This window comes from Streptomyces sp. NPDC005566 (assembly GCF_040605575.1).
GTDB lineage: Bacteria > Actinomycetota > Actinomycetes > Streptomycetales > Streptomycetaceae > Streptomyces.
Genome location: NZ_JBEXDB010000015.1, coordinates 75873 through 131116, shown reverse-complemented (window position 1 = coordinate 131116; position 55244 = coordinate 75873). Strand labels below are relative to the sequence as shown.

Annotated in this window: 55 protein-coding genes and 3 pseudogenes (2 of these 58 cut by a window edge); 27 read left to right on the top strand and 31 right to left on the bottom strand. The window is 69.5% G+C overall.

The features are described from left to right. Positions 1-315: the 5' portion of a polysaccharide lyase family 8 super-sandwich domain-containing protein gene (locus ABZS61_RS23750; RefSeq protein WP_356424628.1), read on the bottom strand. Its footprint begins 2250 nt before the window's first position; 315 of the gene's 2565 nt are visible here — the first part of the coding sequence; its start codon is at positions 313-315; its stop codon lies off the left edge, out of view. A gap of 215 nt (positions 316-530) precedes the next feature. Between ABZS61_RS23750 and ABZS61_RS23745 the strand changes: the two genes are divergently transcribed. Beyond that, complete coding sequence (locus ABZS61_RS23745; protein WP_356424625.1) at positions 531-1358, top strand: inositol monophosphatase family protein; 828 nt, start codon at positions 531-533, stop codon at positions 1356-1358. Between the two features lie 30 nt (positions 1359-1388). Here the strand turns inward: ABZS61_RS23745 and ABZS61_RS23740 are convergent, their stop codons facing one another. Both ABZS61_RS23740 and ABZS61_RS23735 read right to left on the bottom strand, forming a co-directional pair. Then, entirely contained in the window at positions 1389-3074 is a 1686-nt protein-coding gene (locus ABZS61_RS23740) for an alpha/beta fold hydrolase (protein ID WP_356424622.1), read from the bottom strand. A 72-nt stretch (positions 3075-3146) separates the two neighbouring features. Beyond that, entirely contained in the window at positions 3147-3704 is a 558-nt protein-coding gene (locus ABZS61_RS23735; protein ID WP_356424619.1) for a TetR/AcrR family transcriptional regulator, read from the bottom strand. Between the two features lie 117 nt (positions 3705-3821). Between ABZS61_RS23735 and ABZS61_RS23730 the strand changes: the two genes are divergently transcribed. The 3 genes from ABZS61_RS23730 to ABZS61_RS23720 all read left to right on the top strand — a co-directional run bounded on the left by ABZS61_RS23730 (position 3822) and on the right by ABZS61_RS23720 (position 7577). Further along, on the top strand, positions 3822-4415 hold the full coding sequence (locus tag ABZS61_RS23730; protein ID WP_356424616.1) for a DinB family protein: 594 nt from the start codon (positions 3822-3824) through the stop codon (positions 4413-4415). A gap of 453 nt (positions 4416-4868) precedes the next feature. After that, positions 4869-5636 carry an NPP1 family protein gene (locus tag ABZS61_RS23725; protein WP_356424613.1) on the top strand — a complete coding sequence of 256 codons (768 nt, stop codon included), beginning with the start codon at positions 4869-4871 and terminating at the stop codon, positions 5634-5636. Positions 5637-5894: 258 nt separating this feature from the next. Further along, positions 5895-7577: a cellulase family glycosylhydrolase gene (locus tag ABZS61_RS23720; RefSeq protein ID WP_356424610.1), complete on the top strand. Its 1683-nt coding sequence runs from the start codon at positions 5895-5897 to the stop codon at positions 7575-7577. Positions 7578-7707: 130 nt separating this feature from the next. On the opposite strand, the gene ABZS61_RS23715 is transcribed toward ABZS61_RS23720, so the two are convergent. Then, on the bottom strand, positions 7708-8658 hold the full coding sequence (locus ABZS61_RS23715) for an aminoglycoside phosphotransferase family protein (protein ID WP_356424607.1): 951 nt from the start codon (positions 8656-8658) through the stop codon (positions 7708-7710). Between the two features lie 319 nt (positions 8659-8977). Here ABZS61_RS23715 and ABZS61_RS23710 point away from each other — a divergent pair, with 319 nt between their 5' ends. From ABZS61_RS23710 to ABZS61_RS23685, 6 genes and pseudogenes are all read left to right on the top strand, one after another. After that, the gene (locus ABZS61_RS23710; RefSeq protein WP_356424604.1) at positions 8978-9607 is read left to right on the top strand and encodes an alpha-ketoglutarate-dependent dioxygenase AlkB; all 630 of its coding nucleotides are present in this window, start codon (positions 8978-8980) and stop codon (positions 9605-9607) included. Positions 9608-9793: 186 nt separating this feature from the next. Further along, the gene (locus tag ABZS61_RS23705) at positions 9794-10597 is read left to right on the top strand and encodes an alpha/beta fold hydrolase (protein WP_356424919.1); all 804 of its coding nucleotides are present in this window, start codon (positions 9794-9796) and stop codon (positions 10595-10597) included. Between the two features lie 107 nt (positions 10598-10704). Beyond that, positions 10705-11805, top strand: coding sequence for a M20 family metallopeptidase (locus tag ABZS61_RS23700; RefSeq protein WP_356424601.1), 1101 nt, complete (start codon positions 10705-10707; stop codon positions 11803-11805). A gap of 230 nt (positions 11806-12035) precedes the next feature. Then, positions 12036-12395: pseudogene (locus ABZS61_RS23695) on the top strand (hypothetical protein); the annotation flags it as partial. A gap of 161 nt (positions 12396-12556) precedes the next feature. Further along, a complete protein-coding gene (locus ABZS61_RS23690) occupies positions 12557-13159 on the top strand; it encodes a DUF6000 family protein (RefSeq protein ID WP_356424598.1) in 603 nt (200 codons plus the stop codon). A gap of 218 nt (positions 13160-13377) precedes the next feature. Next, complete coding sequence (locus ABZS61_RS23685; RefSeq protein ID WP_356424595.1) at positions 13378-13857, top strand: hypothetical protein; 480 nt, start codon at positions 13378-13380, stop codon at positions 13855-13857. A 267-nt stretch (positions 13858-14124) separates the two neighbouring features. On the opposite strand, the gene ABZS61_RS23680 is transcribed toward ABZS61_RS23685, so the two are convergent. After that, positions 14125-14592 carry a DUF5959 family protein gene (locus ABZS61_RS23680; protein WP_356424592.1) on the bottom strand — a complete coding sequence of 156 codons (468 nt, stop codon included), beginning with the start codon at positions 14590-14592 and terminating at the stop codon, positions 14125-14127. Positions 14593-14995: 403 nt separating this feature from the next. Between ABZS61_RS23680 and ABZS61_RS23675 the strand changes: the two genes are divergently transcribed. The 4 genes from ABZS61_RS23675 (at position 14996) to ABZS61_RS23660 (ending at position 17902) form a co-directional block, all read left to right on the top strand. After that, a complete protein-coding gene (locus tag ABZS61_RS23675) occupies positions 14996-15853 on the top strand; it encodes an aldo/keto reductase (protein WP_356424589.1) in 858 nt (285 codons plus the stop codon). A 298-nt stretch (positions 15854-16151) separates the two neighbouring features. Continuing rightward, positions 16152-16526, top strand: a complete 375-nt coding sequence (locus ABZS61_RS23670) for a PadR family transcriptional regulator (protein WP_356424586.1) — start codon at positions 16152-16154, stop codon at positions 16524-16526. Further along, entirely contained in the window at positions 16523-17119 is a 597-nt protein-coding gene (locus tag ABZS61_RS23665) for a hypothetical protein (protein ID WP_356424583.1), read from the top strand. Before ABZS61_RS23670 ends, ABZS61_RS23665 begins: the two co-directional genes overlap by 4 nt. A gap of 387 nt (positions 17120-17506) precedes the next feature. Further along, positions 17507-17902, top strand: coding sequence for a GNAT family N-acetyltransferase (locus ABZS61_RS23660; protein WP_356424580.1), 396 nt, complete (start codon positions 17507-17509; stop codon positions 17900-17902). 126 nt (positions 17903-18028) lie between these two features. Here ABZS61_RS23660 and ABZS61_RS23655 read toward each other — a convergent pair whose 3' ends face one another. The 6 genes and pseudogenes from ABZS61_RS23655 to ABZS61_RS23630 all read right to left on the bottom strand — a co-directional run bounded on the left by ABZS61_RS23655 (position 18029) and on the right by ABZS61_RS23630 (position 22428). Further along, positions 18029-18421 (bottom strand): hypothetical protein, encoded by a 393-nt coding sequence (locus tag ABZS61_RS23655; RefSeq protein ID WP_356424577.1) that lies wholly within the window; start codon positions 18419-18421, stop codon positions 18029-18031. Between the two features lie 30 nt (positions 18422-18451). Next, positions 18452-18622 (bottom strand): ATP-binding protein, encoded by a 171-nt coding sequence (locus ABZS61_RS23650; protein ID WP_356424916.1) that lies wholly within the window; start codon positions 18620-18622, stop codon positions 18452-18454. Between the two features lie 137 nt (positions 18623-18759). Then, positions 18760-19572 carry a CPCC family cysteine-rich protein gene (locus ABZS61_RS23645; RefSeq protein ID WP_356424913.1) on the bottom strand — a complete coding sequence of 271 codons (813 nt, stop codon included), beginning with the start codon at positions 19570-19572 and terminating at the stop codon, positions 18760-18762. 226 nt (positions 19573-19798) lie between these two features. Next, positions 19799-20873 (bottom strand): annotated as a pseudogene (locus ABZS61_RS23640) (IS21 family transposase); the annotation flags it as partial. Between the two features lie 24 nt (positions 20874-20897). Beyond that, the gene (locus tag ABZS61_RS23635) at positions 20898-21434 is read right to left on the bottom strand and encodes a dihydrofolate reductase family protein (protein WP_356424574.1); all 537 of its coding nucleotides are present in this window, start codon (positions 21432-21434) and stop codon (positions 20898-20900) included. A 352-nt stretch (positions 21435-21786) separates the two neighbouring features. Continuing rightward, positions 21787-22428, bottom strand: coding sequence for a LysE family transporter (locus ABZS61_RS23630; RefSeq protein WP_356424571.1), 642 nt, complete (start codon positions 22426-22428; stop codon positions 21787-21789). A 295-nt stretch (positions 22429-22723) separates the two neighbouring features. Here ABZS61_RS23630 and ABZS61_RS23625 point away from each other — a divergent pair, with 295 nt between their 5' ends. From ABZS61_RS23625 to ABZS61_RS23615, 3 genes are all read left to right on the top strand, one after another. Beyond that, complete coding sequence (locus ABZS61_RS23625) at positions 22724-24250, top strand: hypothetical protein (RefSeq protein ID WP_356424910.1); 1527 nt, start codon at positions 22724-22726, stop codon at positions 24248-24250. Between the two features lie 196 nt (positions 24251-24446). After that, complete coding sequence (locus ABZS61_RS23620; RefSeq protein WP_356424568.1) at positions 24447-24974, top strand: GNAT family protein; 528 nt, start codon at positions 24447-24449, stop codon at positions 24972-24974. Positions 24975-25091: 117 nt separating this feature from the next. Then, positions 25092-25598, top strand: a complete 507-nt coding sequence (locus ABZS61_RS23615; protein ID WP_356424565.1) for a DinB family protein — start codon at positions 25092-25094, stop codon at positions 25596-25598. Between the two features lie 15 nt (positions 25599-25613). Here the strand turns inward: ABZS61_RS23615 and ABZS61_RS23610 are convergent, their stop codons facing one another. From ABZS61_RS23610 to ABZS61_RS23580, 7 genes are all read right to left on the bottom strand, one after another. Next, complete coding sequence (locus tag ABZS61_RS23610) at positions 25614-26327, bottom strand: trypsin-like peptidase domain-containing protein (RefSeq protein ID WP_356424562.1); 714 nt, start codon at positions 26325-26327, stop codon at positions 25614-25616. A gap of 1198 nt (positions 26328-27525) precedes the next feature. Beyond that, a complete protein-coding gene (locus tag ABZS61_RS23605) occupies positions 27526-28833 on the bottom strand; it encodes an MFS transporter (RefSeq protein WP_356424559.1) in 1308 nt (435 codons plus the stop codon). Continuing rightward, the gene (locus ABZS61_RS23600) at positions 28830-29429 is read right to left on the bottom strand and encodes a helix-turn-helix domain-containing protein (protein ID WP_356424556.1); all 600 of its coding nucleotides are present in this window, start codon (positions 29427-29429) and stop codon (positions 28830-28832) included. The genes ABZS61_RS23605 and ABZS61_RS23600 overlap by 4 nt, the downstream gene beginning before the upstream one ends. Positions 29430-29538: 109 nt before the next feature. After that, entirely contained in the window at positions 29539-30498 is a 960-nt protein-coding gene (locus ABZS61_RS23595) for an SDR family NAD(P)-dependent oxidoreductase (protein ID WP_356424554.1), read from the bottom strand. 107 nt (positions 30499-30605) lie between these two features. Next, entirely contained in the window at positions 30606-31529 is a 924-nt protein-coding gene (locus tag ABZS61_RS23590) for an LLM class F420-dependent oxidoreductase (protein WP_356424551.1), read from the bottom strand. Positions 31530-32135: 606 nt separating this feature from the next. Further along, positions 32136-32495, bottom strand: a complete 360-nt coding sequence (locus ABZS61_RS23585; RefSeq protein WP_356424907.1) for a hypothetical protein — start codon at positions 32493-32495, stop codon at positions 32136-32138. A gap of 176 nt (positions 32496-32671) precedes the next feature. Continuing rightward, positions 32672-33772 carry a DUF4037 domain-containing protein gene (locus tag ABZS61_RS23580; RefSeq protein ID WP_356424549.1) on the bottom strand — a complete coding sequence of 367 codons (1101 nt, stop codon included), beginning with the start codon at positions 33770-33772 and terminating at the stop codon, positions 32672-32674. Between the two features lie 208 nt (positions 33773-33980). On the opposite strand from ABZS61_RS23580, the gene ABZS61_RS23575 reads away from it, so the two are divergent. Next, positions 33981-34541, top strand: coding sequence for an SET domain-containing protein (locus ABZS61_RS23575; RefSeq protein ID WP_356424547.1), 561 nt, complete (start codon positions 33981-33983; stop codon positions 34539-34541). A gap of 36 nt (positions 34542-34577) precedes the next feature. Next, on the top strand, positions 34578-35195 hold the full coding sequence (locus ABZS61_RS23570; RefSeq protein WP_356424545.1) for a TOPRIM nucleotidyl transferase/hydrolase domain-containing protein: 618 nt from the start codon (positions 34578-34580) through the stop codon (positions 35193-35195). Between the two features lie 183 nt (positions 35196-35378). On the opposite strand, the gene ABZS61_RS23565 is transcribed toward ABZS61_RS23570, so the two are convergent. Next, positions 35379-35849: a GNAT family N-acetyltransferase gene (locus ABZS61_RS23565; RefSeq protein ID WP_356424543.1), complete on the bottom strand. Its 471-nt coding sequence runs from the start codon at positions 35847-35849 to the stop codon at positions 35379-35381. Between the two features lie 171 nt (positions 35850-36020). Continuing rightward, positions 36021-36908, bottom strand: a complete 888-nt coding sequence (locus tag ABZS61_RS23560) for a hypothetical protein (protein WP_356424540.1) — start codon at positions 36906-36908, stop codon at positions 36021-36023. Between the two features lie 408 nt (positions 36909-37316). Here ABZS61_RS23560 and ABZS61_RS23555 point away from each other — a divergent pair, with 408 nt between their 5' ends. Beyond that, positions 37317-38060, top strand: a complete 744-nt coding sequence (locus ABZS61_RS23555) for a S1 family peptidase (protein ID WP_356424537.1) — start codon at positions 37317-37319, stop codon at positions 38058-38060. A gap of 72 nt (positions 38061-38132) precedes the next feature. Here the strand turns inward: ABZS61_RS23555 and ABZS61_RS23550 are convergent, their stop codons facing one another. After that, positions 38133-38534: a DUF6355 family natural product biosynthesis protein gene (locus tag ABZS61_RS23550; RefSeq protein ID WP_356424534.1), complete on the bottom strand. Its 402-nt coding sequence runs from the start codon at positions 38532-38534 to the stop codon at positions 38133-38135. Positions 38535-38824: 290 nt separating this feature from the next. Between ABZS61_RS23550 and ABZS61_RS23545 the strand changes: the two genes are divergently transcribed. Further along, a complete protein-coding gene (locus tag ABZS61_RS23545; RefSeq protein ID WP_356424531.1) occupies positions 38825-39325 on the top strand; it encodes a hypothetical protein in 501 nt (166 codons plus the stop codon). A 30-nt stretch (positions 39326-39355) separates the two neighbouring features. On the opposite strand, the pseudogene ABZS61_RS23540 reads toward ABZS61_RS23545, so the two are convergent. The 3 genes and pseudogenes from ABZS61_RS23540 to ABZS61_RS23530 all read right to left on the bottom strand — a co-directional run. After that, positions 39356-39481 (bottom strand): annotated as a pseudogene (locus ABZS61_RS23540) (IS5/IS1182 family transposase); the annotation flags it as partial. Positions 39482-39571: 90 nt separating this feature from the next. Beyond that, on the bottom strand, positions 39572-40615 hold the full coding sequence (locus ABZS61_RS23535) for a zinc-binding dehydrogenase (protein ID WP_356424904.1): 1044 nt from the start codon (positions 40613-40615) through the stop codon (positions 39572-39574). A gap of 11 nt (positions 40616-40626) precedes the next feature. After that, positions 40627-41001 (bottom strand): hypothetical protein, encoded by a 375-nt coding sequence (locus ABZS61_RS23530; protein ID WP_356424528.1) that lies wholly within the window; start codon positions 40999-41001, stop codon positions 40627-40629. Between the two features lie 575 nt (positions 41002-41576). Here ABZS61_RS23530 and ABZS61_RS23525 point away from each other — a divergent pair. The 5 genes from ABZS61_RS23525 (at position 41577) to ABZS61_RS23505 (ending at position 47135) form a co-directional block, all read left to right on the top strand. Further along, positions 41577-42824, top strand: a complete 1248-nt coding sequence (locus ABZS61_RS23525; RefSeq protein ID WP_356424525.1) for an NAD(P)/FAD-dependent oxidoreductase — start codon at positions 41577-41579, stop codon at positions 42822-42824. Positions 42825-42926: 102 nt separating this feature from the next. Beyond that, positions 42927-43637, top strand: coding sequence for an SDR family oxidoreductase (locus ABZS61_RS23520; protein WP_356424522.1), 711 nt, complete (start codon positions 42927-42929; stop codon positions 43635-43637). Then, entirely contained in the window at positions 43634-44857 is a 1224-nt protein-coding gene (locus tag ABZS61_RS23515; RefSeq protein WP_356424519.1) for a lycopene cyclase family protein, read from the top strand. The genes ABZS61_RS23520 and ABZS61_RS23515 overlap by 4 nt, the downstream gene beginning before the upstream one ends. Further along, positions 44854-45585 (top strand): methyltransferase domain-containing protein, encoded by a 732-nt coding sequence (locus tag ABZS61_RS23510; RefSeq protein WP_356424516.1) that lies wholly within the window; start codon positions 44854-44856, stop codon positions 45583-45585. The genes ABZS61_RS23515 and ABZS61_RS23510 overlap by 4 nt, the downstream gene beginning before the upstream one ends. After that, positions 45582-47135: an NAD(P)/FAD-dependent oxidoreductase gene (locus ABZS61_RS23505; protein ID WP_356424513.1), complete on the top strand. Its 1554-nt coding sequence runs from the start codon at positions 45582-45584 to the stop codon at positions 47133-47135. Before ABZS61_RS23510 ends, ABZS61_RS23505 begins: the two co-directional genes overlap by 4 nt. A 96-nt stretch (positions 47136-47231) precedes the next feature. Here ABZS61_RS23505 and ABZS61_RS23500 read toward each other — a convergent pair whose 3' ends face one another. From ABZS61_RS23500 to ABZS61_RS23480, 5 genes are all read right to left on the bottom strand, one after another. Further along, positions 47232-48239 (bottom strand): DUF5914 domain-containing protein, encoded by a 1008-nt coding sequence (locus ABZS61_RS23500; protein WP_356424511.1) that lies wholly within the window; start codon positions 48237-48239, stop codon positions 47232-47234. After that, on the bottom strand, positions 48236-49231 hold the full coding sequence (locus tag ABZS61_RS23495; protein WP_356424508.1) for a phytoene/squalene synthase family protein: 996 nt from the start codon (positions 49229-49231) through the stop codon (positions 48236-48238). The genes ABZS61_RS23500 and ABZS61_RS23495 overlap by 4 nt, the downstream gene beginning before the upstream one ends. Further along, positions 49218-50789 (bottom strand): phytoene desaturase family protein, encoded by a 1572-nt coding sequence (gene crtI, locus ABZS61_RS23490; protein ID WP_356424505.1) that lies wholly within the window; start codon positions 50787-50789, stop codon positions 49218-49220. Before crtI ends, ABZS61_RS23495 begins: the two co-directional genes overlap by 14 nt. Then, on the bottom strand, positions 50786-51928 hold the full coding sequence (locus ABZS61_RS23485; protein ID WP_356424502.1) for a polyprenyl synthetase family protein: 1143 nt from the start codon (positions 51926-51928) through the stop codon (positions 50786-50788). The genes crtI and ABZS61_RS23485 overlap by 4 nt, the downstream gene beginning before the upstream one ends. 278 nt (positions 51929-52206) lie before the next feature. Beyond that, positions 52207-53079 (bottom strand): oxygenase MpaB family protein, encoded by an 873-nt coding sequence (locus ABZS61_RS23480; protein ID WP_356424499.1) that lies wholly within the window; start codon positions 53077-53079, stop codon positions 52207-52209. 262 nt (positions 53080-53341) lie between these two features. Here ABZS61_RS23480 and ABZS61_RS23475 point away from each other — a divergent pair, with 262 nt between their 5' ends. Beyond that, positions 53342-54085, top strand: coding sequence for an alpha/beta fold hydrolase (locus ABZS61_RS23475; RefSeq protein WP_356424496.1), 744 nt, complete (start codon positions 53342-53344; stop codon positions 54083-54085). Positions 54086-54372: 287 nt separating this feature from the next. Here the strand turns inward: ABZS61_RS23475 and ABZS61_RS23470 are convergent, their stop codons facing one another. Beyond that, complete coding sequence (locus ABZS61_RS23470) at positions 54373-54732, bottom strand: hypothetical protein (protein ID WP_356424493.1); 360 nt, start codon at positions 54730-54732, stop codon at positions 54373-54375. A 174-nt stretch (positions 54733-54906) separates the two neighbouring features. Beyond that, positions 54907-55244 carry the 3' portion of a dihydrofolate reductase family protein gene (locus tag ABZS61_RS23465; protein WP_356424490.1) on the bottom strand. The gene runs 307 nt beyond the window's last position, so the window shows 338 of its 645 coding nt (coding positions 308-645); the start codon falls outside the window, past its right edge; it ends in the stop codon at positions 54907-54909.

Below are 55244 nucleotides of genomic sequence, written 5' to 3'. Positions count from 1 at the left end.
GTTGGGGTCGCTGGTCCCGAGCGGGACGCCCGCGAAGAGTTCGCCCTGTCCGGCGCTGTCCATCGCGGCGAGCCTGGTACGAGCTGTCGCCTGCAGGGCGGCGAGTTTCGGTGCGACCTCGGGGCGGGCGTTGGCTTCGGTGGTGCCGGCGAAGATCGCGACGGTGTTGCGGACCAGAGCGTCATGGTCGGCCACTGTGCGGCCGGACGCGTCCGGCTCGCGCCGGACCGCCGCTCGGGCTCGAAGTGTCTGGGCCACGGTCAGCAGGGTCACCGCCGGGATCATGGACAGCACGGAACGACGCGAGAACTCCACCTGAACGCTCCAAAGTCCGGCCGAAAGCGCTTGTCCTCAGCCAAGCAACGGGTTCTCGCCCATGTCAACGGGGCGGATGGAGGGTTCGCCGGGAGAGTGGTGCTGCCACGGCGGCACAAGCGGGAGATATGGTCGGAAACCAGCCGAACGTCGTCCACCCGGAGCTCCGCCGCCATCGCCGGCCCGTCACGGTGCGCCGTGGATACCCTGGGCACATGCTGATCATGAACACGGAAGACGATGCGCAACTGGCTCTGGCGGCGGCACGGGCAGGAGCGACCGTGGTCCGCGACATGTACGGGGAATCCCTGGAGCGGTTCGAGAAGTCCGACGGCGACTTCGCGACAGGCGCGGACCTCGCGGCGGAGAAGGCGATCCTCGGCATCCTGAGATCCGCCCGACCCCACGACGCCGTGACGGGAGAGGAGAGCGGACACAGCGGCGCGGACGGAGCGGAGCGCAGATGGCTCGTCGACCCGTTGTGCGGGACGCTGAACTACGCCGTACACACCATGCTGGCCTCGGTGAACGTGGCCCTGCGGGTGGGGCGCGACATCACCGTGTCCGCTTCAGCCGACCCGTTCAGCGGTGAGGTCTTCTGGACCGACGGCAGGCGCGCCCGGCTCCGAAGGGGCGAAGTCGACGAAGAACTCATCCCCTCGGCCGCATCCCGGCTCGTCGACGTCAACCTCGACCCGCCCTTCCCCAACGCACCGGACTTCCGGGCAGCTCACCTCCTCGCCGCCCCAGGGTTCACCGACCACTTCCGGCCACGCGTCGTCTCCACGACCCTGGCCGTCGCCTGGGTGGCTGCCGGCCGAAGAGCCGCCTACGTCACCGACGGCCACCTGAGCGACTCCGTACATTTCGCTGCCGGAATCGCCCTGTGCGAAGCCGCCGGGTGCGTGGTGACCGGCATCCACGGCCAGCCACTGCACACCGGCGCAGGTGGACTGATTGCCGCAGCCGACCAGCGGACCCACACCACGTTGCTGGAGATGATCCGGAACCAGGCTGCGGCTTCCCCAGCCGCTTCGGGCTGAAGCTTTGGCGGGTGCGATCAGGAACCGGTGTCATCCGCCGAACGCGGCGGAAGGGGTGCCGAGATGGCCGGCCACCAGGGTGGGATGGGTCAGCTGGGGGTAGTGACCCGCCCCCTCGATCTCGACCACGGGACAGTTGACGGCCGAGACCAGCGGGTCGGCCGAGCCCGCCACGATCCGGACCGGCACGGTCACCCGGTCCAACAGCACCCGCGACCGCCGGCGTTCGGTCATGTCCGTGCGCAGGGCCGAGACTGCCCGGCGTGCCGCTCCGGGACGGCGGAGGTCCGCCGCGGCGCTCTCCGTCTCACGACCCTCGGGCACACCGAGTGCCCGGGCCAGCCGGGCGGCGGACATGCGGCGCATCATCGCGGCGGCCGCGCCCGAGCGGACGAACCGCGGAGCGGGTGCCTGCAGGAACGACGGGGAGATGAGGACGAGCCCGCTGATCCGGTCCGGTCGGTCGACGGCGAAGCGAAGCGCGGGTCCGCAGGCGACGGAGTGCGCCACGAGCACGGGGCGGCTCCGTATCGGGCTCAGAAGGTCGGCCAGCCATGTGTCCACCGACCGGGAGGTGGCCGAGGATCGCCCCAGCCCCGGCAGATCGGGGGCCAGGACCGGCCCCGGGAGGCGGGCGGCGAGCGGCGCCCAGAGGTCGGCGTTCATCGGCAGTCCGTGCAGCAGGACATGGGCGGGGCGGTACCGCTCTCCGATCACCCAGGTCCTGCTGCCCGCCACGGAGTGGAAGCCGTACGGGCTGTGCCAGGGCGTCGCGGAGCCGAAGCGGGCGGCCACCAGCTCGTCGGCCCACGCGCGCAACGCGTCGGCGGCCGGGGGCATTTCCAGTCCCGCCGTCGCGGCGAAGGCTCGGGCTGAGGCCGTCGGGTAGCGGTCGGCCGACAGGAACGACAGCGTCTCGGGATCGGCGCCGGTCAACCCGCGCGGCAGGCGCCGCAGGAGGCCGACGGGAACGGTCCTGCGAGGGGCCCGCACGCCTGTGTGGCGGGCGATCGTTCCGATCAGCTCGGGGAGATGGGGCGTGGAGTCGTCCAGCACCCAGTAGTGCTCACCCCGGGGCGATGCGGGGATCTCGGCCAGAAACCGTACGAGGTGGTCGATCGTCGTGACCGGCACGAAGGTGTCGGGCCCGCCGGGCGAGGCGGGGAGGCGCCCGTTCCACAGGTTCTCGACGAGCGTGGCCAGACCGATGTACTGACCGGGCCCGATCACGGTGGCCGGATTGGCGATGGTCAGCGGAACCCCCAACTCATCGGCCCGGGCACGCATCGCGAGATCACCCTCGGCCTTCGACGCCTCGTACGCTCCGAGCGCGGAGTGGTCGGGACGGCTGCCGGCGGCGCTCACCCGGTAGCCGCTGATGTGCACCAGTCGGCGCAACCGGGGCAGACCGGCAGCCCACTCGAGGACGTTGAGGGCCCCGGTGACGTTGGTCGCCCGGGCCTCCGGCGAATCGAGGCCGAAGGCGAAGCGGCCGGCGGCGTTGTAGACGTCGCGCACCTCGGGCAGTCCGGACAGTGGTCGGGTGATATCGGCGGCGAAGATTTCCAGTCCGCCGGTGTCAACTCCCTGTGCGGCCAGCCACGGAGTCAGGGTGTCGTGACGGACGGCTGCGGCCACCCGCTGACCCCGGGTGAGCAGTTCCGCGACGAGGGAGCGGCCGATGAAGCCGGTCGCGCCGAAGACAATCGCATCCATGAGGCTCCTTGATGGATCGGTCTACATATTTTTTGCACCGCGAAAAGGGCCCGCAGACGACAGCGGGCCGTGTCAGCTCATGAGGACGTCGACCTGGCGGGCGACGCGATCCAGCGGCTCCCTGCTGCGGTGTGCCCGGGCCAGCAGAAGTGCTCCTTCCACGAGCGCCAGGATCGTGACTGCGAGGTCGTCGGCGTCGGGACGGCCCGTCAGTTGTACGCGCAGGGCGGCTTCCCAGGAGGTGTAGACCTCGGAGCATGCCTCCTGCAGCGGATCGTTGACGGCGGCCGTTTCCAGCGCGACGGTGGCCACAGGGCATCCCTTGCGCCAGCCGGACTCCTCCAGTCGGTCGCCCAGGTGCCGCAGCACCCCGTTGACGAGCTCGGCCACCGACGAGCCGGAGTCGGCCGGCTCGCCCAGGGCGACTCCGATCGACTGTCCGGCGCGCCGGACGGACTCAGCGACCAACTGGTCCTTGCCGCCCGGGAAGTGGAAGTAGAGCGAACCGCGGGGCGCGCCACTGGCGGCGATCACCTGGTTGAGTCCGGCGCCGTAGTAGCCCCCGGCCTCGATCAGCTCCTGTGTCGCAGTCAGCAGCTTGTCCCGTGTTTCGGTGCCCTTCTGTCCCATGGCGTAAAACTAGACCGATCTACATATTAGTTCAAGGGGTAGGTGGCCGAGCGGGCCTCTCTTCGGCGGGAGTCGTCGGCGGCGCGATGGTCGGAGGGGGATGGGAGACTTCCCGGCATGACCGATTCGGAGTCGAAGGCGGACCTGCTCCACTACTTGCAAGCCGCCCGTGATGCCTTGCTGTGGAAGCTCGACGGCCTCGCGGAGTACGACATCCGTCGTCCGCTGACGCCGACCGGCACGAATCTGCTGGGCCTGGTCAGGCACCTCACCGGCGTGGAACTGGGCTACTTCGGGGACACGTTCGGGCGGCCGTTCTTCGATGAACCGCCGTCCTGGTACGGGGAGGACGCCGAACCGGGGGCGGACATGTGGGCCACCCCGGATGAGTCCCGCGACATGGTCGTGGGGTTGTACCGCCGGGCTTGGGAGCACGCGGACACCACGATCGCCACGCACGGTCTCGATGCTGTCGGCCGCGTCCCCTGGTGGCCGGAAGAGCGGAGCCGTGTGACGCTGCACCACGTGCTGGTACGCGTGCTCGGCGACACCCAGCGGCACGCCGGGCACGCCGATATCGTCAGGGAACTCATCGACGGGGCCGTCGGGATGGCGAAGGGCAACGACAACATGCCGCCGGGCGATCAGTCGTCGTGGGAGAGCTACCGAGGCCGGCTGGAGCGCGCCGCGCAGGAGGCCGGTCGCGGCTGATCCCTCCGCCGATGCCGGGGTGGACGCGTTCGCATCGACGGGTGGGGGAATGGTAGGGACCGGCTACTGCTCCGCTCGCGTCCGACCCAGTCGCTGCTGACCGGACGCCATCGGGTGCGCAGGGCCGCCGCCGCGGGGCTCGCGCGGGTCCGCGCTCTCCCGCCTCGCCGACGGGCAGGCGTGTCGTCGGCCGCCCGGACGTCCTCGCGCGACAGGGGACGGCCGGTAGCCGGAGCGACCGCCCCGCCCCGCCCCGCCCACTGATGGAGAGGCGCGGGTGGGATCCTGCTGCCGCCCGACAGGGGCGCCTCGCTCCTTCGTGTGTTGGCTGAGCCTTCATCACCTCGACATCAGGTGGTGCTCGGTCCGTGTGTCGCGGGATTCAGCATGGTTGCGATGGGCATGTCAATCGTAGCCGCGTGACCCCCGACGCGCGTCGACCAGGAGGCAGCAGTGAAGAGCAGAGCACGAGTCAGCAGGGTGTCGCTCGTGGTGGGCAGCGCCCTGGCCATGGTCATCGCGACTTCCGGGAGCGCGTACGCCGCCCCGCCCGGTGCTTTGCCCCTCAATGCCGATGGTATGGAGCAGTCGTTCCAGCCCGCTTACGACTACGACACGGACGGCTGCTACTCCACGCCCGCCATCGGGCCGGACGGGACCATAGCCCCCGGCCTCAACACCACCGGTGCCGTCAACGGGAGTTGCCGTGACGCCTCGGACCTGGACAACACCAACGGGTACGCCCGCTACAAGTGCAACAACGGCTGGTGCGCGATCATCTACGGTCTCTACTTCGAGAAGGACCAGGCAGTGGCCGGCAGCGGGCTCGGCGGGCACCGACATGACTGGGAACATGTCGTGGTGTGGGTGCAGAACAACGAGGCCCGCTACGTATCCACGTCCGCTCACGGCGACTTCGACATCTACGGTCGCGATCAGATCCGGTGGGACGGAACACATCCCAAGATCGTGTACCACAAGGACGGTGTGAGCACCCACTGCTTCCGCCCCGCGAACTCCAACGACGAGCCGCCGGAGAACCACTATCACGGATGGCAGTTCCCCAAGCTGGTCGGCTGGAACGGCTACCCGGCCGGTCTGCGGGACAAGCTGACACAGGCGAACTTCGGGAGTGCCGTCTTCGGCCTCAAGGACGGCAACTTCAACAGTCACCTCGAGAAGGCCAAGCCGGCCGGCGTCCCGTTCGACCCCAACGCCTGACGAGCCGTTCGGCGCCCGGGAGGCAGGCGTGCGGCCGGGAAGTCCGCACGTCCGCCTCGCCGGCCCCGAGGCCCGGCGGGTTTGCCGGGTGATGTCTCTCGTCATCCCTTTCGCGTACGCCGGATTCCCGCTCGGCTTGCGGTCGTTCCCGTGCCGGAGCGTGCGCAACGTCTTGACGTGCCCCTGGCATGATGGCTTTATGGGAGCGCTCCCACATTTCTGGCTGATGTTTCCTGGCGCTCATCCTCTGGAGTCGTAATGAGAACAACTGGACGTACGAGACGTAAGAGCCCGGTCACCGTTCTGCTGACCGCTCTGGCCGCCTTACTCGGGCTCGTCGTTGTCGGGATTCCGGGCCCTGCCGCGGCTCAGGCCCGGGCGCAGGCCGACGAAGCCGGCGCGCTCGCCACCGGCCTCCATATCAGCGACGGCCGTCTGCTCGAGGCCAACGGCAACGACTTCGTCATGCGCGGCGTCAATCACGCCCACACCTGGTACCCCGGCGAGACGCAGTCGCTGGCCGACATCAAGGCCACGGGCGCCAACACGGTCCGCGTGGTTCTCTCCGACGGACACCGCTGGAGCAAGAACAGCCCCGCGGACGTTGCGAGCATCGTCGACCAGTGCAAGGCGAACCGTCTCATCTGTGTGCTGGAGGTGCACGACACCACTGGTTACGGCGAGGACGCGGCGGCCGGAACGCTCGACCATGCCGCTGACTACTGGCTCGGCCTGCAGAGCGTACTCACCGGTGAAGAGAACTACGTCATCATCAACATCGGCAACGAGCCCTGGGGCAACAGCAACCCCGAAGGCTGGACCGAGCCCACCACCTCCGCCGTCAAGAAGCTGCGCACCGCGGGGTTCGAGCACACGATCATGGTGGACGCGCCGAACTGGGGCCAGGACTGGCAGGGCGTCATGCGTGCCAACGCCCAGACCGTCTACGACGCCGACCCCACCGGCAACCTGATCTTCTCGATCCACATGTACAGCGTCTACAACACCGCCGACAAGGTCACCGACTACCTGAACGCGTTCGTCGACGCCGGCCTGCCGATCCTGATCGGTGAGTTCGGAGGGCCCGCCGACCAGTACGGCGACCCGGACGAGAACACCATGATGGCCACCGCCCAACAGCTCAAGCTCGGCTACCTGGCCTGGTCCTGGAGCGGTAACACCGACCCGATCCTCGACCTGACGATCGACTTCGACCCCACCAGGCTCAGCTCCTGGGGCGAGCGCATCTTCAACGGCGTCAACGGCATCGCCCAGACGTCCCGGGAGGCCACCGTCTTCGGCGGCGGCGAACCGGGAGACACCGAGGCCCCGAGAGCCCCCGGCACCCCGACCGCTTCGGCCGTGACGGCCACCTCCGCCACCCTCAACTGGACCGCCGCCACCGACAACGTCGGCGTCGTGGGCTACGACATCGTCCGCGTCAGCGGCGGATCCGAGACCGCGGCCGCCGCCTCCTCCACCAACAGCGTCACGGTGAGCGGCCTCACCGCCGAGACGTCCTACACCTTTGCCGTCTACGCCCGCGACGCGGCCGGGAACCGCTCGACCCGCTCGGCGACCGTGGCTGTCCTCACCGACAAGGGCACCGGTACACCCGGAACGGCCTGCTCCGTCGGCTACCGAGTGGTCGGTGACTGGCCCGGCGGATTCCAGGGCGAGATCATCATCCGTAACACCTCCACCACGGCGATCAACGGATGGAAGCTGGCCTTCTCGTTCGCCGACGGCCAGACCGTGAGCCACGCCTGGGGCGGGTCCTTCACGCAGAACGGCGGTGCGGTGAGTGTGGCCCCCGCCTCGTACACCTCCGCCATACCCGCCGGCGGTTCGGTCACCGTCGGCTTCAACGGCGCCCGGGGTGCGACCAACACCGCCGCGACCGGATTCACCCTCAACGGGACCACCTGCGCCACCTCTTGATCAGGAGTCCTGAGCATCGACTGACCGGCGTGGGGCACGCGCTCACGCCGGTCAGTACGCAGTGGCGGGTGAGGCGGCTGCCACACCGTCCTGCGCGGCGTCGCGAGGTTCTGCCGCGGACGCCCGCACGTCAGCCGGGCGACGGACCCTGGCCGCTCTCCGTGAGCAGCATCGCCAGATGGTCGGCGAATTCGGTGAGCCGGTCCAGCCGAGGTCCGCTGCGTGCTCTGCGGAATCCGTGGCGCCGACCCCAGAACGCGGCCTGGACGGCATGAAGCTGAGCCCATCGCCGGACGCGTACGCGATCGAGTTCCGCAGCTTCGGCGAAGGCGTCCAGAGCGCGGAGGACGGCCCGGTGGAGGTCGTCCGCCCCGAACATCGTCAAGGCGCGCGATGTGAGCAGCGTGCCGCCGTCGTAAGCGGGATCTCCCGCGTACCCCTTCGGATCGACTGCCAGCCACGGCTCACGGTCGGCGCGCAGGATGTTTCCGCCGTGCAGGTCACCGTGGACGAGAGTGTCGGGCTGGACCCGGCCCAGTTCCCGGACGGTCGCCACTGCTGTGTCGACCACGTAGGGCGACAGCGCGTGCGTCAGCTCCTCGGCATCCTTGCGCAGCTGCTCCTCCCAGGATTCGGCCAGCCCCCGCAGCCGGGGCAGGCCGGGCGGCGCGGGGACCGCCAGTCGGCGGCTGAGCCTTCCGGCGACCGTCACCACCTCGTCGTCGTCCTCGACCTCCGCGAGGGTCGACGCCCGGACCCGCTCCAGGAGCATGGCGAAGGACTCGTCATACCGCTCGTGCAGCAGGACGGCTCCGCGCCCGCCCCACACCGCGAACGCGTCCGGCTCGTGGACGTTGCCGGGGTGGGGGAAGGACACCTTCAGTACGGCGGCCCCGCCGTCCCGCCGCCGTACGGGAACGATGATCCCGACACCCCCGTGCATCACTTCGCCGTCCGGCACGCAGTCCCAGCGGGCCAACAACTCGTCGACGACGGTGGGCAGGACCGCGAGCCACGCCGCCCCGGGTTCTCCCTCGCGCGCGATGGTGCTCCCCGAGAACGCCTCTGGTGTCCCGATCATCCAGGCACCCTACGCGCAGGGCCGGCGCCCGGATCCGGTACGCCGGGACGACCGGTGCCCGTGCTGGGAGGACGGGACGCCTTCGATACCCAGCCTTCTGCCAGGGTGGCTTTCCTCAGCTGCGAGGTGGCCGAGGCCGTCCGGATCGGGCTGTTCGACAACCCCGGGATTTCGTCGCGCCGGCTCGAACTGCTCGACGGCGACGACCGCTCGACCGCAGTGAACGCACGGCATCGCCCGGTCGCGACCGCGTGGGCCGGTGGATGCGTACGCCCGACCCTAATGGTTCACGTGTTCGAATTAGGGGTACTCTGGAGGTATGGCATCGCACCAGGTCCAGGGGTCCCTCTTCGATCAGAGTGAAGACGTGTGTCTACGTCCGCTGGCCGGGCTGAGCAGGACCGGACTCGGCGACGGTGCCTGGATCGACCTGCTGCCCGGCTGGCTGAGTGGCGCCGACGTCCTGTTCGAACAGCTGGCCACGGATGTGCCCTGGAAGGCCGAACGCCGGCAGATGTACGAGCGGCTCGTCGACGTCCCGCGCCTGCTCGCCTTCTACCGCTCCGGCGAACGGCTGCCGCACCCCGCCCTCGACGAAGCACGCCAGGCTCTGTCCACGCACTACGCCGCTGAGCTCGGTGAACCCTTCACGACGGCCGGTCTGTGCCACTACCGCGACGGGCGCGACAGTGTGGCCTGGCACGGCGACCGCATCGGCCGGGGAGCGAGCGAGGACACGATGGTCGCCATCGTGTCCGTGGGAGCGCCCCGCGACCTGCTGTTGCGCCCGCGCCGCGGCGGTGCCGTCGTCCGGCGCCCCCTCGGGCACGGCGATCTGATCGTGATGGGCGGTTCCTGTCAGCGGACCTGGGAGCATTCCGTCCCCAAATCCGCGCGGGCCGCGGGAGGACGTATCAGCATCCAGTTCCGGCCCCACGGGGTGCAGTGACCGGGTAGGCGCCGGGCCCCGGCGGACCCCTTCATCGGCTCGACGTGAGCTGCCCCCAACTCGCCCCGCTGAAGGGGGAAGGCGTACCAGCAGGGGCGGTTGCCTCCCTACGATGTGGTCATGAAGATCTCCGGGCAGGAACAGCCGCTGATACGTGTCCTGCACGATGAAAGCCGCGCTGATCTGGTGGACCCGCACCGTGCACGGCCCATCCGTCTCTATCTGTGGGAATCGTCGGCCCCGCCCTCTGTACCTGCTCCGCTGATAGTTGTCTCGCACGGCACCGGCGGTTCAGGAAGCGACATGGAGTGGTTGGTAGGCCCGCTGCGCGAAGCAGGGTTCCGGGTGGCCGCCCTCGATCACCACGGAAACAACTTCGTCGACGGCTACGAGCCGGAGGGCTTCCTCCACGTATGGGAGCGGCCTCGGGATGTCTCGTTCGTGCTCGACGCACTCGCCCGCGAACAACCCCTGGGTCACGTCGGCGCGGCGGGCTTCTCCCTCGGCGCCTACACGGTGGCGGCGCTCGCCGGGGCCCGTATCGATCCGCAGATCCTTCAGGCCGTGCTGACCGGGAAGGCGCCCCTGCCAGAGGTTCCTGAATTCCCCGGGGTCCTGGAGGCGCTGAGGAAGAAGCACCCCGAGGACGAGACGTCGATGCGCGGTCTGCACGGCGCCGGAGCGGACCTCTCCGACTCCCGGGTACGGGCGGTCTTCCAAGTGGCCCCCGGAATCGGCAGCCTGGTCACTCCGGAGAGCTTGGCAGCCGTGCGCGTACCGGTGGAGATCCGCTGGGCCGGGGCCGACACGATCGCCCCGTACGAGGAGGACACCAGGCCGTATCTGGAGCACATCCCGACGGCTGGTGGCCGCTCGGTCGGCCCCGACGTCCGCCACGACGACTTCTTCGCCCCGGAACCCGCCGACCCTGCGGCCCGCGTCACCGTCGGCAGGGAAGCGGCCGCCTTCTTCCTGCAGCAACTGAGCTGACCCCCCGGGAACCGAGGCCACCACCACCGCCCGACGTACGTCGTCCTGACGGGCCCGCCTCGACCACCGGGCCCGGTCGACGGCTGTCTCGCCAGTAGCCTTGCGGAATGACCATGCACAAGGCCGTCGGCGCGAGCGTTGACGCGATGATCGAGGACCTCCGAACACTCGTGGAGATCGAGTCTCCGTCGCGCGATGCCGACGCCCTGCGGACATCGGCCGAAGCTGTCGCCGCGGTCCTCGAGTGTCGCCTCGGCGGGCATGCCGTCCTCATCGAGAGCCCAGCGGGGCCGCACGTCCACTGGTCGGCCGGTGGCGATCCGAAGGTTCTGATCCTCGGCCACCACGACACGGTGTTTCCGCTCGGCACCCTCGAACGCCGCCCGTTCATGGTCCAGGACGGACATGCGACCGGGCCCGGGGTCTTCGACATGCTCGGCGGTCTGGTGCAGGCCGTTCACGGTGTGGCGACGCTCGACGACCGGTCAGGCGTCGAGATCCTGGTGACCGCCGACGAAGAGGTCGGCTCGCGCTCCTCCCGAGCCCTCATCGAGGAACGAGCCCTGGCCTGCGGCGCTGTCCTCGTCGTCGAAGGCGCCGCCGACGGGGGAGGCCTGAAAACCGGACGCAAGGGCTGCGGCACGTTCCAGGTCTCCGTGACGGGCCGGGCGTCCCATGCGGGCCTCGAGCCCGCCGCCGGAGTCAACGCCCTCATCGAGGCAGCCCACCAGGTACTGGATATCGCAGCGCTGGGCCGGCCCGACATCGGCACGACAGTCACCCCGACCGTCGCCTCCGCAGGAACTCTGGACAACGTCGTTCCCGCAGAGGCGACCGTCATCGTCGACGTACGGGTCGAGTCGGCCGACGAGAAGGAACGAATCGAGTCCGCGTTCGCGGCACTGGCCCCGCATCTCGATGAGGCAGAGATCTCGGTTCAGGGTGAAGTCGGCCGTCCCCCGATGCCCGAATCGACATCGATCGAACTCTTTGGCGTGGCGCAGCGGATTCTCCCCGGCATCGAAGGCAAGTCGGTCGGCGGCGGAAGCGACGGCAACTTCACCGCCGCACTGGGGGTTCCGACACTCGATGGCCTCGGTGCGGTCGGGGGTGGTGCCCACGCGGACCACGAATACCTGGTGGTCGACGCCATGACGGAGAGGGCCACCCTCATCGCCGGACTGGTGAACGCGATTCGGAACGGGTAGGAGGACGCGGCGGGCCGCCGCCGCGTGGATGCTGCGCCGACCGGGGGCGACCGGCCCACCCTGCACGGCCCCGGCCGGTCTCGCTCGCCGACCATCCTGAGCATTCCCGCTTCCCATCCCCGGGTTGCGAAGCATCCCGACGGGTACGCAGCCTCCGGCCCCGGTCGAGAGCGCCGGCGGATCGTCACTGCGGTGAATGGCCGGGCCGTGCGCCTGGCCCCCTCCGGGCTGCCTACCTCGGCGCGTTCTCGATACCGCGCGCCACTCGTGAGAGCGCCCTGTATCTTGACGCGGTGGCGCACGCTCAGAACCACACCCCGGAGCGTCCCAGCATTGTGAACGGTTCGATCGCGGCAGCCGTGCGCGGCTCGTTCGGCGATGTCCGGTTCACTGACCGCACCCGGGGCAGCGAATTGTTCGTGAACCCGCTGATGGCCCTGTACTTCGCCTTCGACCTCCCGGGCTTGGCAGACCGCTGCCTCTACCTGGATCGCATCGAGGACACGTACCTGATGCGCCAAGTCCATTCGCGGATCGCTGAGTTCCGGGACACCGTGGTGACCCGCCCTCCCCGCCGCTTCCCGCATTAGCTGGGCTGTCGCGGAACGCCGGTGACACCTTTGGGCTCCAGCCAGGCCGAAGGCCGGGCACCAGGCCCGAGTTCCTCGAACGCGCAGACTACGGCCGGGCCGGGCCCGCTACTGCCGCACCCGCTGGTCGCAGACCGTTGGCGCACGGGCAGGATGCCGTCATGCGCTTTCCTCGTTCCTCGGACCACGAGCTGCTCGACGTCATCGACCGCTACGTCAACCCCACCGTCAACGGCACCGCGCGCTACCTCCATCTCCTCCACGGCAATTTCCTGCACGACGACGAGGACGTACGCGCACCCTTCCTGCAGTCCCTGCGATCAGCCGCCCAGGCGATCACCGACGACGAACTCGAGATCCTCTTGGAGAGCGAATGGCGCTCCCGCCTCACCGCTGCCTGGCTGATCGGTGCGAGCCGCCGTGAGCACTTCCGGGACGTGCTCGGGGACATGCTTCTCGACAGCCGACTGTGCTTCTCCGGTCAGGGCTACTGCTTCGCTCTCGCGCACTTCTGCACGGAGGCAGATGCCCTGCACCTGGCGGCCTACTTGGAGCGCTATCTCCAACGGCCTGACTGTCAGTACGACCAGCACTGGGCAATGAGTGCGCTCCTCCACATCGACAGCAGAGCCGGAACCGAGTACGCCACCCGCTTCCTCACCCCAGGAGGCATGTGGCAGCGGTGGAACGAAGCCCAGTTCAAGCCCTCGGTGCCGAGCCGGTTCATCGATGACCTGTGCGCATTGATCGACTCGCCCAGGTAGAAGGCTTTTCGTCCTGGCGGGGGTGTTCGGTAGGGCTGTCCCGTATCCGCCGACCACCGATGTGAGAAACCCTGTCCAGCCTGGTGTGATCACGGCATTGAAGGTGCCTTGACAGGCTTCTCGCCAGGTTGCGCACCGCACTGTTTCGCCAAGGCTGGTGCCGCCTCCGCAGCGGGAACCCCTGTTCCTGGCGGGCTGGTTCGGACAAGCTGCTGCACATGAACTGGATGCCTCTGCTCTCCACACTGGCCGGTGCCGTCATCGGCATCTCGGCCACTCTGATCGCGGATCGAAATCGGTGGCGGCGGGAGGGGGCCAGGCACGCGCTGGAGCTACGGCGCGAGGTATACAGCGAGTTCGTTTCCGCCCTCAAGACCGCAGGTGAAGAGATACGCGCCGTCGCTTTGGGTGATCACATGTCCGACTCGGCTCGTGATGTCGCCGTGCGGGAAGCCTTCCGTGGCACCGGCATCTACACGGCCAGTGAGCGCCTCTGGCTCGTGGGTCCGCCCCAGGTGGTGGCGGCGGGAAATGAGGCGTTCCACAGCTGGGCGACGATACGTGACGCCTACGCCCGGGGGATAGCTGTCGGATCCGCCGAGGAAGCACCTCTCATCGCGCAACGACGCACGGCCATGGCGCAGATGCGTCGCCGCATGCGTGAGGATCTCGGCATCGGGCCCCTCGAGATCGAGTGAGCATCAGCCCCCGGCGGACGGGGTTACGGCTCGGCCGTCACCGGTGGGTGCAGAGAGGATTCGTGACCTCGGCGTGAAGTCGGTTATCGCCCGCCTGGGCACCGGACACGGCTCCGGCCTCGGACTCAGCGCTTTTCGTAGAGCGCGCGTCTGCTCACCTGCACTGGTTGTGACGCTTGCGCATTCGCCGCGAGATCCACGACGACATCCATGAAGCTTTCTCAACCTAACCTGCGAGTCCAGCTGCTGATGGTGACTCACAGCGGTTCATCGCCGCCACTCGTAGGCGCCAGGGGAGGTCGCCACGACCTCCTGGGGCCAGGACGCTCGGACGTGCCTGAGCCGATCATGGTGCTCATCAGTCCATCCGTCGGCCGCACATACCGGGACACGGACGGATGTCCCCGATCCGGCCACGTCCTCCACCACAACCACCGCAACCCCGCCCTGCCCGGACAATTCGAATCTGATCTCGGGAGCACGTCCCTCGTCCATCCACGGAACGTTCCGACTGGCGGCGAGTGCGCCCAGAACCTGTGAGCAGCTGTCCGCATCATCTGGCGCCAGACGCACCTCCAAGCGTCCGCGGGCGAACCCGCTTGTCACGACGACCTCCGCGTCGAGAAAGTCGTGCCAGGGCAGCACCTCAGACATGTGGCGGCCCCGAACGCGGACCTCGAGACTGCTCTCCCCATCGGCCAGGCGAATGAGATCCACCTTGCTGCCCTCGGCCATCCCAGCTCCTCGTACGCATCGACTGCCGACATCATGCAGGTACTGCAGTGCTCGGCCCGTCATGAGGCTCTGCGTTCGGAGTTCTCAGGCGTCAAGCCTACGTTTCGTCGTACGCCGGCGAGGTCAGGTCAACGTGCTGTGTGCCTAATCCAGATGATCGACCGTCCCCTGGGCAAACCGGTACTGTTCACGCCGGAGACCGACGCCCGGCCCGCGGTGGTGCTGTTGACTGACCCGTACTCCGTTGGGTCGCACGGCTCACGATCGACTTGCTCCGACGAGGCAGCGGTGCGCGGAGGGGGCAATGGCCCCCTCCGCCGGAACACCCGCCAGTTCCCGCCTGAATTGCGGGCACCAGCAACTGCGCTGCTAGCTGTGCCAGTCGAAAGAGGGGGAAACTGCAGTGGTATCGAATACGTTTCACATCGCGGGGGACCTGGGCGTTCGACGGCTCGGCTTTGGAGCCATGCACCTGCCGACCGAGCCCGCCTCCGGCCGCGAAATGTCTGTCGCAGTGGCCCGGCGGGCCGTCGAACTCGGCGTCACCCTGATGGACACCGCGCACATGTATGGCGGGGGAGCGAACGAGGAGCTACTCGCTGAGGCTCTGCACCCTTACCCGGACGGACTGCTCATCACCACGAAAGTCGGCGTCGTCCGGTCGCCGGAAACGGGCGAGTGGGGGCTGGACGGCCGACCGGCCTCGTTGCGCGCGCAGGTCGAACAGGGCCTGCGGCGGCTGCGCGTCGAACGGGTCGAGCTACTGCAACTGCACCGCATCGATCCGGAAACGGCCCTCGCCGACCAGCTCGGCACGCTGCGGGAGCTGCAGACCGAGGGCAAGATCGGGCGGATCGGCCTGTCCGAGGTCACCACCGCCGAACTCGGCCGGGCTCGGGAGATCATCGACGTCTCGAGCGTCCAGAACCGCTACAACCTGCTCGACCGCGAGCACGAGCCCGTGCTCGCGGCCTGCGAGGCGGCGGGGATCGCCTTTCTGCCCTGGCGGCCCGTCGCCTGGGGCGCGTCGGGCGAGCGGGCCGAAATTGCCGCAGTGGCATCCGAGGCCGGCGGCACCCCCACACAGGTCGCCCTCGCCTGGCTTCTCGGTCACTCGCCGGTCATCCTTCCGATCCCGGGTACCGCTCGGATCGACCACCTGGAGGAGAATCTTGCGGCGGCAGACCTCAATCTGACGCCCGCTCAACGCCACCGCCTCAACCGGCTGTCGGAGAAGCCCGGTCAGACCGCTCGGTCTTGAGTGTCCGGTCCCAGGGCCACCCCAAGCTGCCGGATGCGTCGCTGAACAGCTCAGCACTTACCCCCATCCCATGGCCGGCTGATCCGCCGCCGGCCTCTCCCGCACGCACGACAGGCCGACCACGTCCGGCGAGAGATGGCCGTCCGATCTGTGGGTCCCTCTGCGTCATCCGCCCGATTGCGGCCTGGTGACGACCCGAAAGATCGTCGGCGCCGACATCACCAGAGCGATAAATCAAGGGGATCCGCATCCGCATCCCGTTTCCCATTCCCTTGCCCCGCCAGGTATCTTGCATGGCATGGAACCAGGTGATTCGGCCAGACAGGCCCGGGCGGCAGCCCAGCTGCGCAAGGGTGTCCTGGAGTACTGCGTACTCGCCCTGATGCGGGACCGCCCCCGCTACGGCGTGGAACTCCTCCACGCTCTGCAGAGCTCAGGCGCCCTGGCCACCAGTCAGGGCACGGTCTACCCGCTGCTCTCCCGGCTCCGCCGCGACGACCTGGTCACCACCACCTGGCAGGAGTCCGCCTCCGGACCACCCCGCCGCTACTACGCCCTCACCGACAGCGGCCGGGCCGCACTCGACGAGTTCACCCGCGTCTGGCCCGGATTCCGCGACGCCGTCGACGCCTTCCTGACCACCCCGCACCCCTCCACCGGAGCCCCTGAATGAAGACCTCTGCCGACCCCGTGCGCGACTACCTCTCCGCCGTCGAGCGCGAGGCCTCCGCGCTCCCCGCCGAACGTCGCCAGGAACTTCTCGCCGACCTTGCCGAACACATCGAGGTGACGCGCGCCGAACGCCCCGACACCCCTCTCGGAGAGGTCCTGGCGGAGCTGGGGGACCCCCGCACGATCGCGGCGACTGCGCTGACGGAGTCCGGGAACGGGGATGCCGGGGCATCGGCCCGGGGCGGCGTCGTTACCCCCACCCGACGCGGCAAGGTGCACCCCCTGGTCCCGCTCCTGATGCTCACCCTCTCGCTGCCCTTCATGATGGTCTTCCCCGACCTCCCCGGGCCGGTGTTCGGTGTCCTGTTCCGCATCACCGGCGCGGTACTTCTCTGCACCTCAGTGCACTGGGCCGCCGTCCAGAAGACCACCGGCGTACTGCTTGCGGCCGTCCTGCCAAGTGCTGTCATAGTCACCTGGAACCTTTCCAGCGGCGGCCCGTCGGGCGACGGCCCGGCTCTCCTGGCCAACTTGGCGATGCTCGTTCTGCTGGCCGGCACGGCAGCATGGCTCTGGCGGGTCCGCCGCGTCTGAGACATTGATTCCGGCCTGGAGGTCTGTCAGGTGTCGTCGCCGACCGGCGCGCGGTGACGAAGTGTGGCCGGTTGACGGGTGATGCGGCGGGTCACGAGGGTGAGGATCTGCGCCCGACCGAGTAACGGCACCCTGAGCGGTGGCTTCCCACAGTCGGAGCGAAGCCTCCTCTCTTCTCGTCAGCGTGAGCACCCCCAGCAACCCACACGTGCTCAGATCCTGCTGGGACGACCCGACGAAGGCCGTCCCCGTACAGGCACAGCAGAGATGCCCGTCCGGTCCGGAGGGGATCAAGGGCCGTGCGATATTCAACGTCGCCGCAAACGGGGTCCCCTCACCCAGTAGTCGCTACCGGCCGGTCCTGTCCCCGGGCACTATGATCCGGACGTGGCGATCACGTATGAGTGGCGGGCCGAGTTCGGCAACTCATCCCTGGACGAGTTGCACGCGGACGGCTTCGGCTCCCCGGTCACTCAGACCGACTGGCGAGCACGACTTGAGCGCCACAGCCTCGGCTGGGTCTGTGCGTGGGAAGACGGCTCTCTGATCGGATTCGTCAACGTTGCCTGGGACGGCGGAGCACACGCCTTCATTCTGGACACGGTGGTCGCCCGGCATCTTCGGTCGAGAGGGGTCGGCGCCGCACTCGTGGCAGCTGCGGCCAAGGAGTCCCGGGCCGCGAAGTGCGAGTGGCTGCACGTCGACTTCGAGGAACATCTGCGTTCGTTCTATCTCGATGGCTGTGGGTTCCGGGAGACGCCGGCGGGGCTGATCGCTCTCTAAGAGGATGGTTCTCGAGCCGAGCTGAGACGCCTGGTCACACTCGGCATCCCCACCGAAGCCGACACCGGCAGCTTCAGGGGCCCTCGTTGATTCTGCACGTGGATGGTCCAACCTGGGCTCTGCTGGTCATGGGCCACCGGGCTGCGGGAACTCTGCGTCGATCAGCTGTAGTACCTCCTGCTGCCGCTGGTAGAACTTGGGAAAATGAGGCCGGATGTGTTCCAGGTGCTCGGCTGGTGAGGTCTCGCGATAGTCAGGGTGCTGCCGCAGGTAGTCCAGGTTCAGCGACTTCTGCAGCGATGCGCAGAACAGGTAGGCCGATAACAGCGGCTCCGACTCGAACAGCAGGGGCAGGTCCGTATCGGCAGTAGTGGCTCTCCCGCAGACTCCTTCGACCATGGCTGTCAGTACTTCGAAGGCTGCGGCGGAATCGTCGGCGGGGTCCCAGAGGGCTTCTGCGAGTGCCGTGCGCATCCTCCGCGCGATCAGGGCTGTGGGTTCGCTTCGTTCGTTCGTCACGCCCTCATCGTTGCCCGAGAAGAGATCCGGTCAGTCCTGGTGCGCCCGGTTTCCCTTTGCCAGCAGCTCGCGTCGCTGGCGGGTGCGGTAGGAGTCGCCGGTCAGGGTGAGGACCTCGGCGTGGTGGGCGAGTCGGTCGATCATCGCGGCCGCGACGACATCGTCGGAGAAGGTCTCTCCCCACCGCCCGAAGAGGCAGATTCGAGGTGACCATCACAGAGCCCTGTTCGTAGGTGACGCGATGAGCTGGAAGAACAGGTTCGCCGCGTCTTGGTCGAAGGGGATGTAGCCGACCTCGTCGATCTATGCCGATACCGCGACTATGCCGAGGGCTGTGGTCAGCGGGCAAGGTCACCGCTGGCTGAGCAGTCCTTCCGCTCGGCGGTGTTCGGCATCGTTGCCGGGGTGGGCGGGGTGGCAAAGCGCTCCGGCAAGCCTCGGGAGACGCGGTAGGCGACGCAGGCTTCGAGCCACCTGCCCTGACCACCGTTCACCACTGACCTGGGATCGGTCGCTCTTCTGGTCGCGGCATACTGCGCGTAGTCGAGGCGGGCGTCGGTGAGGCTCTCCGATCCGTTGGGACCTCCCCATACTTCGTCTGCATTCAGGTCGTCCTGTCCGTCGTCCTCCCAGCTGCACTCGTGGCAGATCTCCCATGCAACGCGCTCATCCAGGGTCGGAAGTTTGCAGCAGGGGCAGGGATACGGGCCCTCGCCGGCCGGACATGCCGCGCGCAACTCTCCGGGCGTCATCACGCCTTGAGTGTTCCATGCTCTGCGGGAGAGCGCCTTCTCTTTGATGGTCATGTCGGCGTGGACGTAGGCGTCGGTGGAGCGGACGCCGGAGTCTCCGAGGCAGAGCGCGATCACCGTGGTGTCGACACCGGTCTGGAGCAGGGACATCGCGCAACTGTGGCGTAGAACGTGCGGGTGGAAGTGCTTGTCGAGGAGGGTCGGGCAGGCTTCGGCGGCGGTCGGACGTGGATGGCCAGGCGCTGGGCGACGGCCTCTCGGGTGAGACGTCGCCCGGTTCGGGTGCAGAACAGAGGTTCTCCGCGCTTGCCGGAGCGATCGCCGAGCCAGGCCCGCAGCAACTCCTGGATGCTGCGGTCCAGTGGGACGGCGCGGTGCTTGCGGCCCTTGCCCTCGCACCGGACGGACGCGTCGTCGCCGCTTCGTCGCCAAGTGTCGGCGTACTTCGTTGAGTTCTCCTCGGAGTACGGAGATACGTGCACCACGCCCGGCGAGGTGAAGGGCAGCAGGCACCGACCGTGGGCATCTTCAGCACCCGCGTCAGGTAGGCGAGCATGGACGGCATGCCGTCCTTCGGGCTGGATGCCGCGGCGGTCGGCCTGGTCTTGGTGGAGGCGGTCATGGATCACTTCGCTTTCGTGGACGGTTCGTCGAAGTCGACGCCGAACAGGGCGTCGTAGTCCGGCAGGGCCCCAGCGCGACCGCGTGTCCGTCGGTGTGGTGGCGGGTGGCAGCCACACGCTTCTGGCGGTCCAGTGCCAGGGCCTCACGCGTCCGGGCGGCCGTCGCTGCGTGGATCGGGTCGGTGACAACCCCGTGTTTGGCCCGGGACCTCACATGCTGGGCGACGATCTGTCCCTGGCAGAACACGGTCACTGTCTCGGGTGAGGCGGTGACGTCGACGAAGCGGCCGATGGCCTGGGGGTCCACCGAGTAGTCGACGGTGTCGATGCGGATGCAGTAGTCCAGGCCCAGCCGGATGCGGTGGTTCAGGCCGATCGGCGGGGTGACAGGCGGCAGTGGGGGCATCGACAGGTAGTCGGTCTCCAGCAGGTCCACCGGGCGGCCTTGGATCGGGCGGACGGTCCGGGTGGTGGCCCGCAGGAACCACCGGCCGAGTTGGTCGTTGAAGTCCGCCAGGGAGACGAGCTGACGGCCCGGCAGAAACGAGGTCTCCAGCTACTGATTCTGGCGCTCGACCAGGCCCTTGTATTCATGGTCTCGGGGGTGGGGAGAGCTTGATCTTGGTGGCCAGTGTCCCCGCGAACGCTGCGGTCGGCGCGTCACACGACCGGTTCCCCCGATGGCTGCCTCGCTGTCCCAGGCAAATGTTCGAGTGACGCGGCCGATGCCATGGATCAGCGACCACATGCCCGACAGAATGTCGTCGCCCTGCCGGGTCGGGATCATCGTGGCGGTCATGAACCGGGAGAACCCGAGCGTCATCACCAGCACCGGCAGCACTCGCTCCTGCCCGGCCCCGACCTGCACCTTCGTCTCGGGGGACCACAGGTCGCACCGGGTGATCTGGCCGGGCTCGTAGGTCACCCGGTCGACCGGGTCGACACCGACGTACTCCGGCCGGATCAACGCCAGCCGCTTGCGCAGCGGCGCCGTCGAGTGCGGCCAACCGATCCGTCCTGCGATCACCGGCCCAGGCATCCCGGCCACTCGTTCAGCAACACCCGGATCTCGGGCTCGAGATGGACCTGCTTCGCATCCGACTAGGTGCGCACACGGAAGCGCAGCATGGTGACCCCGCCCGACTGGACGTTGCTGAGCGGCTCCAGGTCGATCCGGTCGAGGCCGGGCGGTGTGAAGCGGACGCCGTCGCCCAGCAGCACCGGCAGGACGTACACCAGGATCTCGTCGACGAGGCCGCGCTGCAGGCACTGCGCGGCCACGTCGGCGCCGAGGATCTCCAGGTTCTTGCCGCCGGCGGCGCGGCGTGCCGTGGCCACGGCACGCTCGATGTCGCAGGTCAGGAAGGTGACATTGGGGTCCGGCTCGTCGGGCGGACGGTGAGTGAGGACGAACTGCGCCCCGCCGTCGTAGTCGGGGTGCTCGTCGGACATGCGCTTGCCGACCTCGTACGTGCTCCGGCCGATGAGCATGGCGCCCGTGGCTGCCATGACCTCCGGGAACGTCGCCGACGTGATGTGCTCGAAGATCCAGTCCATCGTGTTGCCGGGACCGGCGATGAACCCGTCCAGCGACATCACCCTGTTCACGACCACTTTGCCGGTGCTCACATCCGTCATGCGTCTTCTCCAAGCAGGTGGAGGGCCGGGATCGCATGATAGCCCTCTCTGTCAAAGCAGAACGAGTCAGGCATATCGGAAGATTCGCGAAGCCGAGGGCGGAGACGGAGATGTGCCCGGATGGCCGGCGAGAAGCACCACGAACCCCTCCGCGTCGTCGGACCGTTCGACGATCGCGAGGGTGAGCGCGAGCTTGTCGCGGCACCATCCGATCAGAGAGCGGTGTAGCCGCAGTCGGCTCGGACGGCGTGCTCTCCCGGTGCAGCGACCGCAGCCGGACGGGTACTCCAACTGGAACCCTGTTCGACCTGCAGGTTCCATGATCGGTTGCGAGGCGCCGAGAGGCGACTTCTCAGGACGCCGAGATGACGAGATGAGTGGCGAGTGCGGTGATCAGGCTGCTGGAGACCAGGGTGGTGATGAGCCGCCCACGGCTGCCGGTCACCGTCCGGCCCAGCAGTGCTCCGCCGCCGACGAGCAACAACTGCCAGCTGGTTGAGGCCGCGAATGCGGCGAAGACGAATACGGCCTGTTCCAGGTGAGGGGCAGCCGCTGCGATATCGCTGCCGAGCACGAGCGCCGCGAAATAGATCACGGTCATGGGGTTCATCAACGTGATGGCCAGCAACGCCGTATAGGCCCGGGCGGGAGTGAGGGGCGGCGTCGGCGGCGTATGCGCAGGGGTCGCCGTCTGCTGGTTGCGGTACTGGCGGATGCCCTTCGCACCGCCCCGGAGGGCCAGCACGATGAGGACCGAGGCGGAGGCCCATTGCAGGGGAAGCATGACCGGGTCGAGGAGGGGAGTGATCGTGGAGCCCCCGACCACGGCGACCAACGCGTAGAGACCGTCAGCGGTTGCGACCCCCAGAGCGGCGAACGTACCGATCCTGGGAGACGTCCGGGCTGTCAGAGCCACCAGGTACGTCGCGACCGCGCCCACCGGCATGGCAATGCCATAGCCGGCGAGAAGCCCCGCGACCAGAACGGCGCTCACGAGCGCGGGAGCGTAGGCCTTCGCAGTCGGCCCGGCTGCTGCTGGAATCGCACCGATCGGGCGGTGGAGGTCAGGAGCACGGCGGCGATGGCGATGGTCTGAGTCATGGGCAGATGTTGTCGGTGGCGCAGGCGCTCGTTCAAATCATTTTCTCCTCCTGCCCCGCCAGGGCCCCGACCACGGTGAACAGCGGCCTCCTACAGGGCGGTTGCCGACCGTCACCGAGTGCTGCTGTCCCCCTGTCGGCCTCGAAATCCACGAGCCATCCGGTCAAGGACCGGGCAGGATGCCCTCTGTGAACCACGTCCTGTGCGGACTCGCCGCCAATGCGGCTCTGCCGTCCGAGCTGGTCGACCGGCTGATCGCGGTCGCGGACGCGGACGTCGCCGCGGTCCTCGCCGCCCGCGCGGACCTCAGCCACGCACAGGCGGTTGCGTTGGCTTCGCGCGTCGTAGAGAGCGCCGTGCCGCTTGCGTACCAGGGCAGGCTGACTGTCGCCGACATCGACCCCGCGGCACAGCCTCGCGCCGCCCTCGCGCTACTCGAAGAGGGTGTCGGCGGCCCTGAGTGGGCTCGTCTCTTCGCGGCCGATCCCGTTGTCGAGCGTCGGGAGAAGCTGGCCGCCTGCCCCGGCCTCCCGCCCGACGTGGTGGAGATGCTTGCCGCGGATTCGCACATGAGCGTGGTCGCGGAGTTCGCGTTGTGGGCCACGCCCGACGTGGCCACCAGGCTTGCCGGGCATCGGCATGCCGAGGTCCGCCGCGCGGTGGCCGCCAACGAGGCGACGCCCCCGACCGTACTGGCCGCGCTCATCAGCGGCGAGGGGCTGCATCCCGCGCAGCGGTGCGTGGTCTGCGACCGCGAAGAGCCGCCGTTCGTGCACGATCCGAAATGCTCACGGCTCGACTGCGACCTGCTGCCGGGCGCCTCCTGCGACGGCTCCCACGAATCCACCGTGCACGACATGCTGGTTGCGGCAGTACGGAACCCGGCCACACCCGTGGCAGCCGTCGTAGGCTTGGCCGGGCATCCCTCGATGCTGCTGCGCTGGGCCCTCGCCGCCCGCTCCGACCTGCCCCCGGAGGTGTGCGCACGGCTCGCCGTGGACCCTGCTCCCGGTGTCCGCGCCGACCTCGCCGAGAATCCCGCCATCGACGACGGCCTGATCCGTGCACTGGCCGACGACCGTGACCACAACGTGCAGCGAAGACTCGCTCACCACCCACACGTGCCGCTCGACGTGCTGACCCGGCTGGCGGGCATGACCACGATCGGCACCACCCTGCTGCCGCGGATCGCGGCCGCTTCCCCCTCCGAGGTCAGGGAGCTGGCTCAGTCGCCGAACCCGGCCGCGCGCATGCTCGTGGCCCAACGGCGGGATCTGCCGGCCGAGATCCGCGACGCGCTGGCGACCGACTCCGACGCGAAAGTGGTCAAGGCCGTCGCCCCGCACCCCGGCCTCCCCGCATCGCAGTTGCGCGCCATGGTCGACCGGCAGGGGGTCCGGGTCATCGCCAAGGTGGCGGCCAACCCAGACGCGACTCCGGCGCTGCGGGAGTACCTGACCCGGCATGAACCACGGGCGCAGAAAGCCTTCCGCGAGATCGCCCGGCACCCCAACGCGACGGCCCCGGCACTCCTCGCCTGCTTGGCGGACCATCGGGCGAAGCCCGTAGCCGCCGGTCATCCGGCACTCCCGCCGCTCGTTGTCGCAGAACTGCTCACCGACAGGGACGGCCGGGTGGCAGAAGCGGCGGCAGCCAACCGATCGCTGCCGCATGCCGTGATGGCGGATCTACTGCCCGGGGGACCCTCGTTCTGATCGTACCGGCGCCAGCAGTCTGCTCAGTGAGCAATGCAGACTGAGATGCGGAGTCCCAAGCAGATGATGCTGCCCGCGAGTTGGAGAAGCTCCAGGCGGGTCCGCTCGATCACCCAGTGGGCGTGGGGTGCGGCGGCACGGACAGCCTCACATACGCTGGCTGCCTCATCCGGCGTACCGCGACAAGGATCAGCCCATGGGCAGCAACACGAGGATCCGCCTGATCGAGCCCGCAGACGCCGCTCCGATCGCCGCGCATCGGGTGCGGGACGTCGAGGCCTTCCGGCCGTGGGAGCCGGCCCAGTCGGCCGACTTCTTCACTCCGGAGGGCCAGGCGGAGCGCATCGACAGCCTGCTGGACGGATACCGGGCCGGTACGGTCTGGCCGGGTGTGGTGCTCGCCGACGACCAGGTGATCGGGCAGGTCACGGTCGGCGGCATCCTCCCCCAGCCGCACCTGCGCCGCGGCTCCATCGGATACTGGATCGCCAGCACTGCCCAGAATCAGGGGCACGCCGGGCACGCCGTCGGCCTGGCACTCCGCGTGATGACGGACGAACTCGGTCTGCACCGCGCCGAAGCGTCCACCAACCTGGAGAATCTGCCGTCGCAGCGGGTGCTGCGCCGCAACGGGTTCAGTCCGTACGGCGTCGCGCACTCCTCGATCTTTCTGGATGGGAGCTGGCGGGACGGGCTTCTGTGGGAGCGGCTCCTCAGCGACTAGGGTCTTGTCCGGCGGATCACGCCGGGCGGCCCATCGAACCTGTGGCTATGTGGAACAGCTCGGTCCCGTCGATAAATACCTCGACATCGGTCGCGGTGATCGGGGACGCTTCGCTCGATGACCAGAATCGACGACACACCGCCCGCGTGGGACGAGCGCACCCAGCTCACCACGTTCCTCGACTACACACGTGACACCGCCCGCGCCAAGTGCGCCGACGTCTCAGCGGAGAACGCCCGCAAGGCACTCCTGCCGGGCTCACCGCTGATGACCATGAGCGGAGTGATCAACCATCTCCGCTGGGTCGAGTACTACTGGTTCCAGGTGGTCTTCCTCGGCGAGGAAGACCGGGGCCCCTGGACCGAGGAGGACCCCGACCGCGAGATGCGTATTGCCGTCGAGTTCCCGCTCACGCAGTTGCTCGGCGAATACGCCGAACAGAGCTCCCGTTACCGCGAACTGGTCACCGGCACCAACCTGGACACCCAGGCCGAGCGAGCTGTCCGCAACGGCCTCCACGTCGATCTGCGCTGGATCCTCCTCCACCTCACCGAGGAGACCGCCCGGCACAACGGCCACCTGGACCTCCTGCGCGAAATGCTCGACGGCACGACCGGCGAGTAGGACCTGTCCGGTCGGTCAGGGATTCTCGGCGCGGGCGATCTTGACCAGCCGCGTGAGGTCGTTGCCGCCGGAGCACCAGTTCTCCAGGCCGGAGGCCCAGACCGAGCCCACTGCCGAGACGACGGAGACCACGAAGTTGCCCTCCGCCCACTTGGCAAACATCGGCGATCCAGACTGGCGCGGCATGACGTCGGCCGACGTCGTCATGGCCCTGCCGCTACCGAGGTCCCACTCGTCCTCGTCCATGTTCTTGCGCTGCTGGAAGACCGGGAAGACACCGCTGGCGACGTCGCCGGCATAACCCATGGTGTCCCAGATGTTGTCGCCGTCCCAGGAACTGTCGTAGGTCCTGGTGCCGAGCCAGCCGAACCGGTCTCCAATGCGCTCCCTGGTCACGAGGACGGCATAGTCCTCGTCCAGAGTGGTCACCGTCGGATCGCCGAGGATCTGCGTGAATGCCAGGGCCCGGGTGGCGAACGTCGTCGCCGACTGCGTGGTGCCGGCCTGGTGCACATCGATGCGTTCCGCCGCGGTCGTGTTCCACGCGACCACGTGGCTCGCTGTCAGGACATGGCGGGGGCCCACAATCGTGCCCGAGCCGAAGCCACCGTTGGCATTGGCTATGAGGCAGACAAGACCCCACGGGCTCGAGCCCGGGTCGTTGTACGCTCTGCGGTCGTCAGGCTGCCAGATGGTGAGCGGTTCCAGATCGTCACCACGGTGCGTCACCCGGAGTGGCGGAGTGCGCCGTGCCGGTAGCGGCCTCCGGCGCTCTCCAAGCCACGGCGGGCCGTACGTGTCCGTCTCGACCGTATCCGTGAATTTGTCGGACACGTCTTCCCTTCTGCGAAGCGCGATCTCTTTCCTCGGCAGTTCCTCAGGGCCGCCGATCCCTGCGAAGGCCTCGGGAACCTCTGCCGTGGCGGGATTGTCCGTCTGGCGCCGTCGCTCCTCCCAGCTGAAAGGGGGTTCAGTCGGCCCACGGGATTCGCTGTCGGGATGTGGCATGGCGAAGTACCTCCTGCTGAATCGCTGGTACCCGGCCGGCGGGCTGCCGAGCCGCCCCCTCCTTCCAGGGGACCACCGCAATGGGGTAGTCGCACGCGGGGCGGGCGCGAACCGGCATTCGCATGGCCCGGCGAACACGGCCCGGGGTTCCGCGAGATGCGGGTTGACTGCGTATCCCTTCAAGATACGAGCCGACTTCACCACGGACTGCTTCAGAGAGGTCACCACACGGGCGTTGGACGGGTCGGTGGGTGATGGGCAGGTGGCGAGTCCGAGGAAAGGCTTCCTGGATGTCGTCGCGTCCTTCCCAGCGGACGCAGGCTCCCGGCTTTCAGCACAAGCAGGATCCCGCACAGCAGCTTGGCGGTCAGGCACCCTCGGCCGACCGGCCAGCGGGTTCGGCCGGGCTCAGGTAACAACGGCTCGACCAGCGACCACAGTTCATCCGACGATCTGTGGACGCGACTCTCTTCCCCGCGCACAGCCCAACGAGCATCCAGGCCGACAGTCACATCGCCGGTGACATCGGTAAGGACCTCTGACCGTGTGTGTTCCGCCAGGGGGTGTCTGGTCGAGCGGCAGTTCCATCTGTCGCTCGTGGGGCGGCCCGTGGGATGTCATGCAGACAGGGAGAACGCTCTGTGGGACCGACTCGGAGGTGCACCGGGAAGGCGCCCAATCCGCTGTGGGCACGCAGGCCGGCGCTGCCTCGGGCGCATCTGCCGCTTCCGTAGCAGCGGTGGTCTCGGTGGCCGACGCGGCCGGGACGTCCACGAGCTGCTCCCGTGCGATCACTGGCCGGTCCCACTCGACTTCGTCTTCCTCACCCAAAGCCGCGCGGCCGCACGGGTAGGCCGGGCACGCCGTGGAAGTGTCCAGGCAGTTCCCCGCCGCCCCGCAGGGCAGGCAGATCGCCCCGCTACCCGATCTTGTTCGGTTCGGCGCCACCCCGTGTCGTGGCCACGTCGTCGGCAGCCAGGGAGTGGATGCGCGGTATGGGAGAGGCAAGCAGCCAGAGCAGGGACAGCGCTCCGCCGAAAGCTCCGACGAGTAGTGCCGCCCGCAGGCCGAAGGCAGTGGCGAGCAGGCCGCCGACGAGGGCCCCGACAGGGCGTATGCCGTAGTTGAGCGTGCTGTACGCGCCCGCCACGCGGCTGCGCATGCCGTCGGGGATCACACTGGTCTGCAGGGAGTTGAGATTGACGTCGAAGAGCATGACGCCGACTCCGGAGAGGAAGTTCGCCGAGGCCAGCGCTCCGGCGCGCGCCCAGAGTGGGCCTCCCGCGCACGCTGCGATGGCGATGGGCGCCGGGAACAGCACGGCTCCGACAACGATGCTGCGACCCACACCAATACGTTGTGAGATCCCCGGGGCGATGACGGCACCGAGGAGAGCGCCGGTCGAGCCGATGCCCAGTGCCAGGCCGATGAATCCGGCGGACAGCCCGAGGACGCGGCTGGCGAAAAGCACCATCAACCCACTGCCCGCGACAAAGGTGAAGAAGTTGACGGTCGCCGCGCAGCAGAGCCCCGCACGGAGTACAGGGTGCCGCCCGACGAAGGCCATCCCTTCCCGGGCACGCCGGAGCAGTGGAGGGACCGCGGTCTCGTCGGTGTCGGCGCGATGTTCACCGAGCGGGATCCTCCCGATCAGGAACGCGGATGCCAGATACGACAGGGCATCGAGGACGACAGCGACGGGAGCGGTCAACGCCTGTACGAGACCGCCGCCGACCGCCGGCCCGACCACGTACGACACCGACCGGCTGGTACTGAGCTTGCTGTTGGCCTCGACGTAGGAGGAGCGAGGCACGAGCTGAACGAAGAAGGGCGGATAAGCGGTGCTGAACAACACGGCTGCGGCGCCGTTCAACAACGCCACGGCATACAGCTGACCAAGGCTCACCGCATCGAGAAGGTACGCGACGGGCAAGCTCAGCAGTACGGCACCGCGCACCAGATCGGCGAGAACCATCAGGCGTCGTCTGTGGACGCGTCGGTCGACCCAGGCCCCCAGGAGGATCCCGAGAAGGTTCGGCGTCCAGATGAGCGCGGTCAGCCACGCCACCTGGTTGGCCGAGGCGCTCAGCGCTGTCACGGCGATCAACGGCAGTGCCAGTTCGGTGATCCGGTCACCGAACTCCGAGATCGACTGTCCCGCCCAGAACCGGCGGAAGCGCGGGTCGCGCCCCAGGGATATCGGGCCGTCCGTCGCCGGGGCGCTCACAGGGGGCCGTCCGTCCGCCCCTCGTCCTGCTCCGGCAGTGCGTAGCGCATCAGCCGGACGCCACGGCTTCCCGCGGGACGCTCGGCAGCATCCCGTGTCACGTAAGGCGCAAGCACCCGCTCGATCCCGTCCTGGATCGCCGCGAGTTCCTCCGCCGTAACAACCACACGGGTGTTGGCCAGTCCACCGGCCCTCTGCCAAACGGGCTCCAGGGCGGGCTCGACCTCGGCCAGCCATCTGTCCGGCAGATCCCCGTAGCGCACGAACATCTCTCGGGACAGTACCTGCGCGGCCGCCCTGCCCTCCTCGTCCTCCGGCGCCTCGAACCGGAAACCACGGGCTGCCGCCTCCCACCGTCGTTGCCTGCGGTCCGCACCGGCCTCGGCATCACGTACCAGTCCAAAACCCGCCAGGTGCCGCAGATGCCAGCTGGTCACCGAGGGAGTCGCTCCCACCTCGGGTGCGAGTTCCGTAGCTGTCGCCGGCCCGTGTCGTAGTAGGCGGTCGAGGATCGCCAGCCTCACGGGATGCGCCAACGCCCGCATCGCCTGCGGATCGGTGATCTCGATATCGCCCAGCCGGTTCCTGGAATCCATAACGTGAGAGTCTCCTCTCAGGTTATGTGAGAGTCAACTCTCACATCCGAGCTACCCAGGCGGGGGCCTATGTTCCCGAAGGGCCCTGCCGCGAAAGGCAGGGCACGCGCTACGTTGCCGCGAAAGCGTCGACGCCCGTGAGGTCGGCTGACAGCGCCCACAGACGCGCGGCCTGCTCGGGGTCGGTCGCGTGTGCGTGCACGCCGCCCTCCGAGCCGTCCCCGGCCGGCTCGGCCACGTCGCAGTCCTCGCAGTACACGCCGCCCAGGCCCGCCAGCCGGGGCGAGGTCGCCGCCCACAGCTGCGTCGCCGCGCCCTGCTCGGGCGTTTTGAAGGTGGGATCGGTCGGGTTGCCGCTCTCGTCGATCCAGCCCGCGTCGACCATGTCCGACTTCGCGAGGTGGCGCTGCAGCGGGGTGAGGATGCTGCCCGGATGCAGCGCGAACGCCCTGACCCCGGAGTCACGGCCGAGCGCATCAAGATGCACGGCGAACAGTACGTTCGCCGTCTTCGCCTGCCCGTACGCCTGCCACCTGTCGTAGCCGCGCTCGAACTGCACGTCGTCCCAGCGGATGCCGGTGATGCCGTGAGCGCCGGAGGACACGGCGATGACGCGAGCGCCCCCGCGCGCGATCGCCGGCCAGAGCTGGTTGACCAGCGCGTAGTGACCGAGGTGATTGGTGGCGAACTGCGCCTCCCACCCCGGGCCGACACGCGTCTCGGGGCAGGCCATGACCCCGGCATTGTTGATCACGATGTCGACCTCGCGACCGGAGGCCAGGAACCGCTCGGCGAAACCGCGGACGCTGTCGAGGTCGGACAGGTCGAGGTCGTCGGTCTCGACGCCGTCGATGCCCTTGACCGCCTCCTCGGCGGCCGCCCGTCGCCTGGCGGGGACGATGACGCAGGCTCCGGCACCCGCCAGGGCGCGGGTTGTCTCCAGACCGAGTCCCGAGTAGCCACCGGTGACGATCGCGGTGCTGCCGGACAGGTCGACCCCGCTCAGTACGTCGTCCGTGGTGCTCCGGGCGCCGAAGCCCGATCCGATCTTGTGCTGAGGTGTCGTCATGGCGGAGACGCTAGGTGCTGGAGAACACTCCAAGTCAAGGGCCGGTGACGAACAGCCACGTTGACCGGTATCGGCCGGGAACACCCGGTACAGGATCCAGGGACCGTCTACTCCGCAAGCCGGCCAAGCACATCCCAGGTACGGCGGCGGTCGGTGTCCCCGGCGATGTCCGTCCCCGAGAACACCACCTCCGTAGCCCCGGCGTCCCGATAGCGCTGTACCTCGGCCGCGACGGTGCGCTCGTCGCCGATCACCGCGACGTCGGCAGCCCGTTTCCCGCCGGAGAGTTCGATGGCCCGCGCGTAGGACGGGAACTGCTCGTAGAACGAGAGCTGTTCGGTTGCCTTGGCGCGTACGGCGTCGACATCGTCGGTTACCACGCCGTACACCAGAGCCACAATTCTGGGCGCAGGGCGGCCCGCTGCCTCCGCCGCCGCGGTCACGGCCGGCACGATGTGCTCGGACAGGGCGCGAGGTCCGGCGAGGTAGGGAAGGATCCCGTCCGCCAACTCGCCACTGACGCGGAGAGCCTGAGGCCCCATCGCGGCGACCAGGATCGGCACACCGCCTTCGGCTCCCGGGACGCGTGCCGGGAGCGGTGTGGCCGCGGTCAGCAGTTCGCCGTGGAAGTCGGCGGTGCCGTTCTCGGTCAACTGCCGCAGAGCGGTGAGGAACTCCCGCAGGCGAGCAATGGGCCGTTCGTAGGGAATGCCGAAGGCCGTCTCGGTCAGAAGCTTCGTCCCGAGCGCCAGCCCGAGGTGGTAGCGGCCGTGGGTCGCCGCCTGCGCGGTCTGGGCCTGGCTGGAGACGAGCAACGGATGGCGGCCGAAGACGGGAATCGCGGATGTGCCCACCTGGAGGTCCGGTACTTCACGCCCGACGATCGCCGCGAGCTGCGGCGAATCGGCGCCGAACGTCTGCCCGAACCACGCGGAGCGGAGCCCTGCGGCGGCCGCTTCCGCGGCACGTCGCACGGTGGCGTCGATCTGGTTGCCGGAGCCGGATACTTGGAGTGCTACTCCTACAGTCATGCCAGTTCGAACCAGAAGCCGCCGGATACGCATTCCGGATCCTGTGTGACAACTTCTTGTCCGCTGTGTGTACGCGATGCCCGTGCACCGGCCCGCGCTCGCCGTGGCCTGTCTCGCCCTCGTCGGCGCGGTCTGCCTACTCGGTCGCCAGTCGGCGTGCTCTCTGCGGCGACGGCGCTGTCCAGTGCCGCGTTCCGCCCGGATCGGCGCCGGCCTGCCCCCGCGGACTCGTCCGGCGGATCTCCGTCACCATCGGCTGGACCTGGAATTTTCCGGACCCCATCCGTGCGTGTCGTTCCTGACCTGAGAAGACACATCAGAAAGTGGCCGCGACGGTGAGACCTTTCGAATCTCCACGCCGGTCCGCCTTGTCCCTCGGGTCAGGGCCCGCGTAGAGGCTGCGAACCAAGTCGCACGGCTCAAGCAGGGGTGAGCCGTCGGACGCGCGCCGGTCGAGCACGGCTTCGCCCACCTCGGAACCGGCGGGTCCTCACCAGGCTCCGCACCGAGACCGCGTGCGTGGCGTGGTCGGCGTCGACCGTGGGTCGTCGCCGACCACGCCGATGCAGTGCGGAGCATCTCCGGCACGCGTCCGGTGCGGTCATGTCATCGCTTGGAGCCGCACGTACGCAGCGCAACCACGCCGGCCAGGGCGAGGCCGCCCACGCTGAGCGCTGTGAGGGTGCCGCGCGGACCGAGGCCGCGGTACGGGCCGGCTGTCAGTAAGGACCACCGTGCTTGGGCGGACAGCACACTTCCGATGCTCTGGACGGACCCGGCCGACACCAGCGACATGCCGGATCCGATGGAGCCGATGGACAGCGAGGAGCCGATGGAACCGATGGAGAGCGCGCTGCCCACCGATCCGATGGACAGTACCGAGCCCACGGAGCCGATCGACAGAAGAGAGTCCCTTGACCACAAGGAGAGCGAGGAACGTCCGACGGTACGGGAGCGAATGCGCATCATGGTCGCATTGTGCCGTCAGGAGGTGCCGCTCGCTACCGTCGCCGGCCGAGGCCGATGGCCACGTACTCGCGACGGTGACGTGGCTCGGCCTGCGGAAGGAGGCCGAGATCCGCCCTCTACCGGCGAGCCTCTCGACCTCCTGAGCCGGAGGTCCTGTGCCCTTCGTCTCATCCTCACCCGAGAGCGTTGACTGCCGCACGCACCGGGCCGTGCTGCCCGAGAAAGTCGGTGTTGTCCGACCACTGGTCCACGCTCCCGGACAGGGGCAGGCTCCGCAGAACCTGGTCAGTGATCGTCCGTTCGAGAGCCTGCGCGAAACGTTCGGCATGCAGCACCTGGAACGGGCGGCTGTGGTACCGCCGCCGGGTCGGGTCCACGTACTCGGCGAGCCCCGTGTCGTTCTGCAGGACGGCCACGACCTCGTAGGCGTCACAGAGGTGCTGCTCACGCGCGGGGTACTCCGTTGCCGTCACCGCGCCCCGCAGAGACGGCAACAGGCCCTCGGCGACCGGCAGCCGAACGAACGCACTCCCCAGCCACTTGCCGTAGGGGGCGTATCGTCGTCCGAGGAGCAGACACAGACGCATCAGGTCACGCACCAGCCGCCCGGTGACCACGACCGATCCGAGATCGTCTCCCACCTCGGCGCAGCGTCCGACGAATGCCTCCTCCTGGGAGATCCGCTGCCACTGGCAGGCCAACAGGTACCGCCACACTTCATCGGGGTACCAGACCAGCTGCTGCCGAACCGCCGTGAGCGTGCCGAGCCCGTCGTGAAACACCGCGCCCCCGGTGACCTCGGCGAGCCTCTGCTGCGGCATCGCCAGCCAGTCACCCACCGTCGGTTCGCCGGACGCCGTACGGAGGCCGAGCCGACCGGTCAGCCACGTGCTGACGTCGTTCACCGCGACACGGTGGTTCACCGGGCCGTCCGTGCGCTCCATGAGACCGACCGGATCGGCAGGGTCGCCATGACGGAAATGGGTCGGCCAGCCCCGCACGTCCTTCGGCAGCCTTTCCCTCAGGAGCTCGTGGAGGTCGGACCCGTACTCGGCAGACTCCTCCGGCGCGAGGAAGAGATCCAGGCGCGGGCCCCAGTCGTGATCCGCCGACCGCGCGGTATCGAATCCGAGCACCTCGGAGCCCGCACCGACCCTTGCGGCGGCGTACTGAAGCCCCGGATACGCCTCATCGAGAATCGGCCGCACCGACTCCTCGTAGAGGATCCGCGACAGCTCGATGCCGGGGAGGAACTCGGGAACGGGAATCGTCATGCGATCACTCTGCGAGGAGAGGACCACGAAAGCCACCGGGTATCGCCGGCCGCCCCCGCCCCATGATCGGAACCGCCGACGTGGGGGAGCACCGCCGCCGCGCCCGGTACGGGCACCGGGCGCGGCGGGGGACCCGCGACAGGCCGAGCGCCTGGACCGACCCGATACGCGCCTGCGCGAAGGCGCGGCCGCTCGTACGCTCTGCCGCATGAGCGCACACCGCCACCCAGCGGAATCCTGGCTGATCCCCAGTGCCGCAATACACTCGTCCCCGATCGAGGGCCAAGGCCTCTACGCCACGGTCCCGATCCCCGTCGGCACGGTGGTGATGCGCCTCGGCGGCACCCTGATCGACGACGCGGCCCTCGCGGCTCTCACGCCCCCGTACAGCAGCCTCACCGTGGAGCCGGGCCGTCATCTCCTGATCGACCCCGCCCACCCGGTCCGCTACGGCAACCACTCCTGCGATCCCACGCTCTGGCACGTCGACGCGACCACGCTCACCGCCCGCCGCCCACTGGAGCCGGGGGAGGAACTGACCGTCGACTACGCGACCCACACCGGATACGAGCCCTGGTCCATGGCGTGCCGCTGCGGTGCCGGGGCCTGCCGTGGCACCATCACCGGCTCGGACTGGCGTCTGCCCGGCTTGCAAGGCCGCTACGCAGAACACTGGTCGCCGCCGCTGCGCGACCGGATCCGCGAGCAGAGGGCTTCCGCCGGCCGGGCCCGACTGCACGCCTCCGACGGGGGCGTCGGCGAAAACTAACTACCGTGGCAGCCGGAAGGGGCGGAGACTCTTCCCATGGCTGACATGGGAGTGTTCCGGGAGGCGGTCACCGCGTGGGCGGCCGGTGGCCCCGGCGGCACCGCGCGTGAACTCGCCACGGGACTGGGCGTCCGGGCAGTCGTCCTGCTCGAAGGGCCGAGCGACGTCGCAGCGGTCGGCGCTCTGGCTGCGAGCCGCGGCAGGAACCTGGCAGCCGAAGGAGTCTGCGTACTGTCGATGGGCGGTGCGATGAGCGTCGGGCGCTTCGCACACATCCTCGGGCCACCGGGCCTGGGCCTCCGTCTCACCGGACTGTGCGACGAGGCCGAGGCCCGCTACTACACGCGGGGCCTGGAGCGGGCCGGTGCTGCCCAGCAAGGGTTCTTCGTCTGCGCGGCGGACCTGGAGGACGAGCTCATCCGCGCACTGGGTGTGGAACGCATGGAGGAGCTCGTCCGGGAGGAGGGCGACCTCCGCGCCCTGCAGACCTTCCTGCACCAGCCCGCGCAACAGGGCCGCACCTCGCAGCAGCAGTTCCGCCGTTTCCTCGGCACGAAGAAGGGACGCAAGATCCATTACGGCCGCGTCCTCGTCGAGGCCCTCGAGCGGGACCGCGTACCCGCCCCACTCGACGATCTGCTCACCAGCCTCTGACCGACTCAGCAGATGGAGGCCTCGCCGGAACCGCCGAACCGCCGGAACCGCCGAACCGCCGGAACCGCCGAACCTCCGGACCTCCGGACCAGGGCTCACGACTCATCCCTCGCGCGAGCTCTCCACCATTGCTACCGACGACGGACAACTACTTCGAGATGGCCTGTCGAGCCCGTCGGAGGTTCATGTCACGTGGCCGGCAGCAGCCGGTTCCCGCGGGCAGAGGTAGAACAGTTCGGGGTCGCCCTCGTCCAGGCCGTGGAGCATACCGACCGGGCTCCAACCCACCCGCCGCAGCAGCCGCTGCATCGGCTGGTTGGACACGTTCGTCGAGGTGAACAGCTTCGGGGTGGTGCGTGATGCCGAGGCGTGGGCGAGCAGGCGCGTACCCACGCCTCGGCCACGGGCGGCGGGCGCCACCATGAGCATCGTGACGAAGCCCTGGTCGAAGAACGTGTACTCCACCACGCAGTAGCCCAGGGCCCCCGACGCGTCCTCGGCCAGGGCGACAAGGCCCTGTCGGCACCACCGTCGGATGCTCACGTGCCGCTCGTCGTTGTCCTCCATCGCCACCGAGTCGATCTGGACCAGCGCGTCCGCGTCCCATGCGCGTGCGCGGCGCACGGCGAACTTCCCCAATTCCTCTACGGCCATGAGGACCATGCTGCCAGCCGGCCTCGCTGGGGGCGGCTGACGGCGATGTGTGTGCGGGGGCAATCGGCGTCATGGGCAGAGCGATGCCGGGTCGCTGCCCCGGAAGCAGTCGGGCATGCACCGGCGAAGTTCGTTGAAGACCTCTCTCTGCACAACGCCCGGTGGGCGGTGTCAGATTGCGGAGTTCTGCTTCAGGACCGACACAGCGGCTACGGTCCGGTATCCGCGCCACTCGAGGGCGGCGGCCGGCGAATAGCTTGCGAAATCGACCAACCAGCCACCGTCGTCCTGCTGTTCGGCAGCCAACCGGCTCAGCTCGGCGTCGATGACGTCCGCGTCGTACAGCGTGCGAGCGGGTCGACCGGGGGTGGGAGCGATGTCGAGTGGCCGGATGACCTCGTCCGGGGAACCGCCTACGACCGGCAGCAGGCCACTGTCGGGGATGAACCGGCGGAGGCGGTCGAGCAGGGACACCGCCTCCGGGCGGGTATCGGACGCGGCGTCGAGGAAACGCAACGCGAACGACAACTCGATCGCGTGCGGTCTGTCGCCGATCGCCTCGATCGCGGTCAGGCAGTACTGCGTCGCCCGGTCGAGCCAGGGATGGGCGGCGACGGCGGAGTCGTGCGCGGCCACCCGCAGGGCAACACCCGCTGCGAACGACGTGCTCTGCAGGGTGGACACCTTCGGGTCTGCCTGCGCCCAGAACGGTGCGCAGCCGCTCGAGTCCTCGACCGGCAGAGCCAGGGGCAGGCCGCCGTCGGGAAGGGAGACCGATGCCAGCCAGTCGCACAGTCTCACCGCGTGCGGTGTGGTGGCAGGGGCGATGTCCTGGAACACCTCGAACGCGTGCAGCGCGCCCGCTGGCTGGCTCTCGGGCGCACGCAGGTCCGGTTCGAGCCCCCAGCCGTAGCCCCCGTCCTGATTGCGGTAGCCATCGACGGCGGCGAGTACCGAGCCGGCGTCGGCTTCGCCGAGGACCACTTCGAGCCGTCGACGATCGAGAACTCGGGCATGCGCGGCCATGAACGACGAGGCCGCCGATAGGTCTGCATTCATGCATCCACCATGGCACCGTCCACGGTGTTCGGCTTCAACGTTCGGTTACGTCTCGCTTCGGCAGCCCGGACGGGCTACCGAAGCAGCCAGATCGATGGGCCGTCTGCCGTCTGCCGTCGGCCGCGGAGAGCCCGGGTGGCCCTGGCGGCTTCCCAAGCAGGCGCGAGGTCGACCCGTGGCCAAGTGGGGGTGACGTCATCGGAGTCGTGAAGTCGTGCACCTGCCCCCCCGCCGTCGGCGACGCCGTCCCGCGTGCGAGCGCGCGCTCTCGAGGCTGCCGGGGCCGGTCCTGCTCTCCCTCCGGTTCCGTGCAGGTCGAATGGCGCCTTTCGGACTGACGGAACCATCCCCCAACCGCGCACAATGGCAGGCGCATGACATGTCATGGCCGCACTACGGGGAGGGAACATGATCACGCACTGCACGGAAAGGCCGTCCCGCGGGCTGTTCCGCACAGCCGGCTCGGCGGTCGCCGCAATGACCCTGCTGCTCGGCTGGTTCGGCGCTGCCGGATCGACGGCGTACGCGCAGGACTCCGGTGGTCATGCACCTCGGTCGGCCGGCAAGGCCATCGAGGTGCGTGGCGGCGACGTCATCCACAGCAACGCCGGCACGCGCTGCACCGTCGGCTTCAACGCCCGCAGCGGCAGCACCCTCTACGGGCTGGTCACGGGGCGCTGTGCCCAAGGGACAAGCCATTGGTACGCGGACGCGGGCCTGAGCGTGCTCGTCGGCACCACCGCGAGCACGAGCTTCCCCGGCAACGACTACGCGCTCGTCCGGTACACGAATTCGTCGGTGGTCTTCCCCGGCGAGGTGTCGCGCGGCACCGCCGGCGGGGTGCAGGACATCACGGGCGCCGCGAATCCGACGGTCGGTCAGTCCGTCTGCCACGTGGGCCGGGTGACCGGATACCGCTGCGGCACGGTCACGGCCGTGAACGTCACGGTCAACTACCCCGAGGGTGTGGTGAGCGGACTGTTCCGCTCCAACATCTGCTCCGAGCCCGGCGACGTGGGCGGCCCCGCGTTCGCCGGCAGCACCGCGCTGGGTGTCATCGCCGCCACCACCGGAACCTGTGCGGCAGGAGGTGCTACTTACTACCAGCCGGTCGTGGAATGGCTGTCGGCGTACGGCCTCTCCCTCTACTAGGGTGCCGACGGAACGGGTGCGGAGCCGGACTCGGATCGGCGCACAGGCCCCGTCGTCACCGGTACATCCACCTCAGTGAGGTGTGTGCCCGGTGCGATCACCGCTCCGGCACCCGGCACCGCCGATGTAGTACGCGTTGAGGTAGTTCGGACCCGCCCCCGGCAGTTGCGTGGCTCCAGGGCTGACGCAGAGATGGAAGTCGTTCCCGCTGCCGCCCCCTCTGACGTCGACATGGATCAACACAGTGGTCTCACCACAGTGGTTGTACGCGGCGAACCGGGACTCTCGGACGCTGTACCGGAAGAAGCCGCACTGCGGGGCAGAGCCCACACTTGCCTGCCGCACTTCCGGACCACGAGCGGATTCGGCGAACGAGGGAACCGCGGACGTCACGATCGCCGTGGCGATGAGCGCGCCTGACGCCAGTGCGACGGCGACTCGAGAGGGACGGGGCAGGGGGAGCTTCACGGACATTCCTTACGGCGAGCCACCACTACGGGCGACGAGCGGATTGCGTTGTCGGCGCCACGACACCGACTGCGCAGCCGCTCACCGACAGCAACAGCATAACGCTCCGTGTTGTGGTCGTGGCTTTATGTCACTGGATCGGGTGGTGGGGTGACAGAAGCAAGCGAGGCTCCCAGCAGGCTTCTCGTCCGCACTTGTTCTTCAACCCTCCGTCAGCTCCAAGGCAGCTGGCGGGCGTGGGCGTGGTCAACCGAATCGGGATGCGCTGGTCTGCCGGACGGTTGCATACTCACCAGATGGCCTTGTTCTCTGGTCGGTTTCGGGATCCGCGCAGCAGCGAGTACGACTTCATCAGCTCGATCATGGTGCGATGCCCCAGTTGCGCGAAGGCCGCTTGTATTGTTGTAGCGCCCGAAGTTTTTGATCCCTGCTGCCGGATGCTGTTCAGGCCGCGACGCCTGGTCTGCCGTGGCTGCGGGCTGTCGCGGGTGTGGAGCGGTCGTCTCGTCACGCTCTCCCGTGGAACAGCTCAACCTGCGACGGATCCGTACTTCGGATTGCGGCTGTGGCTTCAGGTTGAAACCCGGCACGGGTGGTTGTGGGCTTATAACCTCGAACATCTTGACCTGATCCGCCGTTTCGTCCAAGCGTCGCTGCGAGAGCGAGCGCCTTGGTACGACATCAGGCAAAAGATGACTTTGGTGGCCCGCCTCCCGGCATGGATCAAGCGAGCGAAGAACCGAGACGAGGTCCTGCGTGCCGTCAGGCGGATCCACGCCTCGCTGGCTAACGCTTGAGTTGCCCAAAGGCGGCCGAATGCCGCTCGAACGCGTGGCGACGGCTCGGAAGTTCTTGAGCCGGTTGACAGTCCGCTCGACTTGGTTGCGGCGGCGGTAGATCGTTTTGTCGAACCCTTGTGCAGGTGATGCCGGTTGCGGTCGTCCACCAGCCTGCCGGGGCACGCGGATCTCTTTCGTCGGCAGAGGAGCGCAGCGGGATATGGGTCAGGTACTGACGGTCCGGCAGGGCGGTGCCGACGAACCTCACGGAGTGACGGTGATCTTTCCTACGTGTGCGCCGCGCCGGAATTCCTCTTGGGCGGCGTGGAGTTCGGTCAGCCGATAGTTGCCGGCGATACGTGGTCGCACGGCGCCGCTGCGAGCCAGGTCCGCCAAGGAGGCGAAGTGGGCTCGGGTGTGCATCGAGGAGCCGATGAGGCTGAGGTTGTGCAGGTACAGACGACGTAGGTCGAAGGTGACGACGGGCCCGGCGACAGCTCCGGCGACGACCCAGCGAGCACCATCGCGCAGCACGGGCAGGAGCTGCTCGAGCCACGGTCCGCCGGCCACGTCCGCGACGGCATCCAGGCCTTCGGGCGCCAACTCCCTCAGTCGGTGCTGCAGCTCTGCCGGTTCCGCCTCCCGGAAGACGACGGCCGCAGCGCCTGCCTCCCGCAGTGCGGCGGCTTTGGACGTACTGGTGAGCGCCACCACCCGTGTGCCGCGGGCGGCGGCGAGCTGGACGAGCGCGAGCCCGACGCCACCGGAAGCGCCGGTCACCAGCACCGTCTCCCCGCTCCTGATGTGGGAGCGTTCCAGCATGCCCATCGCCGTGCCGTAGGCCACCGGAAGGGCGGCGAGTTCCTGGTCCGAGAGCGGGGAGGCACTCATGTCGTGGACACGATCGGCGGCGACCGCTACGTAGGAGGCGAAGCCGCCGTCCGCTTCGCTGCCGAGCAGCCCGACGGGCACAGCGTCGTCGCGCGCATCCGCGTAGAAGGCGGGATCGACCAGAACCCGGCGACCCACCCACGCGTCGGGCACGTCCTCGGCTGTTTCGCTGATGACGCCCGCGATGTCGCCGCCTTGGATGCGGGGGAAGTCCAGTGTTCCGCGCCAGCCGGCCTTCGCCGCAGGGCGGCCAGGCAGCCCATAGGCGCCTTCCCTGGTCCACACGTCAGTGTTGTTGACTGCTGCCGCACTTACGCGCACGAGCACGTGACCGGGGCCCACCCTTGGCAGCGGCCAGTCCTCTCGAAGCTCGAGTGCCTCCGGACCTCCGTGCCGGAACAGGACGGCGGCAGTCATCACGGTTTCGTTCACCCGCCCATTCTGCGGGCACGGATCGCCTCGCAGAGGTGTGAATGAGTGGGTGTCGCCCGTCGCAGTCGGCGAGTGCGTCCTGCGGCCGAGGTTCGTGCGGAGGGGGTGGCTCGTGAGGAGTCACTGTGCTCCGTCTCGGCGGGCGTCGTCGAGAACGGGGCGGCGATCTTCGTCGAGTACGTGGCTGGGTGGGGTGCAGGGCACGCGCCGAGGGCGGCGTCGGCTGCGAAGCGTGGGGCTGACGTGAGGGCGGCCCCGTTCCGGCCGGCTCGTTCCACGACGGTGCCGGCGAGGGCGGTGGTCAGCCGCACCCACAGGGCGAGTCCGCCGGACGGGTGGGTGACGTGCCAACGGCCGTCGTCGGCGCTCACCTTCGAACGAGCCGCCATTCCTCGGGACGACGCAGTCCTCCAGCACGTGCGCCCGGGGCTGCGCCCTGACCGAGCCGCTCACTTCATAGCCGACCGGTCCCGGTCCCTCACGCCGACCGTGGACGAGCCCAAGGCCGAGGAAGACCGGCGTCACGCAAGGGCGCACTGTCGAGTACCAGATGCAGATCGACCGGCAGGGAATCACCGCGCAGCTGCAGCAAGCGGCAACAGAGCACCGATCCCGCCCCATTGCCCAGTCATCCGGTCGTCGTCCTGGAGGTCCTGCTGTCCGCGCCGACGGAGGCGGCCGCCATGAAGGTGGAGTCGCTCGTGCGCAGGTGATGCGGCGTCGCCGGTCAGCACGTGCTCGAAGTGGCGCCTGGCTTCGCCGGACGGAACGTGTTCGAGTGGACACCGTGAGTATCCGGCGCCTCCGCGCATCATCGCCCGGTGCTCGACGTGCCGCAGACGACGGGTCCCTCACCGTGGTCGGCGCGCGGCCAACACGCTGAAAGCCCACCGGAGAACGGAACGCCGCTCCTGATGGCCAGAAGCTCGCGTCGAAGGAAGAGGTCATGACAGCTCAACAGCGTCGCTCTCCGCTCACCGTCGTAGTCGGCGCGGGCCTGGCCGGCCTGGCCTGTGCCCTGGACCTGTGCCGCTCCGGTCAGCAGGTGGCGTTGCTGGAGTCGTCCGACGGCGTGGGCGGCCGGATGCGCACCGACCGGCGGGACGGGTTCCTTCTGGACCGCGGGTTCCAGGTGTTCAACACGTCCTATCCTCAGGTGAAGCGACGCCTGGATCTGCGGAGCCTGCGGCTGAGGCCCTTCACCCCGGGGATCATCGCGCACACGTCGAAGGGGCCTGTCCGCCTCGCCGATCCGACCCGGCAGCCGAGGAAAGCGGGTGCACTCCTCCCCGGGCGGGCTCTGACGGCCCGGGACCTGGCAGCCATGGCGGCCCTCACCGTGCGGGACGCAGCCCTCCCCGTCGGCCCCCTCAAGCGACGTCCGGACCGCTCCACCGCCGCCACCCTGTCCCGCGCCGGGCTGTCGGACGAGGCGGTCACGGAGATCCTGAGGCCCTTCCTGGCCGGTGTGTTCCTGGAGGACCGGCTGGAGACCTCCGCCCGCTTCTTCCACCTGGTCTGGCGGAGCATGGTCAGAGGAACGCTCTGTCTGCCCGCGGACGGCATCGGTGCCGTGCCCGCCCAGCTGGCCCGTGGCCTGCCCGACGGCGTCCTGCGGCTGGAGACACCCGTCGCCGCGGTCACCGCATCAGGGGTGCTCCTGGCGGACGGCCGTGAACTGTCTGCCGCGTCCGTCGTCGTGGCGACGGACGCCGTCTCCGCGGCCCGACTGATGCCGGGTTCGGCCGTGCCGGACGGCCGTACGGTCACCACCTACTACCACGCTGCCGAGGGAACACCGCTGGCGGAGCCGACCCTCGTGGTGGACAGCAGCGGAGCGGTGCTCAACACCTGCGTCCTCACCGAGGTCGCACCCACGTACGCGCCGCCAGGCACCGCACTGATCTCCAGCTCCGTGCTGGGCCGCGACCGCCCCGGCGTGGACAGCGCGGTCCTCCAACGCTTGTCCGAGCTGTACGGCACCGACACGCGTGACTGGCAGCAGGTCGCCGTGTACACCGTCGAGGGGGCTCTGCCGGTCATGGAGCCGCCTTGGCCCATGAGCCGCACCACGCGTTTCGGCCCGGGCAGGTACGTCTGCGGCGACCATCGCGCCACCGGCTCGGTGCAGGGCGCCATGGCGTCGGGCACGCGGGCCGCCAGGGAGGTGATGAGCGATCTGGTACGCCTCTGACTCCGGTCGGACCCTGGCCTCCGCATCCACCGGAAGCGGGGCCACCGAACGGACACTGCGGTGCGGAAGCCGCCCACCTCGCCCAACGAACGGGAGTCGGACGTGAACCTTGACGGCGCGCACGTGCTGGTGGCCGGCGCTACCGGTGTCCTCGGTGGCGCCCTCACCACCGAGCTGGCCGGGCGGGGAGCACGCCCGGCGCTCGCAGGCCGCGACCCGGCCCGCCTCGCCCGGGCCGCCACCGCGTATCCGGGCGCTCCGACGGTCCTGTTCGACGCGTACGATCCCTCGTCCTGCGCCCGAGCCGTACACGACGCGGCGGCCGGCCTGGGTGGACTGGACGCGGTGGTGACGGTCTTCGGGTCGGTGGCCTTCGGCCCGGCGTCGGAGGTCGGTGACGAGGTCGCGGAGTACCTGATGGCCGTCAATGTCCTCGCGCCCGCCGCGTTCTTCCGCGCCGCGCTCGGCATCCTGCCTCCCGGATCGGTCATCGCCGCCTTCACCGGCGTGGTCGCGGAACGCCCGCAGCCGGGGATGGCCGACTACAGCGCCTCCAAGGCCGCATTGAGGGCCTGGCTCGGCGCCGCGCGCCGTGAGGCACGGACCGCCGGCATCCGTGTCCTGGAGATCCGGCCCGGACACCTTGACACCGGCTTCGCCGACCGGGCGGTCGCGGGCACCGCCCCGGCCATGCCGACGGGAGGCGACCCGCACCAGGTCGTCGGTGCGGTCGCCGATGCGATGGAGGCGGAGGCCGAGTTGTTGCGGACGACCCCGGACGGAACCTTCGTCGTCGAACGGCGTGCCCGATGAGCGGACGTTTCGACGCCCCCGACGAGACGTCCGACGTGGTCATCGTCGGCGGCGGCGCGTCCGGGCTCAGCCTCGCGCATCGCCTGACGGCGGTAGGTTCCCCCACCATGACCCTCGTGGAAGCACCTGACGGTCCACGACGACCGCCCGAGCGGACCTGGTGCTACTGGGACCAGGGGACCGGCGACTTCGACGAAGCGATCACCGCCTCCTGGTCCCGGCTGCGGATCCACGCCACCGACGGCAGCCAGGTCACCGCCGACCCGTCCCCGCTGCGCTACCACATGCTCCGGTCCACGGCGTTCGAGCGCCTCGTTCACTCCCGGCTGGCCCTGTCCCCCGGAGGACGCCTCCTGCGCGCGACGGCCGACACGGTACGCAACACGGTCGACGGGGCGGAAGTCCGCTGCACGGGCGCGGACGGCCGGACGCTCACACTCCGCGCCCGCCACGTGTTCGACTCCCGCCCGCGGCGCGACCTGCCACCGGCACGCACCCAACTGATGCAGCACTTCCGCGGATGGCTCGTGCACACGGACGCGGACCGGTTCGATCCCACGGTCGCCGACCTGATGGACTTCCGCGTGCCCCAGCCCGCCCACGGGCTCGCCTTCGGCTACGTCCTGCCCCTGGCGCCGGACCGGGCGCTCGTCGAGTACACCGAGTTCTCCCGGGCTCCGCTGACCACATCCGCGTACGAGACGGCGCTGGCCCACTACAGCCGCGACATCCTGGAACTCGGTGTGTTCACCGTGGTATCGGCGGAGCAGGGCGTCATCCCCATGACGGACGGGCGATTCGCCCGCCGGATCGGCCCCGCCGTCCACCGGATCGGGACCGCGGGCGGCGCCACCCGCCCGGCGACCGGCTACACCTTCGCCGCCGTCCAGCGGCAGAGCCGCGCCGTCGCCGCCGCCCTCCGCGACGGACGAGCCATCGTGCCGCCGCCCCACGGACGGCGGGCCCTGGCCATGGACGCCGTACTGCTGCGGGCGCTGGACACCGGGCGGATCGACGGTCCCGACTTCTTCACCGGCCTGTTCCGCCGCATCCCGCCGGAACGGCTGCTGCGTTTCCTCGACGGTGCCACCTCGCCCTGGGAGGAATGGGGCATCGGCTTGCGCACCCCCATCGGCCCCATGCTCCGAACCGCCGTCGAACTGCCTTTCCTGCCCCGCCGTTCCCACCCCGCCCCCCGATCCGGAGGCAACCGCCGATGACCCTGCTGCGGGACCACGACCTGGCACGCGCCTTCGACCACGCGTCGCACACCTACGACCTCCTCACGGCCCTCAACCCCGGTTACCGCACCGATCTCCTGCGCTCCGCCCGACGTCTCCGCCTGCCCCGCGCCGGGGCAGGTCTGCACGTCCTCGACCTCGGCTGCGGCACGGGCGCCTCCACCCGGGCCCTCATGCGGGCCGCGCCCCGCGCCCGGATCACGGCCGTTGACGCCTCGTCGGGGATGCTGGGGCGCGCCATGGCCAAGCCGTGGCCGGCCCGGGTGCACTTCGAGCACCGGACAGCCGAAGAAGTGGCCACGAACGGAGAGCGGACCTACGACGCGGTGTTCGCCGCCTACCTGTTCCGCAACGTCTCCGACCCGGACGGCGTCCTGACAGCCGTCCGGTCCCTGCTGCGACCGGGCGGCCGGCTCGCCGTTCACGAATACAGCCTCAGCGGCTCGGCCGCCCACCGTGCCCTGTGGACGACCGTGTGCCAAGGGGTGATCATTCCCGTGGGCACGCTCAGCGGCGACCGCACCCTCTACCAGCACCTGTGGCGAAGCGTTCTCGACTTCGACACCGCCCCTGCCTTCACCGCCCGTCTCACGGCCGCAGGATTCACGGGCGTGCGCGCCGCCCCTGTCGCTGGATGGCAGACCGGCATCGTGCACACCTTCCTCGCCCGCAACGGTGCCCTCGCGACAGCGGAGTACGCCCGATGAGCGCCCTGCCGCGTGCTGCCCGGAGAGGCCGGGACCGCAAGGCCGAGATGCTCCTGCCCGTCCCGGGCCGGGACGGCTTCGCACGTGCGGATGCTCCCGGCGTCGCCGTGATCGGTGGCGGCATCGCAGGTCTCGCCGCAGCCACCCTGCTCGCCGAACGAGGCGCCCGAGTCACCCTCTACGAACGGGAGGAGAGGCTCGGTGGCCGTCTCGCGGGCTGGCGCACCAGCCTCGCAGACGGTTCCGAGGCGACCATGAGCCGCGGCTTCCACGCCTTCTTCCGGCAGTACTACAACCTGCGTGGATTGTTGCGGCGGACCGACCCCGGACTCGACCGTCTCCGTCCGCTGCCGGACTACCCGCTGCGACACAGCAGCGGGCTGATCGACAGCTTCGCCCGCATCCCCCGTACGCCCCCGCTCAGTGCGCTCGGGTTCGTCGCCCTGAGCCCCACCTTCGGCTGGCGCGATCTCGCCGCCATGGACGCCCGGGCGGCGCTGCCACTCCTCGACGTCCGCGTGCCCGAGGTCTACGAACGCTTCGACTCGGCCAGCGCGACCGGCTTTCTGGAACGCGTCCGGTTTCCCGAAGCCGCGCACCACCTCGCATTCGAGGTGTTCTCACGCAGCTTCTTCGCCGATCCACGTGAACTGTCCGCAGCGGAACTGCTGCTGATGTTCCACATCTACTTTCTCGGCTCCTCCGAGGGCCTGCTGTTCGATGTGCCGAACGAGCCCTTCCCCCAGGCCCTGTGGGAGCCGCTCGGCGACTACCTCCAGCGTCACGGGACGGATGTGCGCACCGGCACACCGGTGCGCGGCGTCAACCCGTGCGACGGCGGGGGAGTGGACGTGCGGACCGACGCCGCGCTGGAAAGGTACGACGCGGTGGTTCTCGCCCTCGACCCCGGGGCACTGCGCGGGGTCGTCGCGGCGTCACCCGGCCTGGGCACCCCCCTGTGGCGCGACGACATCGCCGCCCTGCGCACCGCCCCTGCCTACCTCGTCTCCCGCCTCTGGCTCGACCGGCCGGTCCGCTGCGACCGCGCCGGGTTCCTCGGCACCAGCGGATACGACGGCCTCGACAACATCAGTGTCCTGGAACGCTACGAGGGCGAGGCCGCCCGCTGGGCCGCGCGCACCGGCGGCTCGGTGGTGGAGCTGCACGCCTACGCGGTCGCCGCCGGAGCCGAACCGGAGACGGTGCAGAACCGCCTTGTCGACAGCCTGCACCAGGTCTACCCCGAGACACGGCAAGCGCGGATCGTGGACGCACGGCACGAATGGAACTCCGACTGCCCCCTCTTCACGGTCGGCTCGTACTCCCGGCGGCCCACCGTGTCGACGCCCCATCCCCAGGTGACGCTGGCCGGTGACGCGATCCGCTGCGACCTGCCCGTGGCTCTGATGGAACGCGCCGCCACCACCGGATTCCTGGCAGCCGGCGTCCTGCTCGCAGGCTGGGGCGTCCGGGGGCAGACACTGTGGACGGTACCCCGGACGGGCCGTTCACCTCTGCTGCGAGCCCTCGGCACCGTCGGGACACGCTGACGTGCACGAGGCGTCCCGGCGCAGGCCGGGCGCGCGTACACAACACCACGCCTGCAAGCCGAAGTCGGTGACGCCCAGGCGTACCCTCAGCCGCGGTCACCCCGGGAACCGTCCGCTGCTGCGCAGACTCCAGCGCCGCTCCGCGTAGGCCAGGTCGTCGCGCCACAGTCGGCCCGCCGTACGGCGCATCAGTGGGCGCAGCGCCGGTGCGGCAGCCCGTGCCAGTGCGAAACCCCGCCGGTCCGAGGCGGCGACGACCGCCTCGATCACGGCTGTTCGCGGCCGCGCGTCCGCCGTGCGGGACAGCGGCGTGGCATGGGTCTCCACCACGGACGTGGCACCCTCACCCCCGGTGATGCGCATGACGACCGTGCGCGGATCGGGTGCCGTGAACTCCGCACGGACAGGGACCACCAGACTTTTCGTCACTCGGAAGGAGACGCCGACGACGAAGGCGTCGTCATCCCCGCCCTGCGGTTCCCTGTCCACTGTCAGGTCGACGAACGAGTACGGATGGAACCACGAACCGTGCCACGGGTCGAGCCGGTTGGCGACCACGTCCTGCGGTTCGCACCGCCCCACCACCGTGAACACGGCATCCAACCCGCTGCCCGCCGCAGGCCGGACCGGCACCACGGGACGATCCGAGGGCTCCTCGCCCCCGACAGCGTCCAGCCGGACCCACACCAGAACCCCGTCGTCATGGACCGGGTACGGATCCCAGCCGGCGAACGGCCGACCGTCCAGGGCCAGTCCGTGCCAGTGGCACACCAGAGTGCCGCACACCACCCGGCTGTCACGCAGAGGGGCACCGAGGTGCGGACAGGCGCCCGGCCCCGCGTGCAGCTCACCCGTGTCGGACCGCCACAGCACGACCTCGACACCGCCCACCGTCCTGCCGCACGGGCGGCCACCGGTGCGCACGTCCCGGGAGGCCCCGACGACGAACCAGTTTCCGGAGGGACGGGCAGAAGCCCGCTCGAGCGCGTCGGCGATGAGCGCCGGGCGTGCCTGACGCCACGTCGGTGTCTGTGTCGCCCAGCCCGCGCGGCGGCGTCGCCGCAGAGGCGGTGTCCAACCGGTCCGGTCCGCTCGGTCGCTCACTGCACGGGTCCCTTCATCTGCAGTGCCGTGCCACCCGCCCTGAGCGCCCGTTGCGCGGTGCGGGCGCGCCACCGAGCCCCCGCGATGTGTACGACCCCCACGGCGGCCGTGACCGCACGGCGCCCGCGCGACACCACCGCACGGCGGTGCAGCACCGTGTACCCCTGGTCCGCGATCGCGTCGAGGATGCCGCTGTACAGCGTGAACGCGGTACGGATGCAGGGGCGAACCCGCGGGTCGAGCATGGCGATGCCCGGTTCCGCCGACCGGTACACGTCCCTGGTCATGGCCTCGGCGGCGATGAGCGCCGCACGGATCCGCGGGTCGCCGCGACCCGTGCGGCGGCTCCACTCCAGCAGCCGCCGGTCCACGCCGTGGGCGGCGAGCAGGTCCACCGGCAGGTACACCCGGCCCCGGTCCAGGTCTTCGCCGACGTCGCGCAGGAAGTTGGTCAGCTGAAAGGCGACGCCGAGGGCCGCGGCGTGCGGCTCGGCCTCCTCGCGCGGGGCGACCGTGCCGAGTACGGGCAGCATCTGCAGTCCGATCACCGCGGCCGATCCGTGCATGTAGTACCTCAGATCGGCGTAGGTCGGATAGTCCGTGACGTGCAGGTCGCTGCGCATCGAAGCGAGGAAGTCGACGAACAGCGTGTGGTCGATGCCGTAACGGTCGGCGGAGTCCGCCACGGCCCGGACCACGGGCTCGTTCCCGGCGCCGGTGAGCAGCCCGTGTGCGAGGTCGCCCTCCAGGCGTCGCAGCTGCTGGTCCCGCTCCTCAGGCGTCCGGGACCGGTCGAGGTCGTCCACGATGTCGTCCGCCCAGCGGGCGAACCCGTACAGCGCGTGCACCGCGGAGCGGCGTTCCACCGGGAGCAGGCGGGTAGCCAGGAAGTAGGTCCTGCCGTGGCAGGCGTTGAGCCGCCTGCATCGGGTGTAGGCGGCGCGCAGGGCGGGGTCGGTGATCCCGGCGGCGTCCAGTTCACGACGGGTCATGGGCGTCCTCCTCGGTCGGGGCCGCCGCCACGCGCGTGACCCGCGGTGCCGGTCGGGTACGGAGGGGGCCGCTGCGGACGCCGCCGGTGACGCGCGCGGCGGCGAGTTTGCCGCTGAGGAGAACGGTCGGCACGCCGACGCCGGGGGTTGTACCGCAGCCGCTCAACACGACGTTCTCGAGGCCGCGCACGAGATTGCGCGGGCGGAACGGGCCGGTCTGGGCGAAGGTGTGGGAGACGGAGAACGGGCTGCCCGCCGTATGCCCTTGCGCAGCCCAGTCCAGCGGCGTCACCAGCAGTTCCTCCTGGATGCTGTCCGCGAAGCCGTTCAGGCCACGCCGCTCCAGTTCGGCGACGAGGTGGTCGCGGTAGCGCGGTCCCAGGTCCCGCCAGGCCGCGGGGGAGGGGCCGACGTCGGTGTTGGGGCAGGGCGCCAACACGTAGTGGAGGTGCCTTCCCTGCGGTGCCAAGGATGGGTCGTGCGCCGTCGGCCGAGTGATCAGCAGGGACGGGTCGCTCATCAGCTGCCCCGAACGGGTCAGTTCTTCGAAGGTGCGCTCCCAGGCCCCGCCGAACGAGAGGGTGTGGTGGGCGAGGCCGGGCCAGGTACGGTCGGTTCCCGCGTGCAGGACCACGGCGGACGGTGAGTGGCGCAGCCGCACAGGGCGTCGAGGGGCGCGCCCCACCAGACCGTGGGCGGTGGGCAACTCACAGGTCAACACCACCGCGTCGCAGGCGATCCGTTCGCCCGACGCCAGACGTACGGCACGCACCCGGCCGGCCGAGCGCTCCAGTTCGGTCGCCTCTGCCGACCAGCGGAAGTCCGCACCCGCGTCGGCCGCCGCGTTCGCCATGCCGCGGGGCAGCGCGTGCATACCGCCCTTGGGGAACCAGACGCCGGCCACGGTGTCCATGTAGGCGATCACCGCATAGGCCGCGAGTGCCTTGGCCGGAGCGACTCCGGCGTACAGGGACTGGAAGGAGAACACTCGACGCAGGCGGGCGTCGGAGAGGAAACGCCCGATGCGTCTGTCCAGCCGTCCGAAGCCCCCCAGCGCCGCCAGACGGGCCAGGTCCGGGTGCAGGAGCTGAAAGGGCGAGTCGAAGTTCGTGTCGATGAAACGTCGCATCTGGACCCGGTAGAGCCGCTCCAGCCACTCCCGAAGTCCGCGGTAGCCGGCCGCTTCGGACGGTCCGGCGAATCGCCGGACCTCCTCCTCCATCGCCTCGCCGTCGGTGTGGACGTCGAGCGACGTGCCGTCCGCGAAGCACGCCCGGTAGGCCGGGTGCAGAGCCACCAGCTCGACGTGGCCCGCGAGGCTGTCGCCGACGGCGGCGAATGCCTCGTCCGCAAGGTGAGGCATGGTCAGCACCGTGGGGCCGGTGTCCACTTCGTAGCCACCGAGACGAACGCGGCCCGCCCGGCCGCCCGGGCCGCCGTCCCGTTCGACCACCGTCACTCGTCGGCCGGCGCCCAGCAGGTGGAGGGCACAGGCGAGACCGGAAAGCCCGGCGCCCACGACGACGACATGGTCCGTCGGACCCGGTACGGTCCTCACGCCGCCTCCCCGGCGTCGTCCAGGGTGACACCCGAGGCCCGTTCGACCAGCGCCGTGAACTCCCGCCGTACTGCCAGGTCCGCGCCGGTTGTCGTGAAGTGCCGCAGGCTCGTGGCCGCCAGCTCCGCGATCCTGGACTCGACGACGGCCTGGGCCCCGTTCCGCTCCAGCGCGTCCCGCATCCGCTCCACGGTGGCGTCCGACCGTGAGACCGCTCGGATGGCGAGCACGTCGGCAGCCTCCTCGTCGCCGGAGGCCTCGGCGAGCCTGAGGCCCATGGCGAGCAGGTAGGTCAGCTTGTGCGTCCGCAGGTCGTCGCCGGCCGGCTTGCCCGTCAGCGCCGGGTCGCCGAAAGCCCCGAGGAGGTCGTCGCGGAGTTGGAAGGCCAGCCCCGCGCACCGTCCGGCCGAGCGCAGCGCGTCCACGGTGTGCTCGTCGGCGTCGGCCAGCGACGCGCCGAGCGCCAGGGGGCGTTCGACCGTGTACAGGGCGCTCTTGAGCGTGGCGATGGTCACCGCCTCGTCGAGACCGCACGACCCGGCCGCCTGCGCGTGGATGTCCCGGTACTGTCCGGCGACCATCTCGGCGCGCATCGCGCGCCACTCGCGGTACAGCCGAGGGCCGTGCGGCGAGCCGAGCGCGGTCTCCGTCAGCAGGTCGTCGGCCCAGACCAACGCCAGATCGCCGGCGAGCACGGCCGCGGCGGTCGCGAACGCTTCGGGCGTGCCCGTCATACGCGCCTCCAGGTGCAGACGGGCGAGATCGACGTGCATCGCCGGAGCGCCTCGGCGCAGCGGTGATCCGTCCATCACGTCGTCGTGTACGAGAGCGCATGCCTGGACCAATTCGAGGGCGGCGCCCGTGCGCAGTACCGCCGAGGCGTCACCCGAGCCGCCCGCCGCCCGCCACCCGCACCACGCGAACGCCGTACGCAGCCGCTTTCCGCCGTGCCGGACGAACGCTGCGACGCGGTCGGCGACGTCACGGGCGAACACCGGATCCACCTCGCGGGCCCGGCGCAGACTTTCGTCGAGGACGTGCTCAAGCTCCGTCTCGAGCGCCTGGATGGCGTCGAGGGCTGTCAGCGGACCGTCGACGGGACCGATCGGTTCGGCCGCGGTGGGCCGTAGTCCCAGCATGCACAACCCCTACTCACTCTCGGTCACCTGCACGCCAGTTCTTCTGGCGAGTGCCTTTGTGCGGATGCGCTGATGCCTGCCCCGTTTGACGGGATGTCCGGTTGATGCTCACCCGACCGGCCCCATCGAACGGGTGTCATGGCGGTGCGACACCTCGTGCGACCTCCGGGACGCCGGGGTCCGGGCACAGGCGTGCGGTGGTACTGACGGCCTCGGTCAGGCGCCAGTGGTCGTGCCACGCTCAACCGGGCAGGGACAGCTCGGGTACTGCTGACCGATCACGACGGACGGCGTGGTGGAGCCATGGCCCAGCGGATCGCGGCGGTCAGTGCGCGCCCGGTCGGGGTCACACCGGCTTCGGCCATGCGGGGCAGCCGAGGTAGGTCCAGCGAGGCACGCGCCCACGGGGGGAGGGCAGCGACGGCGTTCGCGGCGAGAACGGCGTAGGGCACGCGGGCGACCCAGGGCAGGGGCGGGTGCAGCAGAATGAAGCGTGCTGCCTCGCGTGCCTCCTCTGTCGGGCGCAGTTCCCCACGGTAGGCGGCGAGGCGGGCGACGAGTTCCTTCCGATTGCGCGGAGGATCGGTGACGCCGAGTGCTTTCGCCACTCGTGCCGTGTCGGCGACGTAGCCGTCGTATCCGGCGGTATCGAGCGGTTCGGCCCCGTAGCGCCGGTGGGCGAGCAGGAAGCTGTCGACCTCAGCCACGTGCACCCAGCCGAGGAGATGCGGGTCGGCGGCGTCGTAAGGCTCTCCGGACGGAGCCGTTCCGTGCACCTGGCCATGAATGGCCCGCACCCGGTCGACCGCCTGCTGTGCGTGTTCCGCTGTCCCGTACGTGGTGACGGCGAGAAAGGTACTGGTGCGCTGGAGCCGTCCCCAGGGATCGCCGCGGTAACCGGAGTGGGCCTCCACAGCAGCCATCGCCAACGGGTGCAGTGACTGGAGCAGGAGTGCCCGGAGTCCACCGATGAACATGGACGCATCGCCGTGGACGATGCGAATCGGCCGGTGGGGACCGAACCAGCGTGGGCCGGGTGTCCCGTGTATGCGGGCGCGGTTCTCCGGCCCTGCGGGACCGGCGACCCGGGCGAAGACAGCGCTGCCCAGCCGCTCCCGCAGGCCGGGTACGCCGCCCGTGGACGCGTCCATGAGGCCAGTATGCGCTCACGGACGCCGGGGCGGGAGAAGCGAGGGCTGCCCCGGCGGGCCGGGCCGGAGAGCGACATCGCGGCAGCACAACCGGGCAGGTCGTACGCCTCAGGAGCAGTCCACGCAGCCGCGCAACCCCACCAGGCATGCGGACCGTGATCATCGGCGAACACCGGTGAATTCGCCGATGGCGCCAGTGCCGCGCACCCCGACTCTTGTCGGGTCAGGCACCCTATCCCCGCATCCCCAACAGGAGTGCTCCATGCGTCGTCGTTCACCCCGCCGGCTTCTCGGCGTCCTCGCGTCCGCCATGGTCGCGTTCACCGTGCTCTCCTCGGCGTCGACGGCAGGCGCGGCCCAGACAGCGACCGCCCCTGCGGCATCACGGGCCGCTGCCACCGCCGCTCAGCCGCTCTCGACCGGCACCCCGGTCGTCTTCGTGCATGGGTACACCGGCAGCGCTTCCAACTGGGCCACCGCCATGAGCGTCTTCCAGCTCAACGGCTGGTCCAGCTCCAAGCTCTTCGCCTACGAGTACAACTCCTACGGAAACAACATCAGCAACGCCCAGGGCCTGGCCTCCTTCGTCAACAACGTGAAGTCCCGGACCGGCGCGAGCAAGGTCGCGATCGTCAATCACTCGATGGGCGGCCTCGTCAGCCAGTACTACCTGAAGGTGCTGGGCGGCAACGCCAGCGTCAGCCACCTCGCCTCGATCGCGGGCGCGAACCACGGGACCACATACGCCGGCGCTTGCCTGATCTACCCGACCTGCCAGCAGATGTACCCGGGATCCTCGTTCATCTCCCAGATCACCGCGGGCGACGAGACGCCGGGTGACACCAGGTACGCGAGCTGGTACTCCGCGTGCGACGGCATCATCCTCCCGTACACCAGCACGCGGCTGAGCGGCGCGACGAACAACAACGTGGTCTGCCAGACCCACATCGGGTTCCTGGCGGACACGGTCGTACTGGGCCAGATCGCGCGCTTCGTCGCCTCCTGACCCACCGCGCGGGCGTACCCCCCTGTCCCGCGGCACCCAGGTACCGGGGACACAGCGCGTTGCCGAGGACAGCACGGGCTCCGGCCGCAGACGGTCAGGTCGTCGCAGCCTGCCTCGACGGCCGTGACCAGGGCGGTACGGACGGTGGCCAGAACGGCGATCTTCGAGGCGACCTCGGCCGCAGCACGCTCCTGCAGCCCTGCGACCGGGTGGCCGTGCCGGCAACTTGCCGGACTCCAACAGCTCCGTGACTTCCTCGCAGCCTCTGCATGCGCCGGCCACCTCGGCTACCGGCCCGATGCGCAGCCCGTACTCACCGCGAGCCCTCGGAGGAAGCGGCCCGCGCGGCGAGGGCCCAGAACCGCCTCGTGCACCGGGTCCACCGAGATGTCCAGACCGATCAGGTCCTTGCCGGGGGTGAGAGTGAAGGCGAAGAACGAGCAGCATCCGCTTTCCCGCTGCACGAGGTCCCGCACCTGCTCCTCGACACCCGGACCCCCAATCATGTCCAGGCGCAAACGCAGCGGCCCGGTCCTTGTCATCAGGGCCAGCCTTTCGGAGAACAGCGCATCCCATTCCGCGACCCGCAGAGGCCGCTCCTCAGTAGGCAGCGTGCATGACTGCGGCACCCACGCCGAATCGCTCATCGCACTCGCTCCCGTCATCGCGTTCCGCGGCCGGTAACACCTCCGACGGTAGACCCGTACCCAGGTACTGGATGCAAGCGCTCGAGCCGGCCGGCCAGGTGAAGAACCCACGGGACCACGCCCGGCACCCAGGTGCTCTTTTCGCATCGGAAACCTGCTGAGCGCGGACCGGCGTCAGCCGTCGCTTCCGGCACCGCGATCGGGTGCGCTCATGTCCCCCGTCGCGGGAGTGCCGTCGGCGAGCCCGTAGCGCAGGTACACGGTGCCCTTCGGGCCGGCCACCGGAGGTGCGAGGAGCGTGACGTTGGTGGGCACCGCGCCGTCCTCGAACACCTTCTTCCCGACGCCGAGCACGATCGGATGCAGCCAGAGGTCGAGACGGTCGAAGAGCTTCTCGCGCAGGAGGCTCTGCACGAGGTTGAGGCTTCCGACGACTTTCACGTGCTCGTGCCGGTCACGGATCTCGCGCACGGAGTCGGCGAGGTCCGGGCCGAGCTGCGTGGACCCGGCCC

What these genes read in the sequence shown, in the direction of transcription:
- ABZS61_RS23535 (WP_356424904.1), bottom strand. Translation starts at nt 40,615, where the DNA reads ATGACTGCCGCCGTCCTGTTCCGGCACGGAGGTCCGGAGGCACTCGAG.
- ABZS61_RS23580 (WP_356424549.1), bottom strand. Translation starts at nt 33,772, where the DNA reads ATGACGATTCCCGTTCCCGAGTTCCTCCCCGGCATCGAGCTGTCGCGG.
- ABZS61_RS23505 (WP_356424513.1), top strand. Translation starts at nt 45,582, where the DNA reads ATGAGCGCCCTGCCGCGTGCTGCCCGGAGAGGCCGGGACCGCAAGGCC.
- ABZS61_RS23720 (WP_356424610.1), top strand. Translation starts at nt 5,895, where the DNA reads ATGAGAACAACTGGACGTACGAGACGTAAGAGCCCGGTCACCGTTCTG.
- ABZS61_RS23635 (WP_356424574.1), bottom strand. Translation starts at nt 21,434, where the DNA reads ATGACGGATGTGAGCACCGGCAAAGTGGTCGTGAACAGGGTGATGTCG.
- ABZS61_RS23715 (WP_356424607.1), bottom strand. Translation starts at nt 8,658, where the DNA reads ATGATCGGGACACCAGAGGCGTTCTCGGGGAGCACCATCGCGCGCGAG.
- ABZS61_RS23710 (WP_356424604.1), top strand. Translation starts at nt 8,978, where the DNA reads ATGGCATCGCACCAGGTCCAGGGGTCCCTCTTCGATCAGAGTGAAGAC.
- ABZS61_RS23575 (WP_356424547.1), top strand. Translation starts at nt 33,981, where the DNA reads ATGAGCGCACACCGCCACCCAGCGGAATCCTGGCTGATCCCCAGTGCC.
- ABZS61_RS23550 (WP_356424534.1), bottom strand. Translation starts at nt 38,534, where the DNA reads ATGTCCGTGAAGCTCCCCCTGCCCCGTCCCTCTCGAGTCGCCGTCGCA.
- ABZS61_RS23515 (WP_356424519.1), top strand. Translation starts at nt 43,634, where the DNA reads ATGAGCGGACGTTTCGACGCCCCCGACGAGACGTCCGACGTGGTCATC.
- ABZS61_RS23485 (WP_356424502.1), bottom strand. Translation starts at nt 51,928, where the DNA reads ATGCTGGGACTACGGCCCACCGCGGCCGAACCGATCGGTCCCGTCGAC.
- ABZS61_RS23555 (WP_356424537.1), top strand. Translation starts at nt 37,317, where the DNA reads ATGATCACGCACTGCACGGAAAGGCCGTCCCGCGGGCTGTTCCGCACA.
- ABZS61_RS23595 (WP_356424554.1), bottom strand. Translation starts at nt 30,498, where the DNA reads ATGACGACACCTCAGCACAAGATCGGATCGGGCTTCGGCGCCCGGAGC.
- ABZS61_RS23510 (WP_356424516.1), top strand. Translation starts at nt 44,854, where the DNA reads ATGACCCTGCTGCGGGACCACGACCTGGCACGCGCCTTCGACCACGCG.
- ABZS61_RS23470 (WP_356424493.1), bottom strand. Translation starts at nt 54,732, where the DNA reads ATGAGCGATTCGGCGTGGGTGCCGCAGTCATGCACGCTGCCTACTGAG.
- ABZS61_RS23560 (WP_356424540.1), bottom strand. Translation starts at nt 36,908, where the DNA reads ATGAATGCAGACCTATCGGCGGCCTCGTCGTTCATGGCCGCGCATGCC.
- ABZS61_RS23700 (WP_356424601.1), top strand. Translation starts at nt 10,705, where the DNA reads ATGACCATGCACAAGGCCGTCGGCGCGAGCGTTGACGCGATGATCGAG.
- ABZS61_RS23735 (WP_356424619.1), bottom strand. Translation starts at nt 3,704, where the DNA reads ATGGGACAGAAGGGCACCGAAACACGGGACAAGCTGCTGACTGCGACA.
- ABZS61_RS23495 (WP_356424508.1), bottom strand. Translation starts at nt 49,231, where the DNA reads ATGACCCGTCGTGAACTGGACGCCGCCGGGATCACCGACCCCGCCCTG.
- ABZS61_RS23600 (WP_356424556.1), bottom strand. Translation starts at nt 29,429, where the DNA reads ATGGATTCCAGGAACCGGCTGGGCGATATCGAGATCACCGATCCGCAG.
- ABZS61_RS23480 (WP_356424499.1), bottom strand. Translation starts at nt 53,079, where the DNA reads ATGGACGCGTCCACGGGCGGCGTACCCGGCCTGCGGGAGCGGCTGGGC.
- ABZS61_RS23570 (WP_356424545.1), top strand. Translation starts at nt 34,578, where the DNA reads ATGGCTGACATGGGAGTGTTCCGGGAGGCGGTCACCGCGTGGGCGGCC.
- ABZS61_RS23620 (WP_356424568.1), top strand. Translation starts at nt 24,447, where the DNA reads ATGGGCAGCAACACGAGGATCCGCCTGATCGAGCCCGCAGACGCCGCT.
- ABZS61_RS23565 (WP_356424543.1), bottom strand. Translation starts at nt 35,849, where the DNA reads ATGGCCGTAGAGGAATTGGGGAAGTTCGCCGTGCGCCGCGCACGCGCA.
- ABZS61_RS23475 (WP_356424496.1), top strand. Translation starts at nt 53,342, where the DNA reads ATGCGTCGTCGTTCACCCCGCCGGCTTCTCGGCGTCCTCGCGTCCGCC.
- ABZS61_RS23745 (WP_356424625.1), top strand. Translation starts at nt 531, where the DNA reads ATGCTGATCATGAACACGGAAGACGATGCGCAACTGGCTCTGGCGGCG.
- ABZS61_RS23525 (WP_356424525.1), top strand. Translation starts at nt 41,577, where the DNA reads ATGACAGCTCAACAGCGTCGCTCTCCGCTCACCGTCGTAGTCGGCGCG.
- ABZS61_RS23740 (WP_356424622.1), bottom strand. Translation starts at nt 3,074, where the DNA reads ATGGATGCGATTGTCTTCGGCGCGACCGGCTTCATCGGCCGCTCCCTC.
- ABZS61_RS23615 (WP_356424565.1), top strand. Translation starts at nt 25,092, where the DNA reads ATGACCAGAATCGACGACACACCGCCCGCGTGGGACGAGCGCACCCAG.
- ABZS61_RS23670 (WP_356424586.1), top strand. Translation starts at nt 16,152, where the DNA reads ATGGAACCAGGTGATTCGGCCAGACAGGCCCGGGCGGCAGCCCAGCTG.
- ABZS61_RS23680 (WP_356424592.1), bottom strand. Translation starts at nt 14,592, where the DNA reads ATGGCCGAGGGCAGCAAGGTGGATCTCATTCGCCTGGCCGATGGGGAG.
- ABZS61_RS23730 (WP_356424616.1), top strand. Translation starts at nt 3,822, where the DNA reads ATGACCGATTCGGAGTCGAAGGCGGACCTGCTCCACTACTTGCAAGCC.
- ABZS61_RS23585 (WP_356424907.1), bottom strand. Translation starts at nt 32,495, where the DNA reads ATGCGCATTCGCTCCCGTACCGTCGGACGTTCCTCGCTCTCCTTGTGG.
- ABZS61_RS23685 (WP_356424595.1), top strand. Translation starts at nt 13,378, where the DNA reads ATGAACTGGATGCCTCTGCTCTCCACACTGGCCGGTGCCGTCATCGGC.
- ABZS61_RS23690 (WP_356424598.1), top strand. Translation starts at nt 12,557, where the DNA reads ATGCGCTTTCCTCGTTCCTCGGACCACGAGCTGCTCGACGTCATCGAC.
- ABZS61_RS23665 (WP_356424583.1), top strand. Translation starts at nt 16,523, where the DNA reads ATGAAGACCTCTGCCGACCCCGTGCGCGACTACCTCTCCGCCGTCGAG.
- ABZS61_RS23545 (WP_356424531.1), top strand. Translation starts at nt 38,825, where the DNA reads ATGGCCTTGTTCTCTGGTCGGTTTCGGGATCCGCGCAGCAGCGAGTAC.
- ABZS61_RS23590 (WP_356424551.1), bottom strand. Translation starts at nt 31,529, where the DNA reads ATGACTGTAGGAGTAGCACTCCAAGTATCCGGCTCCGGCAACCAGATC.